This window comes from Gordonia sp. ALPHA1B1 (genome assembly GCF_005502615.1).
GTDB classification, from domain to species: domain Bacteria; phylum Actinomycetota; class Actinomycetes; order Mycobacteriales; family Mycobacteriaceae; genus Gordonia; species Gordonia hongkongensis.
Map to the genome: position 1 here is coordinate 1 of NZ_SCOC01000031.1, position 49,499 is coordinate 49,499.

General features: G+C 67.0%; 46 protein-coding genes, 1 pseudogene and 1 other annotated feature. Of the genes and pseudogenes, 22 read left to right on the forward strand and 25 right to left on the reverse strand.

Annotated features, from left to right (window positions below):
• Positions 1-224: 224 nt before the first annotated feature.
• Positions 225-1,136: a PaaI family thioesterase gene (locus tag FFS52_RS18025; RefSeq protein ID WP_137810503.1), complete on the reverse strand. Its 912-nt coding sequence runs from the start codon at positions 1,134-1,136 to the stop codon at positions 225-227.
• A gap of 103 nt (positions 1,137-1,239) precedes the next feature.
• Here FFS52_RS18025 and FFS52_RS18030 point away from each other — a divergent pair, with 103 nt between their 5' ends.
• The 3 genes from FFS52_RS18030 (at position 1,240) to FFS52_RS18040 (ending at position 4,766) form a co-directional block, all read left to right on the forward strand.
• A complete protein-coding gene (locus tag FFS52_RS18030) occupies positions 1,240-1,701 on the forward strand; it encodes a hypothetical protein (protein ID WP_065629678.1) in 462 nt (153 codons plus the stop codon).
• Between the two features lie 345 nt (positions 1,702-2,046).
• Positions 2,047-3,636 (forward strand): fatty-acid--CoA ligase FadD1, encoded by a 1,590-nt coding sequence (fadD1, locus tag FFS52_RS18035; RefSeq protein WP_065629679.1) that lies wholly within the window; start codon positions 2,047-2,049, stop codon positions 3,634-3,636.
• Positions 3,633-4,766 carry a TIGR03857 family LLM class F420-dependent oxidoreductase gene (locus tag FFS52_RS18040; protein ID WP_068971219.1) on the forward strand — a complete coding sequence of 378 codons (1,134 nt, stop codon included), beginning with the start codon at positions 3,633-3,635 and terminating at the stop codon, positions 4,764-4,766. Before fadD1 ends, FFS52_RS18040 begins: the two co-directional genes overlap by 4 nt.
• Before the next feature lie 3 nt (positions 4,767-4,769).
• Here FFS52_RS18040 and FFS52_RS18045 read toward each other — a convergent pair whose 3' ends face one another.
• Positions 4,770-5,633: a mycofactocin-coupled SDR family oxidoreductase gene (locus tag FFS52_RS18045; protein WP_068971220.1), complete on the reverse strand. Its 864-nt coding sequence runs from the start codon at positions 5,631-5,633 to the stop codon at positions 4,770-4,772.
• Positions 5,634-5,888: 255 nt separating this feature from the next.
• Here FFS52_RS18045 and FFS52_RS18050 point away from each other — a divergent pair, with 255 nt between their 5' ends.
• Positions 5,889-6,935 (forward strand): phosphotransferase, encoded by a 1,047-nt coding sequence (locus tag FFS52_RS18050; protein ID WP_065629682.1) that lies wholly within the window; start codon positions 5,889-5,891, stop codon positions 6,933-6,935.
• Positions 6,936-6,938: 3 nt separating this feature from the next.
• Positions 6,939-7,937, forward strand: coding sequence for an NAD-dependent epimerase/dehydratase family protein (locus tag FFS52_RS18055; protein WP_065629683.1), 999 nt, complete (start codon positions 6,939-6,941; stop codon positions 7,935-7,937).
• A gap of 302 nt (positions 7,938-8,239) precedes the next feature.
• On the opposite strand, the gene FFS52_RS18060 is transcribed toward FFS52_RS18055, so the two are convergent.
• Genes FFS52_RS18060 through FFS52_RS18095 form a run of 8 tightly spaced genes read right to left on the reverse strand, consistent with a single transcriptional unit; the run spans position 8,240 to position 15,212 of the window.
• A complete protein-coding gene (locus tag FFS52_RS18060) occupies positions 8,240-9,148 on the reverse strand; it encodes an SDR family oxidoreductase (RefSeq protein WP_068972532.1) in 909 nt (302 codons plus the stop codon).
• Entirely contained in the window at positions 9,145-10,413 is a 1,269-nt protein-coding gene (locus FFS52_RS18065; protein ID WP_068972531.1) for a hypothetical protein, read from the reverse strand. Before FFS52_RS18065 ends, FFS52_RS18060 begins: the two co-directional genes overlap by 4 nt.
• Positions 10,414-10,419: 6 nt before the next feature.
• Complete coding sequence (locus tag FFS52_RS18070) at positions 10,420-10,965, reverse strand: hypothetical protein (RefSeq protein WP_078114131.1); 546 nt, start codon at positions 10,963-10,965, stop codon at positions 10,420-10,422.
• A 54-nt stretch (positions 10,966-11,019) separates the two neighbouring features.
• A complete protein-coding gene (locus FFS52_RS18075) occupies positions 11,020-11,211 on the reverse strand; it encodes a ferredoxin (protein ID WP_058252397.1) in 192 nt (63 codons plus the stop codon).
• Positions 11,211-12,578 (reverse strand): cytochrome P450, encoded by a 1,368-nt coding sequence (locus FFS52_RS18080; protein WP_068972530.1) that lies wholly within the window; start codon positions 12,576-12,578, stop codon positions 11,211-11,213. Before FFS52_RS18080 ends, FFS52_RS18075 begins: the two co-directional genes overlap by 1 nt.
• Complete coding sequence (locus tag FFS52_RS18085; RefSeq protein ID WP_068972529.1) at positions 12,575-13,387, reverse strand: SDR family oxidoreductase; 813 nt, start codon at positions 13,385-13,387, stop codon at positions 12,575-12,577. Before FFS52_RS18085 ends, FFS52_RS18080 begins: the two co-directional genes overlap by 4 nt.
• Positions 13,387-14,631 carry a cytochrome P450 gene (locus FFS52_RS18090; RefSeq protein ID WP_068972534.1) on the reverse strand — a complete coding sequence of 415 codons (1,245 nt, stop codon included), beginning with the start codon at positions 14,629-14,631 and terminating at the stop codon, positions 13,387-13,389. Before FFS52_RS18090 ends, FFS52_RS18085 begins: the two co-directional genes overlap by 1 nt.
• Complete coding sequence (locus tag FFS52_RS18095; RefSeq protein WP_033206302.1) at positions 14,631-15,212, reverse strand: TetR/AcrR family transcriptional regulator; 582 nt, start codon at positions 15,210-15,212, stop codon at positions 14,631-14,633. The genes FFS52_RS18090 and FFS52_RS18095 overlap by 1 nt, the downstream gene beginning before the upstream one ends.
• A gap of 64 nt (positions 15,213-15,276) precedes the next feature.
• On the opposite strand from FFS52_RS18095, the gene FFS52_RS18100 reads away from it, so the two are divergent.
• From FFS52_RS18100 to FFS52_RS18150, 11 genes are all read left to right on the forward strand, one after another.
• Positions 15,277-16,743 carry an aldehyde dehydrogenase gene (locus tag FFS52_RS18100; protein WP_068972533.1) on the forward strand — a complete coding sequence of 489 codons (1,467 nt, stop codon included), beginning with the start codon at positions 15,277-15,279 and terminating at the stop codon, positions 16,741-16,743.
• A 271-nt stretch (positions 16,744-17,014) separates the two neighbouring features.
• Positions 17,015-17,755, forward strand: coding sequence for an SDR family oxidoreductase (locus tag FFS52_RS18105; protein ID WP_068972528.1), 741 nt, complete (start codon positions 17,015-17,017; stop codon positions 17,753-17,755).
• Complete coding sequence (locus FFS52_RS18110) at positions 17,752-18,633, forward strand: NAD(P)-dependent oxidoreductase (protein ID WP_137810504.1); 882 nt, start codon at positions 17,752-17,754, stop codon at positions 18,631-18,633. The genes FFS52_RS18105 and FFS52_RS18110 overlap by 4 nt, the downstream gene beginning before the upstream one ends.
• Positions 18,630-19,019, forward strand: coding sequence for a carboxymuconolactone decarboxylase family protein (locus FFS52_RS18115; RefSeq protein WP_068972526.1), 390 nt, complete (start codon positions 18,630-18,632; stop codon positions 19,017-19,019). Before FFS52_RS18110 ends, FFS52_RS18115 begins: the two co-directional genes overlap by 4 nt.
• 8 nt (positions 19,020-19,027) lie before the next feature.
• Positions 19,028-20,356, forward strand: a complete 1,329-nt coding sequence (locus FFS52_RS18120; protein ID WP_137810505.1) for an alpha/beta hydrolase domain-containing protein — start codon at positions 19,028-19,030, stop codon at positions 20,354-20,356.
• Between the two features lie 124 nt (positions 20,357-20,480).
• Entirely contained in the window at positions 20,481-21,356 is an 876-nt protein-coding gene (locus FFS52_RS18125; RefSeq protein WP_137810506.1) for an ABC transporter permease, read from the forward strand.
• A gap of 5 nt (positions 21,357-21,361) precedes the next feature.
• The gene (locus FFS52_RS18130; RefSeq protein ID WP_137810507.1) at positions 21,362-22,135 is read left to right on the forward strand and encodes an ABC transporter ATP-binding protein; all 774 of its coding nucleotides are present in this window, start codon (positions 21,362-21,364) and stop codon (positions 22,133-22,135) included.
• Positions 22,128-23,750, forward strand: coding sequence for an FAD-binding protein (locus FFS52_RS18135; protein WP_137810508.1), 1,623 nt, complete (start codon positions 22,128-22,130; stop codon positions 23,748-23,750). Before FFS52_RS18130 ends, FFS52_RS18135 begins: the two co-directional genes overlap by 8 nt.
• Positions 23,747-24,097: a ferredoxin family protein gene (locus tag FFS52_RS18140; RefSeq protein WP_058252408.1), complete on the forward strand. Its 351-nt coding sequence runs from the start codon at positions 23,747-23,749 to the stop codon at positions 24,095-24,097. Before FFS52_RS18135 ends, FFS52_RS18140 begins: the two co-directional genes overlap by 4 nt.
• A 46-nt stretch (positions 24,098-24,143) precedes the next feature.
• Positions 24,144-25,178: an ABC transporter substrate-binding protein gene (locus FFS52_RS18145; RefSeq protein WP_137810509.1), complete on the forward strand. Its 1,035-nt coding sequence runs from the start codon at positions 24,144-24,146 to the stop codon at positions 25,176-25,178.
• Positions 25,175-25,324: a hypothetical protein gene (locus FFS52_RS18150; RefSeq protein WP_336276200.1), complete on the forward strand. Its 150-nt coding sequence runs from the start codon at positions 25,175-25,177 to the stop codon at positions 25,322-25,324. The genes FFS52_RS18145 and FFS52_RS18150 overlap by 4 nt, the downstream gene beginning before the upstream one ends.
• 256 nt (positions 25,325-25,580) lie before the next feature.
• Here the strand turns inward: FFS52_RS18150 and FFS52_RS18155 are convergent, their stop codons facing one another.
• The 4 genes from FFS52_RS18155 to FFS52_RS18170 are packed head-to-tail and all read right to left on the reverse strand — an operon-like array spanning position 25,581 to position 30,677.
• Entirely contained in the window at positions 25,581-26,753 is a 1,173-nt protein-coding gene (locus FFS52_RS18155; protein WP_137810510.1) for an alpha/beta hydrolase family protein, read from the reverse strand.
• Complete coding sequence (locus FFS52_RS18160) at positions 26,750-28,207, reverse strand: wax ester/triacylglycerol synthase domain-containing protein (protein ID WP_137810511.1); 1,458 nt, start codon at positions 28,205-28,207, stop codon at positions 26,750-26,752. The genes FFS52_RS18155 and FFS52_RS18160 overlap by 4 nt, the downstream gene beginning before the upstream one ends.
• A gap of 3 nt (positions 28,208-28,210) precedes the next feature.
• Positions 28,211-29,863 (reverse strand): AMP-binding protein, encoded by a 1,653-nt coding sequence (locus FFS52_RS18165; RefSeq protein ID WP_137810512.1) that lies wholly within the window; start codon positions 29,861-29,863, stop codon positions 28,211-28,213.
• Positions 29,864-29,879: 16 nt separating this feature from the next.
• Entirely contained in the window at positions 29,880-30,677 is a 798-nt protein-coding gene (locus FFS52_RS18170; RefSeq protein WP_058252413.1) for a lysophospholipid acyltransferase family protein, read from the reverse strand.
• Positions 30,678-30,873: 196 nt separating this feature from the next.
• Between FFS52_RS18170 and FFS52_RS18175 the strand changes: the two genes are divergently transcribed.
• From FFS52_RS18175 to FFS52_RS18185, 3 genes are read left to right on the forward strand one after another with little or no spacing between them, the layout of a single operon-like run.
• Positions 30,874-31,515, forward strand: a complete 642-nt coding sequence (locus FFS52_RS18175; protein ID WP_137810513.1) for a PaaI family thioesterase — start codon at positions 30,874-30,876, stop codon at positions 31,513-31,515.
• The gene (locus FFS52_RS18180) at positions 31,515-32,555 is read left to right on the forward strand and encodes an alcohol dehydrogenase catalytic domain-containing protein (protein ID WP_137810514.1); all 1,041 of its coding nucleotides are present in this window, start codon (positions 31,515-31,517) and stop codon (positions 32,553-32,555) included. The genes FFS52_RS18175 and FFS52_RS18180 overlap by 1 nt, the downstream gene beginning before the upstream one ends.
• A gap of 44 nt (positions 32,556-32,599) precedes the next feature.
• On the forward strand, positions 32,600-33,514 hold the full coding sequence (locus tag FFS52_RS18185) for an amidohydrolase family protein (protein WP_137810515.1): 915 nt from the start codon (positions 32,600-32,602) through the stop codon (positions 33,512-33,514).
• 13 nt (positions 33,515-33,527) lie between these two features.
• Here FFS52_RS18185 and FFS52_RS18190 read toward each other — a convergent pair whose 3' ends face one another.
• From FFS52_RS18190 to FFS52_RS18220, 7 genes are all read right to left on the reverse strand, one after another.
• Entirely contained in the window at positions 33,528-34,337 is an 810-nt protein-coding gene (locus FFS52_RS18190) for an amino acid ABC transporter ATP-binding protein (RefSeq protein WP_065629701.1), read from the reverse strand.
• A 4-nt stretch (positions 34,338-34,341) separates the two neighbouring features.
• The gene (locus tag FFS52_RS18195) at positions 34,342-36,171 is read right to left on the reverse strand and encodes an ABC transporter substrate-binding protein/permease (RefSeq protein ID WP_171011673.1); all 1,830 of its coding nucleotides are present in this window, start codon (positions 36,169-36,171) and stop codon (positions 34,342-34,344) included.
• 576 nt (positions 36,172-36,747) lie between these two features.
• On the reverse strand, positions 36,748-37,305 hold the full coding sequence (locus tag FFS52_RS18200) for a hypothetical protein (RefSeq protein WP_249356471.1): 558 nt from the start codon (positions 37,303-37,305) through the stop codon (positions 36,748-36,750).
• A gap of 166 nt (positions 37,306-37,471) precedes the next feature.
• Positions 37,472-39,871 (reverse strand): hypothetical protein, encoded by a 2,400-nt coding sequence (locus FFS52_RS18205; RefSeq protein WP_137810517.1) that lies wholly within the window; start codon positions 39,869-39,871, stop codon positions 37,472-37,474.
• The gene (locus FFS52_RS18210) at positions 39,871-40,131 is read right to left on the reverse strand and encodes a hypothetical protein (RefSeq protein WP_249356473.1); all 261 of its coding nucleotides are present in this window, start codon (positions 40,129-40,131) and stop codon (positions 39,871-39,873) included. The genes FFS52_RS18205 and FFS52_RS18210 overlap by 1 nt, the downstream gene beginning before the upstream one ends.
• 235 nt (positions 40,132-40,366) lie before the next feature.
• On the reverse strand, positions 40,367-40,636 hold the full coding sequence (locus FFS52_RS18215) for a DUF2277 domain-containing protein (RefSeq protein ID WP_058252418.1): 270 nt from the start codon (positions 40,634-40,636) through the stop codon (positions 40,367-40,369).
• A 76-nt stretch (positions 40,637-40,712) separates the two neighbouring features.
• Positions 40,713-41,687, reverse strand: a complete 975-nt coding sequence (locus tag FFS52_RS18220; protein WP_137810519.1) for an NADPH:quinone oxidoreductase family protein — start codon at positions 41,685-41,687, stop codon at positions 40,713-40,715.
• A 50-nt stretch (positions 41,688-41,737) separates the two neighbouring features.
• Between FFS52_RS18220 and FFS52_RS18225 the strand changes: the two genes are divergently transcribed.
• Positions 41,738-42,436 carry a class I SAM-dependent methyltransferase gene (locus tag FFS52_RS18225; protein ID WP_137810520.1) on the forward strand — a complete coding sequence of 233 codons (699 nt, stop codon included), beginning with the start codon at positions 41,738-41,740 and terminating at the stop codon, positions 42,434-42,436.
• 147 nt (positions 42,437-42,583) lie between these two features.
• Here FFS52_RS18225 and FFS52_RS18230 read toward each other — a convergent pair whose 3' ends face one another.
• Genes FFS52_RS18230 through FFS52_RS18240 form a run of 3 tightly spaced genes read right to left on the reverse strand, consistent with a single transcriptional unit; the run spans position 42,584 to position 45,662 of the window.
• The gene (locus FFS52_RS18230; RefSeq protein ID WP_137810521.1) at positions 42,584-43,339 is read right to left on the reverse strand and encodes an SDR family oxidoreductase; all 756 of its coding nucleotides are present in this window, start codon (positions 43,337-43,339) and stop codon (positions 42,584-42,586) included.
• Positions 43,336-44,289, reverse strand: a complete 954-nt coding sequence (locus FFS52_RS18235; RefSeq protein WP_058252422.1) for an alpha/beta fold hydrolase — start codon at positions 44,287-44,289, stop codon at positions 43,336-43,338. Before FFS52_RS18235 ends, FFS52_RS18230 begins: the two co-directional genes overlap by 4 nt.
• Positions 44,286-45,662 carry an NAD(P)-binding domain-containing protein gene (locus FFS52_RS18240; protein ID WP_058252423.1) on the reverse strand — a complete coding sequence of 459 codons (1,377 nt, stop codon included), beginning with the start codon at positions 45,660-45,662 and terminating at the stop codon, positions 44,286-44,288. Before FFS52_RS18240 ends, FFS52_RS18235 begins: the two co-directional genes overlap by 4 nt.
• 168 nt (positions 45,663-45,830) lie before the next feature.
• Between FFS52_RS18240 and FFS52_RS18245 the strand changes: the two genes are divergently transcribed.
• Together FFS52_RS18245 and FFS52_RS18250 are read left to right on the forward strand one after the other, a co-directional pair.
• The gene (locus FFS52_RS18245; protein WP_171011674.1) at positions 45,831-46,433 is read left to right on the forward strand and encodes a TetR/AcrR family transcriptional regulator; all 603 of its coding nucleotides are present in this window, start codon (positions 45,831-45,833) and stop codon (positions 46,431-46,433) included.
• A 113-nt stretch (positions 46,434-46,546) separates the two neighbouring features.
• Positions 46,547-47,404 (forward strand): LLM class F420-dependent oxidoreductase, encoded by an 858-nt coding sequence (locus tag FFS52_RS18250; RefSeq protein ID WP_137810522.1) that lies wholly within the window; start codon positions 46,547-46,549, stop codon positions 47,402-47,404.
• 114 nt (positions 47,405-47,518) lie between these two features.
• Here the strand turns inward: FFS52_RS18250 and FFS52_RS18255 are convergent.
• Positions 47,519-48,801 (reverse strand): annotated as a pseudogene (locus FFS52_RS18255) (IS3 family transposase).
• Positions 48,395-48,523 (reverse strand) — a sequence feature (AL1L pseudoknot). It overlaps the preceding pseudogene by 129 nt.
• Positions 48,802-49,499: the final 698 nt, after the last annotated feature.

Here is a 49,499-nt window from a genome sequence, read left to right on the forward strand (position 1 = left end):
TCGTCTACAACCACCTCACCACCGACCACCACGCCCGCACCCGCAAAGCCGACAACCCAACACCCGCCGCCGCTTGACATAGGAGCTATGAGCCGGCACCGAGCGGAGCGAGGCGCCGAGTCGAAGCCACTCGGCGACCCGAGCACACAAGGTGACCTCGACGGACGCGGCAACCTCGCCACGCCCGATAGACGCTGCTCGGCCGGTCGACGACCCAACTGCGATCAGCGGTAGTGGATGTCGACCGTGGCTCGGCTCAGCAGGACGTCGTCGTAGGAGGTCATCGTCGCCTCGAAGGACGAGATGCGGCGGCCGAGTTTGATCGGCGTCACCTCGACCACCACTTCACTGCCGTCGACAGCAGGTGAACGGTAGAAACCGATCGCCATGTCCCCGATCGAGTACTCCTGCCCGGCACCGGCATGCAGATGCCCGGCGAACGATGCCGCCTGGCCGGCGATGGTGGCGATGACGCCGCCGTGCATGGTGCCGAACATGTTGCCCATCCACGGCTCGGTGGCACTGCGAAAGCGGATGCCGGACTCACGGTCGGTGGTGCCGTCGATCACCTCGACGCGGCCGTTGAGCATGTCGGTGAGCGGGCCGGGTTCCCGCATCTTCGACGCGATCTCCTCGACCACGGCCCGCCCGGACAGCGCGGCGGGTATGGGCTCGGGCAGGACGGACCCGTCATCGTCGCTGCATTGCGGTGTCGCGTGGCCGATCTCGGCGGACGGGGTGGCGCCGGTCGGGGCACGGCCGACACGGACGTTGCGCGCAGTCCCGACGCAGCACAGGTCCCCGGTACCGGTGCGGATCTCGACCGACGTCGAGCCCCAGTCGTCGTCGTGCATGACCACCTCGGCCCGTGCAGCAACCAGGTCGCCTACTTCTGCGCGGCCGTGTGTGGACATCGTCAGGCGTGCCTGGAGGGTCGCGGCGGCGGGGTCGTCGTGGATGCGATGGAACGGGATACCACCGCAGTGATCGAACAGCACGGCGAACGCCGGCAACTCGATCACGCCGCGATGGTCGGCGAACCGCGGGCACAGCCGCTGCGAGGCCCGCACCCCCGACTCCGACACCGAGATGTCGCCGAGGTGGAACGCGGACAGGGGATCGTGCGGCTGGCTCATGAAATCCCTTCTATCAGCGATGTACCGCCGATCTCGCATTGGAGAGTCCAATCTCACTCCCGTAGTCTGGCTGCGTACGTGTCCAAAGTGACGGGAGAGACAGATGCGACGCACAACTGTGGCGACGATCGGGGCGATTGCGGCAGTGGGAGCGTTCGGCGTAGGAGCAGGCACCGCCTTCGCCGCACCCGCGGAACGACCCCTCAGCGTGGAGCAGGTCCCCAACGCCGGAGTCACCGTCGGCGCGAACGGCATCACGGGCGGTTTCGTGGCGAGCATCCTCGCCTCGGCCACCGAACCCGGGGTCACGCTGATCACGCTCAACACGACGCCCACCGAGTCCTGCGCCACCAACCTGAAGGATGCGCGCGTCGGGATCACCTGGAAGAACACATCGACCGGGGCATCCGGCGACGAGGTCTTCGCCGCATGTGCGGACGGACGTCCGTCCGACGGGGTCGCCGTTGCGACCGGAGCGGGATCGGTCGAGTTCACCACGACGATCCTCGGCCAGGGGGACCAGACCTTCACGGTCGTCCCGGGCAGCGGATCGTTCACGCGCTGACGCCGAGCCGACCACACCCACTCCGCTGAGCGGGAGGGCGCGAGCCACCCACCCTGCTCCCTGATCTGAATGAAGCCCGTAACCCGTGCTCCCTGAGGTGTGAGGAGCGCAAGCCGCCGGGCCGAGCAAGCGACGAAGGAGCGCGTCGAGGTCGACGAGCCTCGGAGGGCTGGCGAGACACGTTGTTACACCCTTCGTGGCTCGCTTCGCTCGCACCTCAGGGAGCATGGAGATCAGACGCTCACGAGTGTTCTTTCAAAGGTCACGGCGACCCCCTCCGGTACCGCAGTAGACAATTCTGCAAATCTGTATACACGTGCGGTGAACACGTTCTAGATTTGCCGCATGGCCGAGACAGTCACCCAGCTCCTGCAGGCACGCGCCGACGACGACAACCTCGCGATCACCTACGAGGGTCGGCAATGGACGTGGCGCGAGTACATTCGCGACGCCGAACGCGCCGCGTCGGCGATTCTCGGCATCGCCGACACCGAGCGCCCGCTGCATGTGGGTGTGCTGCTCGGGAACACGCCGGACATGCTGATCGCCCTGGCCGCCGGCGCGCTGGGCGGTTACGTGACGGCGGGGATCAACAACACTCGCCGCGGTGAGGGTCTGGCGGCCGACATCGTGCGCGCGGACTGTCAGATCCTGCTCACCGACGCCGAGCACCGCCCTCTCCTCGATGGCTTGGAGCTACCCGGCGTGACGGTGCTGGACACCTCTACTCCGCAGTGGGCCGAGATGCTCTCCGGCGCCGCGGAGTTGACCCCGCATTCGGTACCCGGGGCGATGGACACGTTCATGCTGATCTTCACCTCGGGGACCAGCGGGAACCCCAAACCGGTCCAATTCGCGCACATGATGATGCCGTTCGCGGGCCCGGTGCTCGCCGACAAATACGACATCGGCCCCGGCGACGTCTGCTACTTGTCGATGCCCCTGTTCCACAGTGCCGCGCTCATGGGGGGTTACTGCGTCGCACTGTGCGGCGGTGCCGCGATCGCGCCCGCCAAGTTCTCCGCCTCTACCTTCCTGGCCGACATCCGCCGCTACAACGCGACGTACATGAACTACGTGGGCAAACCGCTCGCCTACATCCTGGCCACCGAGGAGAGGCCCGACGACGCCGACAATCCGCTTCGGGTGGCGTTCGGCAACGAGGCCACCGACCGCGACATCGACGATTTCTCGCGCCGGTTCGGCTGCACCGTCTGGGACGGCTTCGGTTCCACCGAGCTGGCGATCATCATCACCCGCGAGCCCGGTACCCCGCACGGCTCGATCGGCAAGGGTTTCCCGAACGTCGCCGTGTACAACTCCTCGACGCTGACCGAATGCCCGCGTGCCGAATTCGACTCCAGCGGGGCGCTTCTCAATGCCGACGACGCGATCGGCGAGCTGGTGAACATCGAGGGCGGCGGCATGTTCATGGGCTACTACAACGATTCCGACGCCACCAGCGAGCGTCTCCGCCACGGGATGTACTGGTCGGGCGACCTCGCGTACAAGGACGCCGACGACTGGATCTACCTCGCCGGCCGGACCGGCGACTGGATGCGCGTCGACGGCGAGAACCTCGCCGCCGGACCGATCGAACGGGTGCTGTTGCGCGTTCCCGAGATCAATCGCGTTGCCGTGTATGCCGTTCCGGACGACCACGTCGGCGATGCGGTGATGGCCGCCGTTGTCCTGCAGGACGGCGTCGAGCTGACCCCGGAGTCCTTCGCCGAACAGCTTGCCGCACAGGCCGACCTGTCGCCGAAAGCGTGGCCGACGTATGTCCGGATCGAGGACGACCTGCCCACGACCGCAACGAACAAGATCCTCAAGCGCACCCTGAAATCCGAGGGAGCCGTCCCCGGCACGGGCACACTCTGGGTGCGCGAGCCCCGGTCCCGCGTGTATCGACAAGCCGTCGCGGCACAGGCATGACCTCGACCGCGGCCACCATACCGACACCGGAATCCGTCCCGCAGCAGACGCTTCCGGAGATCGGCTACTACGCACTCTCGCGCCATCCGGTCGATCCCGCCGAACTCGCCGACGAAGCGGGGCTCGCCGACCGCGCAGGCTTCGGTGCCGCCTTCGTCTCCGAGCGGTTCAACGTGAAGGACGCGGCCGTACTCGCGGGCGGTCTCGCGGCGGCGAGTCGCCGGATGGGCGTCGCCACGGCCGCGACCAACCACAACACCCGTCACCCCATCATCACCGCGTCCATGGCCGCCACGTTGTCGACCATGACGGGTGGTCGCTTCGCGCTCGGCCTCGGTCGTGGATTCGCCGCACAGTGGCAGGTTCTCGGGGTTCCCGATGTCACGAGCGCCCAGCTCACCGACGCCGCCTCGGTGTTGCGCACCCTTTGGCGCGGCGAGATGATCCTGGGCCACGACGGCCCGCTCGGCACTTACGACTACCTCAACCTCGGTGTCGCGGTTCCACCGGTCCCCATCCTGCTCGTGACGATGTCGCCCAACACCTTACGTCTTGCCGGGCGCATCGCCGACGGTGTCGTCCTGCACACGTTCTTCTCCGACGAGGCCACCATCGCCGCGGTCGAGACCGTCCGAGCGGCGGCCGCCGAGGCCGGTCGGGACCCCGCTTCGGTGCGCATCTGGTCGGTACTGGCCACCGTGCCCGACCATCTCGATGATGACGACCGGTTGCGACGTCTGTACGGCCGGCTCGCGACCTATCTCCAGGGGTATCCGGACGTCCTGATGCGTGCCAACGGATGGCGCGGGGATGATCTCGAACGAATCAGGGACAGTCCGGCTTTCGCCGGCGCCCGCGGACCCATCGACGCCACCGCCACGGCCGACGAACTGGCCCGGCTCGCCGAGGTCATCCCGGCGTCGTGGGTCGCCGACAGCGCGGTCGGCAGTGCCGAACAGTGCGCGGCCGCCGTGGCGCGCCAGTTCGACCTGGGAGTCGACTCGGTCATCATGCACGGCGCCGCGCCGTCGGAACTGTTGTCGGTGCTGACGGCGTACCGGTCGATACGACCCGCCTTGCCGGCTCTGCCAGTGAACCCGGGTTCGGTTGCGGGACCACCGGTTCAGTGACCGTCAGTCGGGCACGCCGGGTGGCACCGAGTTCAGCAACGCGCCCGCCTCGACCCGGAGCTGTTGACCGGTCACGTACCGGGCGGCATCGGACACCAGGTAGAGAACCGCCTCGGTGACATCCTCCGGCGCGAGCAGGTCCACCGGCATCGCGTGCAACGACGCGAAGACGTCCTTGACGTCGTCGTAGACCGGCTTCTCGAGATCGGGTCGGAACAGCCGGTAGATCTCGTCGTGATGCACCATCGCGGTGTCGACGTTGCCGGGATGAATCGCGTTGACGCGAATACCTTTCGGCGCCAGGTGCCGGGCGAGGTCGTTGACGAGTCGCGCCACCGCTCGTTTCGAGTGGCCGTAACCGCCTGCACCCGGCCCGGCCTGCGCGGACTCGAACGACGGCATGAACGCGGCCATCGAACCGATGCAGACGATCGATGCACCCGCTTCGAGGTGCGGCAGAGACAACTCGAGCGTGTTGATCACCCCACCGAGATTCACCGACACCGTGTTCAGCCAGGTGACCGAGGGACTTTCGGGCCCGAGCGGGCTGATACCGGCGTTGGCCACGACGATGTCGAGTCTGCCGAACTGCGCCACCGCGTCGTCGATCGCGGCCTGCAGGGCGTCCCGGCTGCGGACGTCGGCGATCTTCGCGATCACCCGACTGTCCGTCGCGTCGACCATCTTCGCGGTCTGCTGCAGGTCGTCCGGCGTGCTCATGGCGTAATTGACCGTCGTGATCTGATCGCAGATGTCGATGGCGATGATGTCGGCGCCCTGCTCGGCCATCCGCACGGCGTGGCTGCGCCCCTGACCCCGTGCCGCGCCCGTCACGAGGGCGACCTTCCCGTCGAGTCTGGTACTCACTCGCACTCTCCTCGTCCCGGCGACCGCGAATCGGGTCGCCGTATGTCCGCGCAGCCTAACCGACGGCCATCCTTTCTGTGGCGGAATGGATTTGCCGATCGCGAGATCGCCCGGCGTGGCCGGCCTGCACAGCTGCACACCGCCGCGCCGGTTCCCTGGACACCAGTCCAATTCCTCGGTAGTGTCCGATCAGCGGCCTGGGTGAGCCCGGTCACATCGGCCCGGCCCACGCAGCTCGATCGAAAGGGCGTGCCCGTGCCGGACACCGTTGGAATCCCGACTTGCATAGACGAACTCACCCCGACGTGGTTGACCGCGTTCCTTGCTTCCCACGGTCACGACGTCAGTATCGAGTCGGTGGGTGCCGAACCGGTGGGAACCGGTCAGATGGCCGGTTCCTATCGTCTTCACCTCGGGCACGACAGCCCAGCGACATTGCCCGACACCATGATCGCGAAGCTCGCGACCGGGTCACCGGACCAGCGCGAGTTCGGATCGGGGGTGTTCCGCAACGAGGTGCGCTTCTATCGCGACCTCGCCGCGTCGTTCACGGTGCCGATGCCCGACTGCTTCGCCGCGACCATCTCCGATCGCGGCACCGAGTTCGTACTCTTGCTGGAGGACATGGGCGCAGCCGTGCAGGGCGATCAGATCGCCGGCTGCACACCCGCGCAGGCCGAGGCGGTAGCCGTGGCGACTGCTGGTCTCCACGCTCCCCGGTGGAACGATCCGACCCTGCTGGCCGAGATGCCGTTGCCCACCGACGCCGACCGGGAGGTGATGGAGTCGATCCTCGCTCCGATGGCGGAGGTCTACCGCGAACGCTTCTCCCCTATCGGTCCGTCATCGGCAGCGGTCGACTGGCTCGTCCGTGAAGCCGGCCAGTGGCTGGTCGCCCCGCTGGACAATGCCACCCTGATCCATGGCGACCTCCGGGTCGACAACGTCCTGTTCGGCCCGTCCGGTGAGGTCACGGTGATCGACTGGCAGACGATCACCACCGGTAACCCGCTGCGCGACATCGCCTTCCTGCTGAGTACCAGTCTGACCACCGACGACCGGCGCCGGCACGAGCGCGGCATCGTCGCCTCGTATCATCGGGCGTTGGTCACCGCCGGCGTCGGCGACTACACGCTCGACGACTGCTGGGACGACTACGTCGGCAACCTCATCCAGGCGCCGCTGATCATCGTGTTCGGCTCCGCTGCTGCACAACCCACCGAGCGTGGCAACGCGATGTTCGATGCGATGCTGTCCCGCAGTGCAGCCGCGATCGACGATCTCGCACCCGGAGGGCTGTGAACCGTGCCGTCACTGGTCATCGGGGGCAACGGGTTTCTCGGTTCTCATCTCGTTCGGCAGCTCGTGGACGCGGGCGAGGAGGTGCGGGTGTTCACCCGGCCCACGAGTGGCCTCCGGACCCTGGCCGGTCTCGGCGTCGATCACGTGACGGGCGATCTCTTCGACGCCGACGCCGTCGCGCGGGCGATGACCGGTTGCGACGTGGTGTTCCACTGCGCGGTCGACACGCGCGCCTGGTTGCGCGATCCGGCACCGCTGTACCGGACGAACGTCGAGGCCCTGCGTTCGGTGCTCGACGTCGCAGCCCGGATGCCACTGCGGAAGTTCGTGTTCACCAGCACCGCGGCGACCATCGGGCGGGTGAACGGCCGTCGGGCGACGGAGGACGATGTGTTCAACTGGGCCGCGCGGGCTCCCGCCTATGTGCGCAGTCGCGTGGCCGCCGAGGACCTGGTGCTGCGTCGAGCGCAGGACGACGCGGTACCCGCCCTCGCGATGTGCGTCGCCAACACCTACGGACCCGGCGACTGGCAACCAACTCCCCACGGCGCATTCGTTGCCGGTGCGGCGCTGGGCAAGTTACCGTTCACCGTCCGCGGCTGTCGCGCCGAGTCGGTCGGCATCGACGACGCCGCGCAGGCGCTGCTCCTCGCGGCGGACCGCGGCGAGGTCGGCGAACGCTACATCGTCTCCGAGCGGTCCATCGACACCGGTGAGATCGTGGCCATCGCCGCCGCGACCGCGGATCGTCAGCCCCCGCGCGTCGTTCTCAACCGCGCTGCGCTGTACACCTTCGGGGCGGTGGGTTCCGCCCGTGGGGCGCTGACGCGCAAGCCGGTGCAGTTGACGATCCCCTCGGTCCGGTTGATGCACTTCATGTCCGAGATGGACCACGGCAAGGCCGAACGCGACCTCGGATGGCATCCACGCCCGGTGACCGAGGCCATCGCCGACGGTGCCCGCTTCTGGCTCGAACGACGCGCCGCCCGCCGCGCTGGTTGAGCCGACACCACCACCTCGCTGGTTGAGCCGGCACCGAGCGAAGCGAGGCGCCGAGTCGAAGCCACTTGGTGACCTCGACGAGCTCGGTCAGCGGGCGAGTCAACCCGCCCTGCTCCCCAATCCCCAAGAACCGCAAAAGCACTGGTCCCTGAGGTGCGAGGAGCGATAGCGACGAGCCACGAAGGGCCTGGTGGGGCACCTTGCGAGCCCTTCGTGGCTCGCTTCGCTCGCACCTCAGGGAGCAGAGGGGTGGCCCTCCGCAAGCTCCGCACGCTTCTCAGGGAGGACGAACGCGATCGATCTCAGGGACCGGAAGGCCCGGCCAGGATGCCGGCGAGTTCGTCGAGGCTGTAGGGCGAGGTGCCCTTGTGATCGCGGTAAGCGACGAAACTCGCCTGCTGCGACTCGAACCGGCCGATGAATCCACCGGCAGCGCTGAAGATCTCGCCGGTGATGTGCTCGGCCGCGTCACTGGCCAGGAACACGTACAGCGGGGCGACGTACTCGGGCGGGGCGGGATCGAGCGCCGCGTCGCGCGTGGGGTCGTCGAGGATTCCGCGACGATGGAGTCCTTCGATGTGGGCGACGTAGTCGTCGCCGGAGGACAGCCTCGACTTCGCTCCCGGCATCACCACATTGACGCGTACGTGTTGATCCCGGAGGTCCGCGGCCGCGGCGAGGGCGAGTGCGTTGACGCCGCCCTTCGCCGCGGGATAGCCGCTGCCGCCGAACATTCCGAGCGAGGCGGCCGAACCGGTGAGCACGACCGAACCCGACCCTTGTTCGACGAACACCCTCCCCGCAGCCTGTAGGAGGTGGAAGGCGCTCATCAGATGGGCGTCGATCTGCTCGCGGAACTCGTCGGGAGCGATCGTCAGCACCGTCGAACCGGGAGGTTCGGCGATGCCGGCGCAGTTGATGGCGATGTCGAGGGCACCGAACTCCGCCAGCGCCGCCTCGACCATCGCCTGCGCCACTCCGTCGTCGCCCGCGGACCCGCGAACGCCCACGGCATATCCGCCGCCGCCGCGGATCTCGGCGACGGTGTCATCGACGGCCTGTCCGTCGCGACCGTTGACGACGACCGAGACCCCCTGTCCGGCCAGCGCATACGAGACGGCCAGTCCGATACCGCGGGTCGCGCCCGCGACCACGGCGACCCGGCCCCCCAGACCCGCGCCGCCGGGTGACCAGCCGCCGCCCGACGTCACGCCGAGCTACCCACCGGCGTGATCGGGATCGACCGCCCGCGGTCGACGAATTCGAAACTCGCACCCCCGCTGAAGCGTGCGACGGCCACCTCGCCGTACTCCTTCTGCGGCGTGTCCGCCTTGGTGATGCGGACGACGAGATCGCCGTCGGCCTCGGTCGCGTCCGCGACGACGAGATACGGATCGACGGCGGTCGCCGCCGCCTGCAACGGTTCGACGTGGTCGGCATCGAGGATCGACGTCCAACCGCCGTCGGTCATTGCATCGGACTCCCGGGGGATTCGGACGGTGACCGTGTCCCCGTCGGCCTCTGCGGTGAGTCCCGTGTACTGGGTCGGACCGAAACACGGATGCAGGGCCAGTACCTGGGCGAGACCTGCGGCGTCGGCGGACAGATCGAGCGCGACGCGAATCCGGTCGGCAGCGAGTCCGGCGATGCCGATCAGCTGCTTGCGGAAGATCTCGGTGGTCTGCGCCTCGCTCTCGGCATACCTGCGCAGGCTGACGAGGAAGCCCAGCGACAGCAACTGGTGTTGCAGCGCAACCTCTTCGGCGACCCGCACCAGAGCCGACGTCGACCACTCCGCGAACTGCAGATCCTCGACGAGCGGGCCGCGGTAGTCGACCCAGCCGTCGGTCTCCGTGGTGTCGATGGCCGACAGGACGAGTTGACCGGCCCTCGTCTCGAACATGTCGACCGAATCCGGTGGCAGCGGCAGCTCGTCTCGATCCGGTTCGATCGTGACCGTCCACTCACAGTGCGGCGTGCGATCGACCGGTCGACGCGGGGGGCGATGAACCGGACGGATTCGTGCGCGCCGGTTGGTCGCGATCGCCGTCGCATCGAAGGTGGGGTCCTCGATGTCGTGACACATGGTCGTCACGTAGTCGTCGCCGAGGGGTTCGACGTCGAGCAGCGCGCCGCAGTGATCGAGCACGAACGACCCGTGGTACTCGTCGTCGATGCGGTATCGGAAGTCCATGAACTGCGGTGGCGCACCGATGTCGAGTTGCAGACACTTGAACATGTCCTCGACACCGTCGCCGTCGATACCCAGGGCCGTGCGCATGCGATGCGTGTAGACCGGACTCGCGGCCATCCACTCCTCGATGGCGACCTTGCCCATCACGTCCCGGCCGAAGGCGCTGATGAGATGCGCCATGCCGCTGCGGTCGATCATCTGACCCGACAGCAGCAGTTCCGGTACGAGCACGGCGAGCTGATCCTGACTCAGACCTTGGTAGGTCGGGGCTGTGGAAGTCATGTCAGTTCACCAGAACGCGACCGGGGCCTTGCCGAAGTCGTACCAACCCGGCAGATTACCCGGCGCCGACTTCTCCACACGCTTGAGCATCGGCTCACTCATCGCGTTGTTCTTCATCATCTCGATGAAGAGAGCCGAGACGTTGCCGTAGTCGAAGAAGTCACGCTGCCAACGGAACTGGAAGTTTCCTCCGTACTTGAACCAGCTACCCTGGATGCCCTCGAGGGCGTAGTGGCTGCCGTCGTCGCGTGTGCCCTCGTAGATCTGCTTCCACAGCCCGATCATGTCGCCGGTCTGGTCATCGATGACCCAGGCCTGGTACGGGTACTCCCACCCCTGCAGACCCTCCATCTCCTGTCCGAGGGCGAGCTCGCGGATCTCCTCGCGGCCGACGGCCATGAAATCCTTGTTGGGGCCGTAGTTCCACCCGTAGGTGGCATCCTCGGTGTAGAAGTCGGCCAGGGGCTTCCAGTCCCCCGCCTTTTCGGCCTCGATGTTGGCGGCGAGCCACCGCTCCTTCATCTCGTCGAGTTCGGCACGGTCAAAAGACATGTGTTCCACCTTTATTCGATCGTTCGGGTCTTGCGTGGGCGACGTGGTCGGAGCTCAGTCCTCGATGATCCGAAGGGCCTGAGTCGGGCAGTAGTGCACGCCGGCCTCGACCTCGGCGCGCTGGGATTCGTCGGGGGTCGCGTCGAGGATCTCCACATGATCGGTGTGCGCGGCGAAGACCTCGGGCGCCTCGAGCTCACACATCCCATGTCCCTGGCAGAGGTCCAGGTCCACCTCGACGCGCATCACGCGTCCTGACGCTTGCGGTAGGCGACGCGGCAGGGTTGCTGCAGCTGGACGACCATCTTCGAGTGGTCGTTGCGGTAGCTCTCCGGCGGCTGCAACATCTCGAACTCGTAGTTCTGGAAGAGCACCGAGAAGATGGCCTTCAGTTGCATGATCGCGAATTGCGCGCCGACGCAACGGTGACGACCGGCACCGAAGGGGATCCAGGTCCAGCGATTGACCAGATCCTCCTGCCGCGGTTTGTCGTAACGGTCGGGGTCGAAGGTGTCCGCCTCGGGGAAGTCCTCGGGCAGCCGGTTGGAGATCGCCGGCGAGACGGCGATCGACTGCCCGGCCTTCACCTCGAATTCCTCGACGTGAAAGTCGTTCTGCACCACGCGCATGAGGATGATGAGCGGCGGGTGCAGCCGCAGCGCTTCTTTGAGCGCGTTCTCGAGCTGCGGCATCTGACGGGTGTGCGCAAAGGTGTATTCCGGGCGCTCGCCGGGCGGGGTCTCGCCGTAGATCTCGTCGAGCTCCTCGTACACGCGTCGCATGTAGTCGGGGTTGCGCAGCAGTTCGATGAGGGTCCACGCGGCGGTGCCCGACGTCGTGTGGTGGCCCGCGAACATCATCGAGATGAACATGCCGGTGATGGTGTTGGCGTCGAAGCCGACCTGGACGAGGACGTCCATCAGGTCGCGATCTTCTTTGTCCTCGGTCGGGTTCGCAATCCGCTCGTCCATCACGCCCTGGATGAACTCGACCAGTTCGGCCCGGGCCTCGTCACGCTTGCGGAAGCTCTCGATGTCGGCTTTGTAATCCACGTAGGCGATCGGGTCCGTGCCCTTTTCCAGGTCGTGGAAGAGATGGGCGATGTGTCCGCTGAGGCGTTCCCGGAACTTCCGCCCGATGAGACACGACGACGACGTGTAGAGGGTCAGCTCGGCGAAGAAGTCGAGGAGGTCGATATCCCCCTCGTCCCCCCAGTCGGCGATGATCCGCTCGACCTCGTTGGGGATGGTCACCGCGTGCTGCTTCATGTGCGCGCCCTTGAGCGCCGAGTTGTGGATCGCCTTCGACCGTTCCTCGGGACTCGTGTCGAACACGACGCCCTCACCGAACACCGGTGTCATGAACGGGTATGCGGCCGCCTGGTCCAGGTCCTCTTCGGGCGCGCGGAAGAACTCCTCGCTCGCCGCCGATCCCGAGACGAGCACCACCTCGCGGTCGGCGAGCTGGAACATGCCGACGTCACCGCATTCCTCACGGACGCGCCAGAACAGCGAGATCGGGTCGGTGGCGAGTTCGTCGAGATGTCCGTGTTCGCCCTCGCCACCCGAGACGCGATTCGGTTGTTTCAGGCCTGATTCGGTGATGGCGGTCATCCATCCGTCCCCTTCTCCTGTACTGCCTGTCGTTTCTTGTCGCTGACCGCGCCTTCGGCCTCCACCTCGACCGACCGCATGTGCGCTCCGCGCGGCATGGTCACCATGGCCGCGACGGCCTGTGCGATGTGTTCGGGCGAGAGGAAATTGCCGTGGCGGGCCAGACCGTGTGTGATCCAGTCGTTGAGCATGTTCTCGGTCGTCTTCGGGTCGAGGTTCATCCCCATGCCCGTGAGGGTCTGTCCGGGACGGACGACCCCGGCCCGCACACCGGTCCCCTCGAGTTCGAGCTGGATGGTCGCGACCAGTCCGTCGATACCGGACTTCGCGGCTACGTAGGCCGACGACCACGGCCGGGGGTGGATGGCGACATCGGACCCGATGAACACGAAATCGCCTCGCGCACGGTCGATCATGCCGCCGATCACGGCGCGGTAGATACGGTACGCGCCGGTGAGGTGGATGTTGATCTGATCGGCGAAATGATCGGTGCCGGTCTCGTAGGAGAGACCGACTGCGAGATCACCGGCGCCGGCGACGACGATCTCCATCGGCCCCAGCGCCGCCTCGGCCTTCGCCACGCAATCCAACACCGATTGCTCGTCGGTGACGTCCAACGGTACCGCGACGGCTTCGCCGCCGGCGGCCGTGATCTTGTCGGCGAGTTCCTGTAGCTTCTCCACGCGGCGGGCGGCCAGGGCGACGGGATGGCCCGCGGCGGAGAGGAATTCGGCCGTGGCGGCGCCGATTCCCGACGACGCGCCCGCGACGAGGACCGGTCGGCGCTCGGGATGAGGACGGAAAGCCATCAGCGCACCGTCACCTTCGCCGGGAGCTCGGCGAAGCCGCGCACGTTCACCGAGTGGACCCGTACCGCCTTGTCGGCATCGATCTCCACTGCCCGGATCGACTTGATCACCTCGGTCAGGCCGATGTTGGCCTCGAGGCGCGCGAGGTGCGCCCCGAGGCAGAAGTGGGCGCCCAGGCCGAAACTCATCAGGGACTGGGCGCAGTCGCGGCCGATCTCGTACCGGTCGGCGTCGGCGCCGAACACCTCGACGTCGCGGTTCGCCGAACCGACGAGCAGGAGTACCCGGTCGCCCGCCGGGATCACGAAGTCGCCATAAGGGGCATCCTCGATCACCCGCCGCACGACGATCTGCGTCGAGTTGTCGTAGCGCAGCGTCTCCTCGGTCCAGTCCGGGACGACGACTTCCGGGTCGGCGAAGACCTTGGCGAGCTCGTCCGGATTGCGCCAGCCCCAATACAGGGCGTTGGCAAGCAGTTTGGTGGTGGTCTCGTTGCCCGCCACCACCATCAGAACCATGAACCCGACGATCTCGTCCTCGGTGAGCTTCGTCTTCTCACCGGTCTCGTCGTCGTCGATCTCGGCCGCGATGAGGGCCGAGACCAGATCCTCGCCGGGGTTCTTGCGCCGGTCGGCGATGAGCTCCGAATAGTACTTGTGCAGTTCGATGTACGCGTACACCGCCGCCTCGGGAAGGTCGAGGTCGCCGTCCTCGCGATGCAACAGCAGGTCGGACTGGTGGCGCAGCCGGGTGCGATCGGCTTCGGGCACTCCCAGCAGTTCGGACACGACGTCCATCGGGAGCAGGGCGGCGAAGTCGTGCACGAAGTCGAACTCGCCCTTGTCGAGACATCTGCTCCAATGCTGATGGGTGAGGGCGGTGATCCGGCCGGTGAGTTCGTTGACGCGGCGAGGCGTGAAGCCCTTGGAGACGAGTTTGCGGATACGCATGTGCTTGGGGTCGTCCATGGCGAGGAACGACATCGACTTGTGCGCGTCGGGACCGTACGCCGAGGGGTCCATCGACACGCCCCAGCTGTTCGAGAGTCGTTGTGTGTCACGGAATGCGGCACGGACGTCGGCGTGCCCGGCGAGCGCCCAGAAGTTCATCCCGCCGTGGTAGTAGACCGGCGCCTCCGCGCGGAGACGGGAATAGGTCGGGTAGGGATCCTCGTGGAAACCATAGGCATACGGGTCGAAGGGGAGCTCGTGCTCCATCCCCGACACCGCCGTCGTTTCGGTCATCACTTCTCCATCAGTAGATGTGCGGCTGCGACAAGACGTTCGGAGGTCTGCTCGTAGGTCATGTGCCCCATACCGGCGTAGACCAGGCCGCCGGAGTAGATCATCTCCAGGGCGTCGAGCAGCGGGCCCGGGTTCTCCGGGTCCTCTTCGAGGGCGGCGGCGAGACGACGCCGGATGAATGCGCCGATCCGCACGCGCAGGTGTTCGACGTCGGGGTCACTGCCCAGCAGGGCCACCGTGACCGCACCACCCAGCTGCCCCTCGCCGGCCACGACCAGCGCGACCTCGCGGAGCACCTGCGCGACGCGCTCACTCCGCGGTGCACCGGGATCCGGTTCGAGCACCCCGGCCGATAGGCGACGCCAGAACACCTCGGCGACGAGGTGACTCTTCGACGAGAAGTAGGTGTAGGCGGTGGCCGGCGCGACCCCAGCGATCTTGGCCACCGATCGCACGGTCAGACCGTCGAAACCCTCGGCGTTCAGCACGTCGACCGCGGCATCGGTGAGGCGTGTGACCGTCTCCGCCTGCTGCTGGGTCAGCCTGCGGCGGGTGGATTCCTGAGACACGGGGCTGGACATGTGAGCCACGCTACACTAGGTTTGAACGCGAGTCCAGACACCTGTCCAGATGGAGTTCCAGCTCATGCCTCTTCGCCCCGAATCCGCGTCGGATCTGTTGATCGACGGCAAGCTCACCCCCGGGAGCGGTGGCGTCTTCGACGTCGTCAATCCCGCGACCGAGGAGGTCATCGGGCAGGCGGCCGACGCCACCGCGGCCGACATGGATGCCGCCATCGCGGCGGCGCGCACCGCCTTCGACACCACCGACTGGTCGCGCGATCACGCCTTCCGCGCTCGCTGCCTGCGTCAGCTGCGCGACGCACTGCTCGCCCACGGCGACGAGCTCCGCGAGCTCACCATCGCCGAGGTGGGATGCCCGTCGTTCCTCACCCACGGCCCGCAGTTCGAGGGACCCGTCACCGATCTCGGCTACTTCGCCGACCTCGCCGAGAGCTATGAGTGGACTCGCGACCTCGGCACCGCGAAACCCATGGGACTGAAGAACCACCGTGAGCTGCGCTCGGAGGCGGTCGGCGTCGTCGGCGCCATCACCCCGTGGAACTTCCCGCACCAGATCAACTTCGCCAAGATCGGACCCGCCCTCGCCGCCGGGTGCACGGTGGTGCTCAAGCCCGCGCCCGACACCCCGTGGTGTGCGGCGCTCGTCGGCAAGGTGGTCGCCGAGGAGACGGACTTCCCGCCGGGCGTCCTCAACATCGTCACCTCGACCGACCATCAGCTCGGCGCCCAGCTCAGCATCGACCCTCGCGTCGACCTGGTCTCGTTCACCGGCTCCACCGCGACGGGCAAGAAGGTGATGGCGGCCGCCTCCGAGTCGCTGAAGAAGGTGTTCCTGGAGCTGGGCGGCAAGTCGGCCTTCATCGTCCTCGACGACGCCGACATCGGATCCGCCTGCGCCATGGCCGCGTTCAACGTCGTCACCCATGCCGGCCAGGGGTGCGCGATCACGACGCGTCTCGTGGTTCCGCGCGGCAGCCTCGATGAGGCGATCACCGCCACCCGCGACGCGATGGCGGGCCTGCCCGCCGGGGATCCGACCGACGGCGGCACCATCTGCGGACCGGTCATCTCGGCCCGGCAGCGCCAGCGCATCGAGTCCTACATCGAACTCGCCACCAGTGAGGGCGGCACCATCGAGATCGGTGGCGGCCGTCCCGCCGACAGGCCCGCCGGATTCTTCGTCGAACCGACCTTGATCTCGGGTCTGGACAACTCGGCGCGAGTGGCGCAGGAGGAGATCTTCGGCCCGGTGCTCGTGATCATCCCCCACGACGGCGACGACGACGCGATCCGCATCGCCAACGACTCGCCGTACGGGTTGTCGGGCATGGTCTACGGGACCGATGAGGACCGGATCAACAAGGTCGTCAACGGAGTTCGCACCGGGACGATGGGTGTCAACGGCGGCATCTGGTATTCCGCCGACGTCCCGTTCGGCGGTTTCAAACAGTCGGGCATCGGCCGCGAGATGGGTGTCGCCGGTTTCGAGGAGTACCTGGAGACCAAGGCCGTCGCCCGCCCGGCGTGACCCTTCGAGGCTCGTCGCTATCGCTCCTCGCACCTCAGGGAGCAAAAGCCTCGCGCTATCGCTCCTCGCACCTCAGGGAGCAAAAGCCTCGCGCTATCGCTCCTCGCACCTCAGGGAGCAGAAGCCTCGCGCTATCGCTCCTCGCACCTCAGGGAGCAGATTTGACCGCTCCCTGAGGTGCGAGCAAACCGAGCCGTAACCCCCGCTCCCTGAGGTGCGAGCGAAGCGAGCCACGAAGGGCCAGCACATCATCCACACAGAAAGCAGGACAATGAGTTCCAAGCGTTTCGAGAACAAGACCATCATCGTCACCGGCGCCGCCGGCGGGATCGGCGAGGCCTATGCGCGTGCCCTCGCCGCGGAGGGCGCGAACGTCGTGGTCGCCGACCTCGCCGACGAGAAGGGCAAGCAGGTCGCGGCCGACATCGGCGGACTGTACGTCAGCACCGATGTCGCGGACGAGGATTCGGCGAAGGCGCTCGCCGCCGCCACCGTCGACGCCTACGGTTCGATCGACGGTCTGGTGAACAACGCCGCGATCTACGGCGGGATGAAACTCGACTTCCTCATCACCGTGCCCTGGGACTATTACAAGAAGTTCATGAGCGTGAACCTCGACGGTGCGCTCAACGTGACCCGGGCGGTCTACCCGTACATGACCAACGGCGGCGGCGCCATCGTCAACCAGTCCTCGACCGCCGCATGGCTGTACAGCGGCTTCTACGGGCTGGCCAAGGTCGGCGTCAACGGCCTGACCCAGCAGCTCGCCACCGAACTCGGCGGGCAGAACATCCGCGTCAATGCGATCGCCCCGGGACCCATCGACACCGAGGCGACTCGGAGCACGACGCCCAAGGAGATGGTCGCCGACATCGTGAACCGGCTGCCGCTGAAGCGTTTCGGCACTCCCGAGGATCTGGTCGGGATGTGCCTGTTCCTGCTGTCGGACGAGGCCGGGTGGATCACCGGGCAGATCTTCAACGTCGACGGCGGCCAGGTCATCCGCTCATGAGCGAGTCGTCCCCCATCCGTCTGGGGTATGTCGGACTCGGCAACATCGGTGGGCCGATGGCCGGGAGCCTGGCCGCCTGGGCGGGTGGGCTGACGGTGTTCGACCTGTCGTCCGACGCCGTCGCGAAGGTCGTCGAGAAAGGCGCCACCGCTGCGGAATCGCTCGCCGATCTCGCCGCGTCGGCCGACATCATCGGCATCTGCGTGCTCGACGACGCGCAGGTCCGAACCGTGGTCGCGGGTCCGGACGGCCTGCTGTCGGCAGCTCGCCCGGGCACCGTCATCACCGTCCACTCGACCATCGCGCCGGAGACCGCCGTCGAACTGGCGGATCTGTGCGCGGCGCGCGAGGTGACACTGCTCGACGCACCGATCTCCGGTGGTGCGATGGGCGCGGCGTCGGGCCGCCTCGCGATCATGGTCGGTGGACCGCGGGACGCGTACGAGAAGCTGAAGGAACCGTTCGCGCTCACCGCCGACATGCTGGTCCACGCGGGGCCCGAGGTCGGCGCGGGTACCCGGATGAAGCTGGCGCGCAACCTCCTCCACTTCATCTCGTTCACCGCGACCACCGAGGCCGCTCGACTGGCCGAGGCGGCCGGCATCGACATCACCAAGCTCGGCAAGGTGGTCCGGCACTCCGACGCGGTGACCGGCGGGGCCGGGGCGATCATGTTGCGCGACACCACCGCTCCCGTCGAGCGCGACGATCCCTGGTACGGAATCCTCACCGGCGTCCGTACGCTGGGCGAGAAGGACCTGACGCTCGCACTCGCACTCGGTGAGGAACTCGGCGTCGACCTGCCCCTCGGGCAGCTCGCGCTGCAGAACCTGGCCACCGGGCTCGGCGTCCCCCACCTCGAAGGAGAACCAGCATGACCCGTTCCCACATCTCCGACGACGCACCCGACGAGGCGCGCAGGCGCGGCCTCGCCAAGATGTCGGAGGTCTACGGCTGGGAGGTGAGCGACGGTCCGGGCGACTACTTCGCGCACACCGCCGACCAGGTGTTCGGCAACGTCTGGGCCCGGGAGGGTCTGTCCAACCGTGACCGCCGGCTGCTCCTGCTCGGCGCGCTCGCCGCGAGCAACAACATCGACGTCGCCGAGATCCAGGCCGGTGCCGCACTCGGGAACGGAGAGCTCACCCCAGAGCAGCTCGAGGAGATCAGCCTCTTCCTCTGCTACTACGTAGGCTGGCCGCAGGGCACCAAGATGCACTTCATGTTCGGTGAGGTGATCAAGCAGCACCGGAAGAAGAAGTGAGTCGACTTATGCGGTTTCGAGTCCTACAGGGCGGCGACGGGTGTTCGTTGCTCAGCGCCTCTCCCCTCCCCGACCTCGCCGCGGCCGGATACACCGACATCGAGTACGCGGCGTCGGGGGTGGCCGAGAAGATCGTCGGGGACCCGCCCGCACCCGCCGCCGAGTTCACGACCCGGGTCGTCGTCCGACGCCCAGCGGAGCCCGCGACGTTCAGCGGTTGCGTTGTCGTCGAGTGGCTGAACGTCAGCAGTGGCGCCGACGCCGCCCCCGAATACTCCTATGTGGCTGCTGAACTGGTCCGTTCCGGGCACGCCTGGATCGGGGTCTCGGCCCAGTTCGTCGGAGTGGAGGGCGGCACGGGCTCGGTCGGCGTCGCGACCGGTGCGCCGCAGAGTCTCGCCGCCAAGGACCCGGAACGGTATGCCGAACTCCACCATCCGGGCGACGCCTACTGCTACGACATCTTCAGCTCGATCGGACGCGCCGCCCGGGACACCGCTGGGGCCGACCATCCCCTCGCGGGCCTGACGGTCGCCACCGTGCTCGCGATCGGCGAATCACAGTCGGCGATGGCCCTGACGACCTACGTGAACACCATCGGCCCGGATGCGGCGCCGTTCGACGGATACCTCATCCACAGCCGCGCGGCCGCCGGGTTGCCCGCAGGCGAGGTCGGTTCGGGCATCGACGTGGCGACCGTCTTCGGGCGCGAGCCCACCACGATCCGCACCGACCTCGACGCACCGGTGTTCGTGGTGCAGACCGAGACCGACGTCCTGACCAACTTCCGTTATCACACTGCGCGGCAACCGGATTCCGACCGGTTACGCGTGTGGGAAATGGCGGGCACGTCCCACGCCGACCTGCACCAGGTCGGCGACTTCGAGGAGTTCCTCGGCTGCCCCGACCCCGTCAACCGGGGTCAGCAGCGTTTCGTCCTGCGGGCTGCGTTGCGGCACCTGCGATCCTGGGCCGACGGTGGCGATCCGCCGCCGGCAGCCGACCCGCTGGCCCTCCGGGACATCGACGGCGCCGACCCCGTGTTCGAGCTGGACGACATCGGCAACGTCCGGGGCGGGGTCCGGACGCCGTGCGTCGACGCACCGACCCAGGTCCTCAGCGGGATCGTCGCCGACCCCGTCTCCCGCATCTGCCTGCTGTTCGGCACGACATTCCCTGTCCCCGCCGACGCGTTGGCGGCCCGGTACGGAACGCGCGACGAATACGAGAAGCACTACCGGAACGCCGCCGACGCCGCCATCGCCGGCGGATTCGTCCTCGCCGAGGACCGTGACGAGCTGCTCGCCGACGCCAATCCGGACCTGACCCCGAACTGACCGTCCGCCGATTCGTCTCGGCGCGCGGCGGTTTGAAAATCACCATGACTCCAACCGTGCCGGTGGAGTCGAGTTCTCAGTAGCGTCCCAGAAGTCCTGCCAGCCCTCTCCCAGGCGGATTTCGATGACTCTAGAACTCACGACACCCGTCGGTGTCGCCCCCGCCCCGTCCGCGGCCGGGCCCGTCGACGTGCCGTCCGGCGGCCCGGCGGCCCGAGTACGTCGGCGACGGCTCTCCCGTCACGCCGCCACACGCACGCTCCGTCAGTCCATCGGCCTGATCCTGGTCGTCGTCATCTGGCAACTCGGCGCGCGGGGATGGCTCGGCGCGACCACCCCCGCGCCCACCGAGGTGGTCGAGGCGGGCTGGGAACTGATCAGCACCGGTGAACTCTGGACGCATCTGGCCGCGTCGGGGCGGCGCGTCGCGATCGGACTGGCGATCGGGATCGCCATCGGCGCGGTGCTCGGCGCGGCCGCCGGCCTCTTCAAGGTCGCCGAAGACCTGGTCAACGCACCGGTCCAGGTGCTGCGGATGATGCCCGCCGTGGCCCTCGTCCCGGTCTTCATCATCTGGTTCGGGATCGGCGACTCGTTCAAGATCGCCTTGATCATCGTCGCCCCGATCTTCCCCATCTATCTCAACGTCCTCGCCGGCATCCGGGGCGTGGACCAGAAGCTCATCGAAGCCGCCGAATCGCTGGAGCTGACGCGTTTCGAACTCGTGCGATACGTGGTCCTGCCGGGCGCACTACCGCAGATCTTCGTCGGGCTACGACAGGCGCTGGGCATCGGTTGGCTCGTCCTGGTCGTCGCGGAGATGCAGACCACCCCGGTCGGTCTGGGCTTCCTGATGAACGACGCCAAGGAGTACCTACGCACCGATCAGATCTTCCTGGTCCTGGTGATCTACGCGGTACTCGGACTGCTCACCGACATCGGCGTGCGAATACTCGAGCGTCGGTTCCTGTCGTGGCGCAACGGATTCGAAGGTAGGTGAGTGGAATGTCCGCAGATCGAATCGACGGTGTCCGCGTCCTCGGGGCCGGGCGCGAATTCGACGGCCGGCGGGTTCTCGACCGCGTGGATCTGACCATCGCCCGGGGCGAGTTCGTCGCGCTGCTCGGGGCGAGCGGTTCCGGGAAGAGCACCCTCCTCCGGGGGATCGGCGGGCTCGACCGCGGTTTCACCGGCACGATCGAGACACCCTCGGCCAAGGCGATCGTGTTCCAGGAGCACCGGCTCATGCCCTGGATGTCGGTGTGGCGCAACGTCGCGCTCGGGCTGCGCGGCGGTGACACCGAGGCCCGCGCGCTCCGCGCACTCGACGAGGTGGGGCTGGCGGCCAAGTCCGGCGCCTGGCCGTCCACGCTCTCGGGTGGCGAGGCCCAGCGCACCGCGCTGGCACGCGCACTCGTCCGGGAGCCCGACCTGCTGTTGCTCGACGAACCGTTCGGCGCGCTCGACGCCCTGACCCGGATCAATGCCCAACGCCTGGTGGCCCGGTTGTGGGAAGCGCACCGTCCGGCAACACTGCTGGTGACGCACGACGTCGAGGAAGCCCTTCTCCTCGCGGATCGCGCGCTGATCCTGCGGGCCGGCCGGATCGCACAGGAGATCGTCGTCGATCTACCTCGCCCACGCCAGGTCACCGATCCCGAATTCGTCGCCCTCCGTTCACAACTGCTCGCCGGGCTCGGCGTCGGCGGAACCGACGCCGAATCCACCGGCCCCACAACGACACCGACAACGACACCCCGGGAGTTCACCCATGTCTGACGTACTGACCCTGTCCACGGACGTGCTGGTGATCGGCGGTGGTCCCGCCGCGACCTGGGCCGCCATCCACGCTCGCGACGCCGGAGCCGAGGTGATCATCGTGGACAAGGGTTACTGCGGCTCGTCGGGTACGACGGCCCCGGCCGGGACCGGGGTCTGGTACGTCGTCCCGGACCCGGACAAGCGCTCGGCGGCGAAGGCGAGTCGCGAAGCGCTCGGTGGGTATCTCGCGGACCACGCCTGGATGGACCGGGTTCTCGACAGGACCTACGCGAACATGCACCGGCTGGGCACCGAGGGTCGCTACCCGTTCCCGATCGACGAGCACACCGGGGAGCCCATCCGCACCGGTGTCCAGGGCCCGGAGTACATGCGTCGCATGCGCGCGTGGGTCCGGCGCCGCGGTGTACAGATCCTCGATCACTCCCCTGTCCTGCAACTCCTCACCGACAGCCAGGGCGCTGTGCGGGGCGCCGCCGGATACCAGCGGCAGACCGGCCGGGACTTCCGGATCTCGGCCGGCGCCGTCGTCGTGGCGACGGGCGGATGTGCGTTCCTGTCCAAGGCACTGGGCAGCAACGTCGACACCGGCGACGGCGCACTGATGGCGGCGGAGGTGGGTGCCTCGTTCTCGGGGATGGAGTTCGCCAACGCGTACGCGATCGTGCCGAAGGGCTCCACGGTGACCAAGACCGCGTACTACGGCTACGCCACCTTCTTCCACGCCGACGGACGCATCGTCGAGGGTGCGGGATCGACGAAGGGGCGGTCGGTGATCGCACGGACTCTGCTGCAGGAGAAGGTCTATGCACAGCTGGACCGGGCCGATGAGCGGGTGGCGGCACAGATGCGCCAGGGTCAACCCAACTTCTTCCTCCAGTTCGACCGCCGGGGCATCAACCCGTTCACCGACCGGTTCGAGGTCGATCTCCTCGCCGAGGGCACCGTTCGCGGAACCGGTGGCATCGACATCGTCGACACGGACTGCTGGACCGGCGTCCCGGGTCTCTACGCGGCCGGCGACGCCGCCACCCGCGAGCGGATCTGCGGTGGCTTCACCGGCGGCGGCAGCCACAACTCCGCCTGGGCGATGTCGTCGGGCAGTTTCGCAGGCGCTGCCGCGGCACGAGCGGCCCGCGACGCGGGCGGGGCATCCCCACTCGATCGGCTCTCGGGCGCCGGCACCGTCGGATTGGACTCCGCCCGGAGCGGGATCACACCCGACGAGGTGGTGACCGCCGCACAGGGCGAACTGATCCCCTTCGAGAAGAACTACCTGCGTCACGGCGACCGTATGGGTCCGGCGCTGAACGCCCTGGACTCGCTGTGGGATGAGGTCTCCGGCCCGGCCTACGGCGCCCGCACACCGGCGGGGCGCGTCCGCGCGCGGGAGGCGGCTGCGATCACCGCGGTCGGACGGTGGATCTACCGATCCGCACTCGCCCGCACCGAATCCCGCGGGATGAGCAAGCGCGCCGACCACCCCGAGCTCGACCCGGCACTGGGCGATCACGTCCGCACCGGCGGACTCGGCGATGTCTGGGTCGCCGCACCCGGATCGGCTGTCCGCCGGCCAGACCCGGCCCCTCGGCTCGCCGTCAGGATTCCCGCGTGATCGAGCTCGTCGTCGCGTCGGCGTGTATCGCCTGCGACAAATGCGTGAATGCCTGTCCCACCAACGTCTTCGACACCGGACCCGACGGCGTACCGGTCATCGCACGGCAGTCCGACTGCCAGACCTGCTTCATGTGCGAGGCGTACTGCCCCACCGACGCTCTCTACGTCAGCCCGGAGTCGTCCCCACTCGGCACCCGAGAATCGTTGCCGCTCGAGCTGATCGGCAGCTACCGGGAGCGGCTCGGCTGGGGCAAGGGGCGCGCACCAGGAAGCCTCACCGCGGTCGGGCCCCCGATCCCGCATGGAGACCCGCCACCCCGGCTCGTCGAGCAACACGCCGACTGACCGGCTCACCCCGTTCATCCCTTCAGATCGCCAGAACAGAGAAACCATGCCCACCACATCATCTTTCGGATCACCGCTGCGCCGGATCAGACGCGCCCTCGCCCTCTTGACGGCGGGCGTGGCAATCGCAGCGGTGGCCGCGTGCGGTTCCGACGACGCGTCGTCGGCGCAGCGCGAGGTCATCGACACACTCCGGATCGGCGTCATCGGCTCGAGCAACGTGATCGCCGGTCCGGTCGGCTTCGCCCACAGTCGCGGGGAACTCCTCGAGGCCTTCGCCCCGCTCGGTGTCAACAACGTCGAGGTCTTCAACTTCCCGAACGGACCCGATCTCAACCAGGCTCTCATCGGCGGACGCCTCGACGTCGCGAGCTACGGTGACACCCCCGCCCTCGTCGCCCGCGGCTCGGGACTACAAACCCGCCTGCTGTCGATCAACCAGTTCGACAACGATGCCGGCGTGGTGGCCAAAGACCCGTCGATCCGCTCGCTGGCCGACCTGGCGGGCAAGAACATCGGTGTGCCGAAGGGGTCCTACATCGACCGCTATCTGCAAGGCGCACTGGCCGAACAGGGCATCACCGCCAACCTGATCCACCTGTATCCGGCCGATCAGGAGGCACCGTTGAACTCCGGTGAGATCGACGGAGCGGCGCTGCCCGGCGTCATCCCGTCGGTGGCGCTGCAGACCTTCGAAGGCAAGGGATTTCACCTGGTCGACTCGGTCTACCGGGACCATCCCGATCTGGCCGGCACCAGCGTGACGGTCAGCAGTGACCAGTTCCTGGAGAAGAACCCGGACTTCGCCGCGACGTGGCAGCAATTGCACGCGTCGTCGGTCCGCTACGCGAAGGCGAACTGGGAGGAGTACCTCCAGTTCGAGCTCGGCAACTCAAAGGCACCCGAAGCCGCCGTCCGTGCCGCCGCCAACCCCGAGGGCTACTCTGAGGAGCCGTTCCCGGCCCGCGCCGTCGAATTGCTCACCGGCACCAAGGCATTCCTGGTCGAGCAGGGCAGCATCGAAGAAGACTTCGAACTCGACTCCTGGTTGCAGCGTCCAGCGACGGGAGCGAACTCGTGACCGGGCCCCGGTTCGGGGTGTGGGCCAATGTCTACGGCACGTGGGCCTCGGCACACCATCCCGACGACCCGGTCGACGCATCCTGGGAACGCAATCTCGCACTGGTTCGACGCGCGGAGGAACTGGGGTATCACAGCACCCAGTGAGGTGCGAGCGAAACGAACCCACCCCGGCCCTGAGGTGCGAGCCCTAACTACTGCTCCCTGAGGAGGCCGGAGCTTGCGGAGGCCGTCACGAAGGGTCCTGGTGAGATGCGGGTCGCACTCACGCAACCTGATTCGTGACCGACAGACTTCAACTCGACTCCCAGACTTCGATCGAAGTCTGGGAGTCGAGATGAGGTCTGTCGGTCGGGCGGGCCAATGGGTCTGTCCTCTTTCTGCTCCGGGAACAGCGCTGCCCTCACATCAGCGAACGGAGGCCCGGTTCGCTGTCTGACCGCGGGGGCGGGGCGGCGCGGAGGAATTCGTCGGTGGCCTGTCGGATGCTGCCCGAGATGGCATGTCCGACATGGCTACCGGAGTACCAGTGGACTTTCCCACCCCAGTGATTGTGTAGCTGCTGGGCGGCGGTCACGGAGGTCACCCGGTCGTTGAGCGCCGCGACCACCATGCGGCGTTCTGGTGTCGGAACCGGCTCCACGGACAGTGGGTTGATGACCGACGAGACCGCGCGAACCGGTTCGCTGCGCATCAACGACGCTAGATGGCGTCCCTTGGACCCGCCGCGCTCCATGTGATGAGCCAGGGTGGCATGCATCTCCAGCATCGGCACGACGGCTAGCACCGAGCTGATACGGGGGTCCATCGAGGCGACCATCGCGGCGATCGGTCCGCCGAGCGACGTCCCCGCGATAGCGATGTCGGCGGGTTCCTGACTCTCGATCCACGTGATGAGCGAGCGGATCTCGGCAATCGCCCGGATGGTGATGACAGTGTTGACCAATGGGTCGAACCCCGGATAGGCCACCTTCTCGACTCGCCGGGAACCGTGGGCGGGCAGGACGGGGAAGACCACGTCGTAACCGAGCTTGTTGTACAGGTTGGCCGCGCGGAACGCGTAGAGATCGTCGGCCCGACCCTGAGCCGCCCCATGGACCCAGATCAACCAGCGGCGACCGGCGCGTCGTCGTGACAGCACCCGCACCGAGGCGATCCCGTCGGCGTAGGGGTCGGCCGCGGCGATCGATTCCAGGAGCGGCACCGCCACCGAGTAGTCGATGTGATCGAACGAGGTGGTCCCGAAGGTCTTCCGGTTGCGGGAGACGATGCCGGGTGGGCCGGGGTCGAGGTGGACTCGCGACGGACCGAGGGCAGCCAGTTCATCTGCGACACCGACACATCGGTCGACGCAGTCTTCCACGAAGTCGATCGGCGGGATGTCCCGGATCACCGAGTTGACCGCGATGAACAGCTCGTCGACGGCGGTCTCCCCGACCATCCGCGGACCGCAGTCCGCCGGCGGGACGCCCGTCGCGGGATCCCCGCGGCCGGCCGCACGCGAACTGCCGATCGCACGGGGCAGCACTTTCGCGAACAACCCCAGTCGTGCTGCTCCCGACTCCCAGTCGATCAACTCGCCTCCTGCGCCATCGCGGTACTGTTCTCGTCCTCGTCGGCGGTCGTCCGTCCGAGCGCATCGGCGGCCTCTGCGACCGCGTCGGCCACCCGCCGCAAGAAGCCGGCCGGGTCGGGCATCGACTCCGGTGTCGCGATGAGGCCCATGCTGAGCCTGCCGGCGTAGCTGTAGGTGGTGAGGTTGACGTCGGCGGGTGCGATGGCCAGCGCGAACGAGATCCAGTCGACGACCTCGATGTCCCCGACCCACCGCGTGGTGCGCGGACCCGGCATGTTGGCGGTGGTGATGTTGTTCATCACCAGCGGTGCGCGATTCGCGGCCAGACCGCGGAAGGTCGGGCCGAGCCGTCCGGTGTAGGTGGCCAGCGCGTCGGTGAGATCGAAGCCGACCTCGCGCCGGCATCGAACAGTCGCCGCGCAGCTCTCACCGGTGGCCGCGATCCGCTCGATCGGGTCGGCCAGATCCGACCTGAGATAGGCCATCGCGGTGGCGATCTCGTTGCCGTGCACACGGGTGGAGGCCAGGTCCTTGCATACCCCGAAGATCGAGACCGACACTCCCGGCTCCTCGCCGCGGGCGATGAGTTCCGCCCGGATCGCACCGGCGATGACACCGTGCAGAGCCCCGTTCACGGTGGTTCCGGTGGCCAGCGCGAGTCGCTGGACGGCGGCGAGCGGGATGTCGCCGGACGCACACACGCGTTCGGCGCCGCTGCGGGCGTTGAAACTCGTCCGACGGACCGTCAGGGGTTTCGGGATGAGTTCGGCATCGCCGGCCCGGCGTTTCGCGACAACCGCACGCGCCAGTGCCGACGCTGCCGACGGCAGGCGACGAACCATACGCCAGGATTCCGAACGCGCTGCGCGCGTGAGCTCGTCGTCGTCGTGCTCGATGCGGGTCGCGCCGATCGGCGCCTGCTCGACCCGCTCATCCGGACCGGCGGTCGCGGCCATGAACGTGTTGAGTGCGGCGAGACCGTCGGCGACGGCGTGATGGACGCGGACGACGACCGCCTGCCGCCCACCGGCGAGACCGTGCACGAGGGTCAGTCCCCAGAGCGGCCGACTCCGATCGAGTTGCCGGACGGCGAGCTCGGACAGGATCGCGTCCAGCTCGGCACGTCCCCCCGGTGCGGCGGCGGAACGCTCGTCCAGGTGCCGGCGCACGTCGAAGTCGTTGTCGTGCACCCAGAAGGGGCGGGCGCCGTGTCCGCGAGCCCACGCAAGCCGCTGGGTCGCGCGCGGGAACATGCCGAGGTAGTCGGGCAGGACGTCGGCGATCTCGGTGAGATCGAGGGGCCGGCCACGACGGGAGGTGTCGAGCACCGCGACCTTCAGTGTGTGCATCGGGGTCGACGCCGATTCCATGTTCAGCATCAGCGCGTCGGGACCGGACATCCGTTCGGCGTCCAGAACTTCGGCGGAGCGGTCGATCTGCTTGACAGCGTGCATGATTCAGCTCACCTTTCGTTCGGTCGACGGGGCGGACGGGAGTTCGCGTTTGAGGATCTTGCCGGTGGCATTGCGCGGCAGTTCGTCGAGGAAGTGGACGTCGCGGGGGACCTTGAACCCGGCGAGCTGTTCTCGCACGTGCCGCTGGATGTCCTCTTCGCCGATCTGGGCCTCCGGTGCTCGCACCACATGGGCGACGAGACGCTGGCCGAACCTGTCGTCGTCGACCCCGGTCACCGCGACCTCGACCACCTCGTCGAGAGCCCCGATGACCAACTCGACCTCGAGGGGATACACGTTCTCCCCGCCGGAGACGATCATCTCGTCGTCGCGGCCGACGACGAACAGCAGCCCGTTCTCGTCGAAGCGGCCGACATCGCCCGACACCATGTGTCCGTCGCTGAATGCCTTGGTGTCCGAGCTGGTGTAACCGTCGAACCCGGAGTTGTTCGCGACCACGATGCGCCCGACCTCGCCGACGGGGACCTCGCGGTCGTCGTCGTCGAGGATGCGAACACTCGTACCGGCGAGCGGCCGCCCGGCGGTCTCCGGCGCGGTGCGCAGATCGGTTGGGGTGGCGGTGGTGATGAGACCCGCCTCGGTGGCGTTGTAGCTGTTGTAGACCACGTCGCCGTACCGGTCCAGGAATGCGACGAGAGCGTCGGAGCGCATCCGCGATCCGCTCGCGGTGGCGAAGCGCAGTGTCGGCATCGGGTGGTCGTCGAGGACGTCGTCGGGGAGGTCCGTGATGCGTTCGAGCATCACCGGAACCACGGCGAGGCCGGTGGCCCCGTGGTCGCGGACCATGTCGAGCGTCGCCACGGGATCGAAGCGACGGCGCATGATCATCGTGCACGTCATCGTCGCCGCGATGGCCACCTGCCCGAAACCCCATGCGTGGAAGACCGGGGCCGCGATGACGATGGACTCGCCTGCGCGCCAGGGAATCCGGTCCAGCATCGCGGCGAGGGACGCCACGTCGGTGCTTCCGCCTCGGCGCGCACCCTTCGGCGTTCCGGTGGTTCCCGAGGTCAGCAACACGATCCGGCCGGCACGTTCGGGCCGCGCGGGTCGCGCGCCGCGATTCGCGTCGATCAGTCCGTTGACGGTGACACCCCGCGTTGACTGGTACTCCGTCCATGCCCGGACGCGCCGGAGATCCGGAAGTCGTTGCGTCGCAGCCTCGACGACGGTGTCGAACTCGTCGTCGGCGATGAGCACGTCTGCCTGTTCACGTTCGAGAACGTCGGCGAGCTGGGGTCCGGCGAACCCGGTGTTGAGGAGTACCGCGTCGGCACCGAGCCGGGACGTCGCGGCGAGCGCCTCGATGAGATCGCGGTGGTTGCGGCAGAGGATGGCGACGGTGCCGACCGCCGTGCCGGGAAGATCGCGCAGACCGACGGCGAGCGCGTCACAGCGGGCATCGAGCTCGCGCCAGGTGAGTTGTCCTGCCTCGTCGATGAGGGCGAGTCCGTCGGGATCGCGCGCCGCGGCGAGGCCGATCCCGCTCACCGGCGAGGCGCCGCCGTGCCGACGGAGGTTGAGCCCCATGCGGACATAGCGATCGACCCGAAGCGAACCGAGAAAGCCGCTGCGGACGAGGGTGCGAACGAGCCACATCTGTGTGGTGACGCGATCGCGGAGTTGCGAGATCATCGTCGTCTCCTGGTGATCAGCCGATGACCGGGAATCGGCGCTTGCGGGCGAGGTCGTCCAGTGCGTGCTGCATGCGTTTGCGGACCATCTGATCCACCTCGTCGTGTTCGGGGTTGTTGCCGAACTCGGCGGTGATGTCGATCGGGTCGAGGACCTCGGTGACCAGCTTCGACGGCAACGGGATGTTCGGCGGGAGGTGCGCGGTCAGACCGAACGGGAAGCCGAGCGCGAACGGAGCGGTGTCGGTGCGAATCAGCTTGTCGAGCCGCAGTATCCGGGCCAGCGTGTCACCGCGGTTGAGGAACAACTGCGTCTCCTGGCCCCCGATGGTGACGATCGGGACGATCGGGACGCCCGCCTCGAGTGCGGTGCGGATGTACCCGGTCCGACCGTGGAAGTCGATCGTCGCGCTCTGACTGCTCGGCCGCAACGCCTCCCACTCCCCGCCGGGGAACACGATGGTGGCCGCGCCGGACCGCAGGGCCGCGACCGCGTTCTTCGGGTGAGCCGGCAGGAACCCGACCTTCCCGAAGATCTGCTTGCCCGATCCGGTGAAGATGAGGTCGTGGGCCAGCGTGTACAACGGCCGGTCCGCCCCGAACTCGTCGGCGAAGGCCACGCTGATCACCGGGACGTCGAAGGCCATCAGACCGCCCGAGTGGTTGGACACGAGGAGGGCACCGCCGTCGGGCACCTTGTCCATGCCCCGGACCTCGGAGCGGAAGTAGGTCTTGGCCACGAGCTTGAGCACGGGCAGCACCCGCTTCACCCAGGTCTCGTCGCGTGCGGTGAGGTCGAAGGTCTCGGCGCTCATCGGTCCATCTCCTGTGGGATCGATTTCGCGGTTCACGCGGATCACCGCTGGATCGGTCGGAGCCAGATGTCCGACCGGGGTCGATGTCCTCCGAACCGCAAAATGAGAACACGTTCTAGTGGTTAAATTAGAACACGTTCTACTTTGCGTCGCCACACTTCGTTACCTATGCCACAACTGACTGATCGGTAGCCTTATGGACTTCATCCTGGAGGACATCTCCGAAGCGGAGGTCGCGCGTCGCCGCGCGGTCTACACCCCTCTCACCGACACCGTCCGGGACCTCGTCGACGCGGTGATCCGCACCGAGGTCGCCGAGGAGGACCTCGACGAAGCGCGCCGACGGATCGCCGACGTGGTGGCCGATTTGCGGAGAAGCCAGATGGACGGGGCCTTCGGGGTGCGACACACCCGCGAGAACACCGGGATGGCCTGGGGAAATGCGGTCATCGGCGTGCGCAATGCGCTCGCGCCACCGCTCGACGTGGTGCATGTCGCCGACGGGGTCCGCAGTGAGTTCACGCTGGGAGCGGCCTACGAGGGGCCGCCCGGTCAGGTGCACGGCGGGGTGTGCGCGATGGTCCTCGATCACGTCCTCGGCAACGCGGCCAGTGTCGAGGGGCCGTGCTACACCGGCACCCTCACCGTCCGGTACGGGCGACCGACGCCCCTGGGCGCACTGGTCGCGCAGGCGTCGGTGACCGAGCACAGCGGACGCAAACGCATCGTCCGCGGCACGATCTCCGACGCCGACGGGGTGACCTGCGAGGCCGAAGGGGTGTTCATCGTGCCCCGCTCCGCGGTCGACGTCCCGTCGGTGCGCTGGTCGGCGGGCTGATGCGAGCCGCGGTGACCGCCCCCGGAGAGTCCGGCCCAGGAGAGTCCGGCGCCGGCGGATTCGTCGTCGAGTACCGTCCGGACCCGACGCCTGGACCCGGCGAACTCGTTCTGCGGGTCGCGGCGAACGGGATCTGCGGTTCCGACCTGTCGACCGCGCCGCTGCTCCCGGCCGGCACGATCATGGGCCACGAGTTCGCCGGCGAGGTCGTCGGCATCGGGCCCGCGGACCCGGACGTCCCCCACGCCTTCCGGGTCGGCGACGCCGTGGCCGCCATGCCGGTCATCGGGTGCCATCGGTGCCGCGCCTGTCTCACCGGTGACGTCGCCCGCTGCCCGTCTGCGCGCACCCTCGGACTCGGCGTCCTGCCCGGCGGACTCGCCGAGTTCGCGGTGGTCGGCGCCGCCGAGAGTGTCCTGCTCCACGACATCGACCCGGTCGACGGCGCGCTGGTCGAGCCGCTGGCGGTGGGTCTGCACGCCGTCACCCGCGCGTCCGTCCGGCCCGGCGACCGGGTGCTGGTCCTCGGCGCCGGTCCCGTCGGCCTCGCGGCGTTGCACTGGCTCTCCCGCGGCGTGGCCACCGAACTCGTGTGTTCGGACCCGTCGCCGGGCAGGCGCGCGGCCGCACTCGATGTCGGCGCGTCCGCGGTGTGCGCTCCGGACGAACTCCCCGCCCAGGTCGAATCGGGCTTCGACGTGGTCGTCGAGTGCGTGGGCAAGCCGGGGATGATCGCGTCCGTCCTCGACGCGGTCGCGACCCACGGCACAGTGGTCATCGCGGGCGTCTGCTTGAGCCCGGACACGTTCATGCCGGTGGCCGGAGTCGTCAAGGAGATCACCATGCACTTCGTCTCCTACTACACCAAGCGCGAGTTCGACACCGCCGCAGCGGAGTTGAGCAAGGGCGCGATCGGGTCGTCGACGCTGGTCAGCGGGATCGTGGGGCTCGACGAGACCGATCGCGTCGTCCGCGAGCTCTCGGCGCCCAACGACCACCGCAAGGTGCTGATCGCGCCCGGGGTGTCCACGGTCGGCTGATCGGCACTCGCGGCCGCCCGCGCAACCGGCGTACGGTCACTCGGGTGAACAGTGCCGTCCCCGAAGCCCCCGAGCCGTTCAGCACCGACGAGGCGCGGCAGGTGCGCGCGATCTCCGCCGAGCTGGGCCTGCCGGGCATCGTCGACGTCCACACCCACTTCATGCCGCGACCGGTGATGGACAAGGTGTGGGCCTATTTCGATTCCGTCGGGCCGTTGGTCGGACGGGAGTGGCCGATCACCTACCGCGCCGACGAGGACGTCCGCGTCGCCACCCTGCGCGACTTCGGGGTGCGGGCCTACTCGTCCCTGGTGTATCCACACAAACCGAACATGGCCGAGTGGCTGAACGGCTGGGCGCACGACTTCGCCGCCAGCCATGACGACTGCCTGCACACGGCGACGTTCTATCCCGAGGAGTCCGCCCACACCTACGTCTCCCGCGCCATCCAGGCCGGCACGCAGGTCTTCAAATGCCACATCCAGGTCGGCGACTTCGCCCCGACGGATTCGCTGCTCGACGGGGTGTGGTCGCAGATCGCCGACTCCCAGGTCCCGGTCATCATCCACTGCGGTTCCGGGCCCGCCCCGGGGACGTACACCGGACCCGACCCCATCCGCGAACTGCTGCACCGGTTTCCGTCGTTGCCACTGATCGTCGCGCACATGGGGATGCCCGAGTACACCGCGTTCCTCGACCTCGCGTTGGAGTACCCCAACGTGCGCCTGGACACCACGATGGCGTTCACCGACTTCGCCGAAGAGGACGCCCCGTTCCCGTCGGACTACCTGCCGCGACTGGCCGACGCCGGCGACAAGATCCTGTTCGGCAGCGACTTCCCGAACATCCCCTACGGCTACACCCACGCCCTCGAGGCGATCATCCGCCTCGACCTCGGGGACGAGTGGCTCCGAGACGTGTTCTACCGCAACGGCTCCAGACTCTTCGGGATCGGCTGACCGGGGCGGGCGCCTACAGCACCTGGGACAGGAAGGCCCGCAGCCGATCCGACGTCGCGTCGTCGAAGACCTGTTCCGGACGCCCGGTCTCCACGACTGCGCCGTGATCCATGAACAGCACGTTGTCGGAGACGTTGCGCGCGAAGCCCATCTCGTGGGTGACGACCACCATGGTCATCCCCTCGCTGGCGAGGTCGGCCATGAGCGCGAGGATGCCCTTCACCAGTTCCGGGTCGAGCGCGGAGGTCGCCTCGTCGAAGAACATGACCTCAGGGGTCATGGCGAGCGCACGGGCGATGGCCACCCGCTGCTGCTGGCCGCCGGAGAGGCGTGCCGGGCGCACATCGGCCTTGTTGGTCAGCCCGACGATCTCGAGCTGACGGAGCGCGACCTCGCGGGCCTCGTCCTTGCTCAGCCCCTTCAGCTTGCGCGGTCCGAGCGCGACGTTGTCGACGACGCTCTTGTGCGGGAACAGGTTGAAGTGCTGGAACACCATGCCGATCCGGCGTCGGAGTTCGTCCGGGTTGTCCGTCAGGACCGACCGGCCGTCGAGCAGGATGTCGCCCTGGTCGGGTTCGTGCAGCCGGTTCAGCACGCGCAGGAGAGTCGACTTGCCCGAGCCCGACGGTCCGATGACCGTCGTCGTGGTGCCGGCGTCGACCTGGATGTCGACGCCCCGCAACACGTGGTGCTTGCCGAAGGACAGGTGCAGGTCGGTGCCGGTGAGCGAGACGGCCGTCCGGGTGGCGGTCGCACTCGGCGTCCGGGAGCCCGGCGTCTGGGAGCCCTCGGTGTCGGTCTCGGACTTGTTGAGATCAGGCATGGACCTATCCCTTCTCGACGACGGTCGGGGGCAGCGGGTCGTCCTGGACGTCGGTGGGACGTCCGGTGCGCAGGCGCCGGTCGATGTAGTTGACCAGGTGTGTCAGCGGGATCGTGAGGATCAGATACATGATTCCCGCGGCGACGAGGGGCGAGAGGTTGCCCGTCTGCGCGTTCAGGTCGCGGCCGACCGCGAACAATTCCCGCTGGCTGGCCAGCAACCCGAGGAAGTACACCAGCGAGCTGTCCTTGATCAGGCTGATGAACTGGTTCATCAGCGCCGGGAGCACCCGCCGCACGCCCTGCGGCACCACCACCAGACGCATCGACTGCCGATAGCTGAACCCGATGGCCCGCGAGGCCTCGAGTTGCCCGTCGTCGACGCTCTGGATTCCGGACCGGAAGATCTCGCCGATGTAGGCCGCGGCGAGCAGGGCCAGGGCGACCGCCCCGAGCCAGTACGGGTTGTTGCCGGTGATGCCCTTGACCACCGGGCCCACACCGAGTCCGACGATCAGGATGACTACGACGGCGGGCAGTCCGCGGAAGATATCGGTGTAGACGCGCGCCGGCCAGCGCAGCCACCGTGAGCGGGAGATGCCGCAGAGCGCCAGGATCATGCCCAGGATGGTGCCGAGCACCCCGGACACCACGGACAGGATCAAGGTGTTCACGAGCCCGGTCTTGATCAGCTCCGGGAACGACTTCTTGTAGAGATCCCAGTTGAAGAAGGTGTCGCCGAGCTGTTCCAGGGTGCTCTTGGGCGCGGTCTCCTCGGCCGGGCCCGCCTTCTCCGCGTTCTCGGCGGCGATGGCGGCGATGTCGGGGAGTTCGGGCGCGGGCGCGGCCTTGCTGCCCGGCTTCCACCCCTCGGGTAGCTCGCGCGGCACCCAGTCGACGTAGAGGTCGGCATACGTGCCGTCGGCGATGATGGCGTCGAGTCCGGAGTTCAGGGCCTCGGTGAGCCGCGGCTTGTTCTTGCCGACGGCCCACGCGACGAAGTTGTTGACGCTGAAGGTGTTCTCGACGATCGCGGTGCCGTCGCCCTCTCGGACCGCACCCTCCGCCTGCTGCGACGGTGCGACCCAGGCGTCGACCTGACCGCTCCGGAGGTTGGCGTAGGCGGTGGCGTAGTCCGGGAACTTCACCGGGTCGAGGCCCAGGGTGTTGACGACGTAGTCGTCCTGGACGGTGCCCTGGACCACGGCGATGCGCGTCGAGTCGGAGAGGTCGCCGAAGCCCTTGATCGCCCCGTCGGTCGGCGCCACGAGTGAGAAGTAGCCGAAGTCGTAGCCGTTGGTGAAGTCGACGGTCTTGCGCCGGTCGTCGGTGGTGGTGATCGACGACGACCCGACGTCGAAGCGGTTGTTGGCCACCTGGGACAGCAGGCCGGCGAACTCGGTGCCGTTGAACTCGATCTGCAGGCCCAGCTTCGCGGCGACGGCCTTGAGGAGTTCGTTGTCGAAGCCGGTGAAGTCGCCCGCGCCGTTGACGCAGATGCTCGGTCCGGCGTCCGACAGCGTGCCGACGGAGATCTTGCCAGGCGACAGCAACTCGAGACGACTCACGTCGATCTGGTCGAGCGGCGTGGTGGACTCGGTGGTGTAGCGGTCCTCACCGCCCTGATCGGCTGCGGCGAGGTTGACCGGCGCGGCCGAGGCCGACGCGAGTCCAGCGGGCGCACAGCTGTCGGCGGGAGCCGCCTGGGCTCGTGGCGCAGGTCCGCCGAGGATGGTCAGCAGGCCGACGATGGCGACCGTCAGTGCCAGCGCGACGACGCGCACGGCGCGCGGCGCGGCCCCTCGGGCGCGATGGGATCGGTGGTTGGACACCATGTCGACACTATCCCCACGCGCAGGAGGTGTCCCAAATTTTTGCTCGCCGGTGGGTTTAACCCGGTTGAGCTGGGGATCGTCGTCGTCACGGGGCGCCTGCGAGGCGCGCTGCGGAGGCCACCGTCGGCCTGGCCATCTCACGCCGATCATCGGGGACTCTTGCGTGGGGTCGACGCCGATACTTCTCTATCGGAATTTGCGAATTGCTTGTCGGAAAATGATTCGCGTGTTACCAATGATACAGGGATTCGGGATTTGTAACATCATTTCTTCACCGCGCCAGAAATCAACCCCCTCTTGATCATCTGGCACCCATCCCGCTATCCCACAGGCCGTCGACGTGCGTCCTTGTTGCGGCCTGCGTCCACTGTCGAATTCGAAATGAAAGCGGGAAAATCATGCTGTCTGCAATCTTCTACGCAATCGAGGCTTTCGACAATCTGTTGTGGGACTTCGCGGAAACGATCGTCACCGGCAGCGACGAAGCCGCCGGTTCGTAGGCTCACCACCTCAGGACGAGTTCAGCAGTAGGTATCGCCTGGCGATACCTACTGCTGAATCTGCGTTCGGGACCATTCACACGCCGGCGCCAGACCAACCGGGGTACGACGGGCCGGGCGCCGTCAGGTCACCCATGTCGCCACAGATACCGACGTCGGGCTTCGGTTCGCCCGGCACGTTCGGTGCCCAGGTGTCCTTGTATTCGGATACCCACCAGTCCCCAAACACGTCGTATCCCGGAAACAACCGATCGCCTCGGCGTTCCTCTGGAGGCGATTCACCTCTGGTGTGGACAGTTAACCTGACAACCGAGATGCCGCGATCGATCCGGTCGGGACGATTGCTGGCATCAAAAAACGGCGGGAATTCACTCTCGTCATTCTTGGCCTGACCGGTCGAACATACGATCGCGATGACGGTGTCGTCGGCAACCCGGCGTACGTCCGCAATCTTGTTCATGTGGTCCGACGTGTTGTAGAACTCGGCTCCCCACGCCGGCTCCCATGAGTCCCTAGTCGGGACAGCTCGCTTGACGCCTGGGAACTCGTCCTCCACGTCCCAGTCAAAAATCGCCAACGCGTGCGCCTCTATCACGGCGCGGATGAATGTGCCGGCAGGTGCTGACAGTTCCACGCGACTGTCGTCACGCCACCGGGATCGCCACTGTAACCCCTGTAGAGCACGGGCCTCCGATGGTGATGCCGACTGGACCGCATCGGTGGAGCCTGCAGTCGAACTCGGAGCGGATGAACCACTTACAGCACATCCGGTCGATAGGCATATGACGGAAAGGAGAACGCTAACCGGGCGGACGAGACGCAATATCTCCCGCACCTTCGTCGTCGCCGATCGTTGGGTCCTCCCGAACGTCCCGATAGTCTTCGGTGTACTCGGCTCGAATCTGTCTTGCACCGACGCTCTCTGCATATCTGTCGAAGTCCTCCTGGTATCTACCAGCGACTTTGGTGTCCAACGAGCCGTCCGCCTTCACGAACGTCAACTCCGAACCGTCCTTTGCAATCCAGACCTTTCCCCACAGGTCTGGGCGGTTTTCTACGAATCCGGACGTCACCTGGACACCCCGATCGTGTCCCGCAGTCAACTTGTCCAACCGTGTTTCCATGTCACGAATCTCGGTCCGCCAGGTGTTTTCGTCCTGCTGTGGGTCTGCGGTCGGGAGACTGATCTCTTCGGCTTTCACGAGTGGCACCGTGAGTCCAGCGACCTCGGATAGACCCGGGATCCACAATCCGCCCGCCCCCACCAGCGCACCCGTGGAGTCGATCAGGAACGTGTCCTCATTCCATTTGCGGAACCGTTCCCACTCGTCGTTGTCCGCTAGCGTCTCCAAGGCGTTGCTCAACCCACCGCTCATCGAAGAATGAATCTTGCCCGCGGCAGTGGCGAGTTCGGTATTGTCCGGGTCGCTTCCGAACTCGTGCGCAAGGTAGTTCTCCCACTGGACGGCCGCGGTGAGGGCGATTCGGCCGGCTCCGGGATCGGTGGAGAGAACTCCGATCAATTTGGAGAACTCGACTGTGTCTGCGAGCGGCCCGGCCGTGTGATTGGTCAGAACCTCGCTGGGTGCGTCCGCAAAGTTTCCGAAGTACGGAGCGAGGTTCGCAGCCAACACTTGTGAGACGTAGGGGTTTCGCTCGCCAAAGGTTTCATATTGGTTGGTTCCAGTGTGATCTCTGTTGACATAGAGCGCATCGAGTGCCTTTTCGTTATCGACGAGCACACGCGCCAGCGTGTCCGCCGACTTACCTCCGAGTTCACCCTCGTAGCCAGGCGCCGCGGCCGCTTCACCGATCCAATCGAACAGGTCCCTCGGTCCGCGTTGGTCATCGGGGCTGCACAGCTTCGGATCGCCTTCCGACCAGTTCTCGGTGAGGATGTTCAGCACGTGCGCATCTGCGTCGTACCGGTGCCCTTCGGCGACCGTGACGCCCATCCGCTCGCCTGTGAGGAAGTCTGTCACCGCTTGGTGGTCGTGACTCGCGGTGCTGAGCATCGAACTGGCGACCTGGCGGACCTCGTCGAAACTCTGATTCTCGTCATAGAAACCGAACGGCGTGTCCTCGTCGTGCGGGAGCGCTCCGACGATTTCCGATGCCTGTTTCAGCATTCCCCGATCGACATCGGTTCCAAGTTGCAGGGTGCGGTCGGTTCGGTCACTGAGAATCGTGTTGAGCGCCTTGAAATCGTCGAGACGATTCACGCCCGTCAGGGAGAGCAGCCGGCCGCCAGGCTGACTGATTACCTCGTGCTTGATCTGGTTCTCTCGAAGCAGTGACACAACACTGTCGGGCAGGCGGTCGAGTCCACCCGCCGACCCCGCCTTTGTTCGCACGTTTGGCGACGACATCACCCTGAGCGCGTTGCCGAGGACACCTGGCGCTTGTTCGTGGACCCGCAGCAACTCGTTCATGTTGGCCGAGTCGACCTCGCTCATGAACGTTCGTAGGTAGTCGTACTGCCCCTGCGAAATCTCCGTCGGCTGACCTTGTCGAAGCGATTCAAGTTGTTCCGGGGAGAAGTGCGTCGCATGGTTCAGACGCGCGAGACCAGCAGGTGAGATGTTCCCTTCTCGTAAGGCTCTCACGTCGAGCTCAGCTTGGCGTGAACTCAAACCAGCGGTGACCGGCGCCATCGCACAAATGAGTTCTTCCGCCTGCACTATCGCGCGTTTCGTGTCGACGTCGGCATCGTGCAATTCGCGTGCGAGTCGTTGGAGTCGGACCGTCTCGTTCGTCGCCTCGTTCCCCCGTAGCGCACGATCATTCGCAATTCGTGTCAAAGCGACACTGTCACCCTCGTTGCGCCGCTCCTCTGCCTCATAGTCACGGAGATCGCGGACCGTCCAGTCGTTGTCGACCGAGAACCGGTCCCCTTCCAAATTGGTGGCCGTGGTGTTGAGCGTCTCGACCATAGGCGTCATCCTGCTCGCACCCGACTTGAAGGCCTCGGCAAGTTCGTCGACGGCGGCGGCGACACGAGTCATCTGAGTCTTCTCATGGTCGGCTCGGGTCACGGCAGCGTCGAACGAAGCGCCCTTCCAATCGAGGCCGGCTACCTTCGCATAGAGCTCTCCGGCCCTCCGCTCGATTGCGGTCGAGACCGGGCTCAATGAGGAGGCCGCGTGGCCGAGCACTTCCGGATGTGCGTTGGCCACAATGCTACGAGTCTTTGCACTCATCACTCAGGTCGCTGGTTGAGATTGCCCAGGGATTGAAGCAATCTCCCAGCAACGTCGTCCACGTTCACCAAGACCGACGCCGCCGAGTCCAAGGCGTCTCCGAACTGTTCGTGACGGCCCGCGATCGTCGTCAGCGCCTGTTTGACGGATGCGCCGACGCTGTCTGCCACTGCAGCAACCTCGAAACCGGGCACCGCCATCGCGATCGCGCCGAACGTCGGCGATTCGATCGCACGAATCGATATTCCATTGCTCGCCATGTGACTAGCCGCATCCGTCAAGCTGCTCGGAGTGACCTCAACGGGTTTTGGTGTCATCGAATCCCCCAACCACTCACCGTGCCCCTCCCGCAGAGGCACAGGCATTCACGTGGGGTGATACTAACCGCACGCGAGCCCGTGGTCGGGTGTCAGTCCACAGCGCACCAACTCAGGACGAGTTCAGCAGTAGGTATCGCCTGGCGATACCTACTGCTGAACCTGTGTGTGGGACTCCTCAGCCCCGAGCGGCGATCCGCGCCTGCACCTCGGGGCGCCGGAGCGGGGGCACCGTCTTCGGCGGCTGACGACGCTCGGGCAGGACGTCGAGCAGCGTGCGGGTAGCCGCGGTGACGGCGACCACCGCGGCCTCGAAGGCCTCCGCATTCGCCGGCGACGGATGCCGCACGCCGCTCACCTTGCGCACGTACTGCCTTGCGGCCGCCTCGATCTCGTCCTCGGTGGCCGGCGGTTCGAGCCCGCGGAGTTCGGTGATGTTGCGGCACATGGCAGATCCCTTCGATGACGGATGCGCTGGGCGGAAGGCGATGCGACGTCGCAAACCGGGCCGACCCGCCGAGGGCCTACTCGCCGATCTTGACGACCGCTTTCCCCAGAATCCGCCCTTCGGCGAGATCGGTCAACGCTTCCGGCAGCTGATCGAGCGTGTAGGTGACGTTGACCTGAGGTTCCATCCCGTCGGCGATCATCTCTGTCAGCTCTTCATGCAGCTTCGCGGGCAGATTCAGTTCCGGATGGGTGCGCACGTACTCGCCCCACGCGGCCCCGACGACGGCGATGTTGCGGAACAGGACTCGATTGAGTTTGACGGTCGGGATGCCACCGGCCGCGAAGCCCACCACGACGTAGCGGCCATCGGGGGCGACCTGACGGAGCGCCTCGTCGAACACCTCGCCGCCCGACGGGTCGATCATCACGTCGACGCCCTTGGGGACGATCTCCTTGAGCTTGGTACCCCAGCCCTCCTCGAGCTGGACGATCTCGTCGGCCCCGGCGCTGCGCAGCAGGTCCTCGGCACCCTTCCGGTGGACGATGGCGATGACCTTCGCGCCCATCGCCTTGGCGACCATGATCGACGCGGTCCCGACGCCGCCGGCGGCGCCGAGCACGCCGACCACCTCACCGGGCTGGGTGTGCGCGCGGGTCTTCAGCGCGAACAAGGCGGTCTGGTAGTTGATGCCCATGGCCGAGCCCTGCTCGAAGGTCAGGCCTTCGGGAAGCGGCAGGAGCTGTTCGGGCGCGGCCGCGACCTGTTCGGCGAATCCGCCGACGATCGACGCCACGAGCACCTTGTCCCCGACCTTCACCGACGCCCCGTCGGGAGCCGAGCGCACCACGCCGGCGACCTCGGTGCCCGGCGTGAACGGCGTCGGCACGCGCAGCTGGTACTTGCCCTGACTCATCAGCACGTCGGGGAAGCACACGCCGCACGACTTCACGTCGACGACGACCTGGCCGTCGGCCGGGGTGGGATCGGGAACGTCCTGCAACTCGAGTCCGGACGGGCCTGTCTCTGCGGTGAGTACCTGAGCTTTCATACGGCTCACCCTACGCGGCGACCGTCACACACCCGATAGGATCTGATGCCATGTCACAACCTGCGGCACAGTCGCCGAACGCACCCTCCCCCGACCGCCTCCGCGTCGCGGACGAGGCACCCGGATTCATGCCGCTCGACGAGGCCCAGACGCTCTTCGAGATCGCCGGAGAATATCTGTCCCAACCTGATTCGACGAAGGTCGGCGTGGAGATCGGTACCTACTGCGGGAAATCTACCGTCTTCCTGGGATCGGCCGGCGAAGCGAACGACGCCGTCATCGTGACCGTCGACCATCACCGCGGTTCCGAGGAACACCAGCCCGGTTGGGAGTACCACGACGAATCCCTCGTCGACGCACACACCGGGACGCTCGACACCTCGGCACGCTTCCGCCGCACCATGTTCGACGCCAGGCTCGACAACACCGTCGTCGGGTTGCTCGCCCCGTCGGCCGTCGCCGCTAAGGTCTGGGGCCGACCGGCGGATTTCGTCTTCATCGACGGCGGCCACAGCATGGAGGCGGCGCAGACCGACCTCGACGGCTGGGCGCCGTGGGTGCGCATCGGCGGGGCCCTGCTCATCCACGACGTCTTCCCCGACCCCGCCGACGGCGGCCGCCCGCCGTACGAGATCTACTGCCAGGCACTGGAAACCGGACAGTTCACCGAGGTGCGGGCGGAGGGATCGCTGCGTGTCCTCCGCCGCGACTCGGGCGAGGTGGGCGCGCCGCTACCGCGGAAGTCCTGATCTCTCAGGGTTCGCGGCCTCGGTCGCCGGATCCTTCGTGACGCGCCCTCCGCAAGCTCCGGGCACTCCTCAGGGAGCGGTGGTGGGCCGCGCCCTCCGCAAGCTCCGGGCACTCCTCAGGGAGCAGAGCTGGCGGGGTCGCGGGCACTAAGCCTCACCGGCCAGCGCCCGCACCTTGCCGAGCACGTCGGGATAGCGCTTCAGGTGCGCACCGCCGTTGACGTCGAAGGCGGCACCGGTGATCCAGCGCGCCTTGTCGGAGGCGAGAAAGGCTACGGTGTCGGCGATCTCGGCGGGTTCTCCGCTCCGGCCCAGTGGGGTGTTGTCGAGGTAGTCCTCGGTGAGGCCCGGTACGAAGCCGATGCCCTCGGTCAGCGGGGTCATCACAAGCCCCGGCGACACCGCGTTGACCCGCACCCGACGGTCGGCGAGTTCGAGTGCGGCCACCTCGACGAGCATCAGCACACCGGCTTTCGACGCGCAGTACGCCCCCATCCCGGCGCCCGGCTGGCGGCCGTTGAGTGAGGCGATGCAGGTGATCGATCCGCCGTCGGCGATCCGGCGACCGGCGTGTTTGATCACGAGGAACGTTCCGGTCAGACAGATGTCGACGGTGTTGCGCCAGGCGTCGAGTTCGAGTTCGGTGAGCGCACCCGGATTCGACAACCCGGCACAGTTCACCACCGTGTCGAAGTCGCCGATGCCGGCGAAAGTCGCTGCGACCGAGTCCTCGTCGGTCACGTCCATGTGCACCGCCCGCGCCCCGTCGCGCGTCGCCGCCACCTGCTCGGCACGTTCCACGTCGCGGTCGGCCACCACCACCTGCATCCCCTCGCCGACGAACGCGTCGACGGTGGCCAGTCCGATCCCCGAGGCACCCCCGATCACGACCGCCCGGTTCATCGCGTAGCCGCTTCCACAACGTCGGCGTTCGATGCCAGATGACGGCGCAGGAAACCGATCTCGTGCGTGACGCAGGGCTCGAAGAAGTCGTTGCCCGCGAAGATGTCGAAATGGTCGCACGGGTAGTGGCGCACTTCGGCGTGAGCTTTGAACGCGGTCTTCGACGCCGCGTACGGCGGTGCGGCGGAATCGAAGTCGGCGATCTGGAACAGCACCGGGGCATCGACGCGCGCGGCGTGCTTGTCGACTCGGAACGAGCCGATCTCGAGACCGACCGAGGCGTCGACCTCGTTGCGCCACGACGGCCCCGCGATCGCGCGGTAGCTCTCCAGAAACCCTGGTGCGGTCAGCGCGGCGCCCACGTCGCCGGGTTCGCCGACGACCCGCAACATCTTCGGACCCCGGCCCAGCCGTCGACCCACCGAACTGGCCACTGCCGTGGCGGTCGAGCGGGCGATCGCCGCCCCGCCGACCTGGGCGTAGGCGACGCGACCGGCGGCGAGCCCATTGACCAGTGGCACCACCGCGATCACCGCGGCCACGTCGGTCCGGTCGGCCGCCACGGTCAGCGCATGCCCGCCGGATTGCGACACTCCCCAGAGGATGATCCGTTCCGGGTCCACTCCCGGCTGTTTCTTGGCGGCGCCGATCGCGGCGCGGTAGTCGTCGGCCTGCCGTTCCAGCGAAATCGACTGTCGCGGTTCGCCACCGGACAGCCCGAAGCCGCGGTAGTCGAACGCGAACACGGCCAACCCCGCGTCGGCGAACCGTTGCGCATAGGGCGCCAGACCCGAGTCCTTGGTCCCCGCGAAACCGTGCGCCATCACGACGACGGGGCGCTTGCCGTCGATCTCGAACGGCGAAGACTCCGCGCCCGGAAAGAACCAGGCGTCGCAGTCGGCGTCGGACGATCGGAAGCGTACGGTGGTCGCACCATTTGAAATGGTCATGCGGATGCTCCCTTCGAGACCAGATCGTCGGCCACCCCGGCCCACGTCGGCGGCCCCTGCTGGTGGGCCCGCCGGATCCCCGCCGGAATCTCCTTGGTCCGCATGTTGTGTTCGTAGAGATAGTGATCGAGTTGCTGCGTGTGCCGCGGGCGGTCGAGCATGTGTCCGGTGTAGTACTGCATGTCCGCCTCGATCGTCTGCCGCATCTCCGGTACCGACGGGAGCCGGTAGTGACCCGTGGCGTAGGCCCCGATCAGCCGCGCCTGGCATTCCACGAAGGGAAACAGCGTCGGAACCGCCTGCGCGAAACCGGCGAAGACGAGGTCGTCGATTCCCGGGTAGAACATGCGCTTGTAGAGGTCGATCCGATTGTCGGGCGCACTGATGAAGTTCGGGTCGAAGAACGGGAACGTGATGTTGTAACCCGTTGCGTAGATGATGATGTCGAAGTCGTCGGCGGTCCCGTCGTCGAAGTGGACCGTGGACCCGTCGAACCGGCTGATGTTGGGCTTGGGGGTCACGTCGCCCGAGCCCAGTCGCAGTGGCAGTTCCACCGACTGCGTCGGATGTGCCTCAAAGAACTTGTGATTCGGTGTCGGCAGACCGTAATCCTCCGGCCGGCCGGCGGTCACGGGTTGCATGACCTGGACGAACTTGCGCTGCCACGACGTCGGCAGATACGGCGTCGACCGGTAGTACTTGTCGGCGGGCTTGCCCCCGAAGTATTTCGGCACGATCCACGCTCCCGACCGCGTGGAGAGGGTCAGCTTGTTGTCCAGCGCCTTCGACGACAGTTCGACGGCGATGTCGGCGGCACTGTTACCCAGGCCGACGACGAGGATGCGCTTACCCGTGAAATCGTGCGGGGTACGCGGATCGATGTAGTGGTGGGCGTGCATCTCGATTCCGTCGAACTCGCCCGGGAAATCGGGCCAGCGCGGATCCCAGTGATGGCCGTTCGCCACCACCAGCAGGTCGAACCGCCTGCGCTCACCGCCCTGGGTCTCCAGTTCCCAGCCGCCCCCGTCCAGTCGGGTCGCATGCTCGATTCCGTTGGTGAACTCGATCGAGGAGTAGAGGTCGAAGGCCTCGGCGTAGGAGTCCAGGTAGGCCTTGACCTGGGTGTGGTGCGGGAAGTCGGGATACTCGTCGGGCATCGGGAAGTCGCGGAACGACAACTGGTGTTTCGAGGTGTCGATGTGCAGCGACCGGTAGGCACTGCTGTGACCGTTCGGGTTGCCGAAGGCCCAGTTGCCCCCGACCCGGTCCGAACTCTCGAAGCAGGTGTACGGCACGCCGTAGTCGGTGAGCATCTTGCCGGCGGTCAGCCCGCTGATACCGGCGCCGATGATCGCGGTGGTTGGTAAAGGCACACTGCCCCCTCGGTGGACCCGTTGGATGTAGACACAATCTGATTTGTGTCTACACGATGAGACGTATCGTGTACACAGAATCCGCGAACTGTCTACGCAGCGCCCTCCTGAGCAGACATGTGGATGTGGGGACGCGGCGCGCACCGACCACGACCACAGGAGGAGTCAGTGACCGAGGCCTCGACCACGACGGTCCACGAACGACTGCTCGACGCCACGCAGAAGCTGCTCGCCGACAAGGGAATCCGGGCGACCACCATGCAGCAGGTCGCGGAGTCGGCAGGCGTGTCCCGCGCGTGGCTGTATCGGCACTATCCGGACAAACCGTCCATGATCGGCGCGACCATCGTCCGTCTCACCGAGTCGTTCTGGCGCGACGCCCGGGCCGAACTCGACGCCATCCCCGACCTGGTCGGGCAACTCACCGCCGGCGTCCGGATCGGCCGGGGTGCCTACGACGACCCGGGCACGCTGCTGCTCCGACTCCGCACGGAGGAACCCACGGAGTTCGCCGAATGCGCCGGTGTCGGTGTCGTCAAGCTGGTTCCCGATCTGGCGGCGTTCTGGTTCCCGTTCGTCGAACAGGCCGCTGCCCGCGGGGAGATACACCCCGCACACGATCCGTACGAGGTGTCCGAATGGGTTGCGCGCGTCCTGATCAGCCTCGGCACCTCCCCGGGTGAGGCCCTCGACATCGACGACGCGCGGCAGGTCCGACGCCATCTCGAGCGGTTCGTCATGCCGGGTCTGGCCACCGACCCGCAGGGATGAGTCGGTGAGGGCCCCCGATGCCCTCTGGCCTGGGTGACGCCGATCACCTAGACTAGTGTCCAGTCAACCGTCCGGAAACCGCGGACGACCGAACGACGCCGTCGGAGGGCCCCATGGATTTCGGGATCGTGCAGTTCACCAGCGACCGCGGGCTCAAGCCCCACGTCCTGGCCCCGCTCATCGAGGACGCAGGTTTCGCGTCGTACTACGTTCCCGAGCACGGCCACATCCCGACTCGACGCGACGCCGCGCATCCCCGCACCGGTGACGAGACGCTGCCCGACGAGCGCTACATGCGCACACTCGACCCCTGGACATCCCTCGCGGCCGCCGCAGCAGTCACCGAACGCATCCGCCTCGCCACCGCGGTGGCATTGCCGGTGCAGTCCGACCCCATCACCCTCGCCAAGACGATCGCGACGCTCGACCACATCTCGAACGGCAGGGTCACCCTCGGCGTCGGATTCGGTTGGAACCTGGACGAACTCGCCGACCACAACGTCCCGCCGAAGCGCAGGCGGACGATGCTGCGCGAGTACCTCGAGGCGATGACCGCGCTCTGGACGCAGGAAGAGGCCGAGTTCGCGGGCGAGTTCGTGAATTTCGGTCCCAGCTGGGCGTGGCCCAAGTCGACGCAGTCGCACATCCCGGTCCAGGTGGGCGCGGCAGGCAACGAGAAGAACTTCAAGTGGATCGCGCGCAGCGCCGACGGCTGGATCACCACCCCCGGCGAGGAGGACATCGAGGGATCGGTGTCGTTGCTCAAGCAGATCTGGTCCGACGCCGGTCGTGCGGGCGACCCCGAGATCGTCGTCCTCGACTTCCGGCCGGTACCCGAGAAGCTCGAGAAGTGGCGCGAGATCGGGGTCACGACAGTGCTGTACGGCCTCCCCGACGACTCGGTCGAGCGCGCGAGCGGCTACCTCGCCAAGCTGGCCGGCAAGCTCGGCATCACCCCGGCGGTCGTGTAGCGAGTAGCGTGATCGAACGCGTTCACACCTTTGATGACTATGGGGTAATGAGCCTAATGAGCAGGCTCATTACCCCACCGGAAGTGAATCGCCCCGGGTTTGCTGGGGGCTCGTTTACTTGGTTCCAGCGACTGCCGGGACCGGGTTCTCACGGTAGCTGGTGACTGTGTGGGTCGACCAGTAGGTGGTCTCGTACTCGACGGGTGGGACGTGCCCGATCTCGCCGTGCAGGCGGCGGTGGTTGAACCAGTCGATGTACTCGGCGACGGCGATCTCGACCTCGCCGACACCGCCCCAGCCACCGCGAGGGCGCATGACTGGGTTACGGATACACTCGGCCTTGAACAACGAGTTGAACGCCTCGGCCATCGCATTGTCGTACGAATCACCCTTGGAGCCAACAGAAGTCACTGCGTCTGCTTCGGCGAGACGTTCGGTGTAGCGGATGGCTCGATACTGCACTCCGCGGTCGGAGTGGTGAATCAGCCCGGCCACGCCCTGGCCGGCACGCGACCGCGCCCACAACCCCATATCCAAGGCGTCGAGCGCGAGGTCGGTGTGCATGGTGGTCGAGACCTGCCAGCCCACGACCATCCTTGAGAAGACGTCGAGGATGAACGCGGCATACACCCACCCCGAGTGTGTGCGGATGTAGGTCAGGTCCGCCACCCACAGCGCGTTGGGCGCCGCCGCGGTGAACTGCCGTTCGACACGATCGGCCGGCTGCGGAGTTTCGGCCCCCTCGCTGTGCGTGGTCTTCCGCGTCTTGGATCTCGTTATCCCCTGCAGCCCATCAGCTTTCATCAACCGCTCGACGGTGCACCGGGCCACGCCGATACCCTTTCTGCGTAGTTCGGCGTGGACTTTGCGGGCACCGTAGACGCCGAGATTGTCGGCATGCACGGTGCGGATCTCACCGAGGATCTCGCGGTCACGGACCACCCGTGGCGCCTCGACTCGTCGAGAGCTCAGATGGGCTCGGACTGTGGACGGAGCGATCTGGGCGGCCGTGTCGCGCAGGGCCGCGCAGATCGGATCGACTCCGTGTTCGTCGCGGAAAGCGGCGACGAACTCCACGATCAACGCTGTGGGCGGTCGATCTCCGCCGCAAAGAAAGCTGATGCCTGCTTCAAGATGGTGTTCGCCCGCCGCAACTCCCGGTTCTCCCGTTCCAGCTGCGCGATCCGCTCAGCCTCGCTGGTCGTGGTCCCCGGGCGGTCCCCGCCATCGATCTCGGCCTGCTTGACCCAGGTGCGAAGCGCCTCCGGGTGCACACCGAGTTGATCGGCGATCCGTTTGAGCGCCCCTGGTCGCGTGGCTGGGTCCTTGCGGGCCTCCACCGCCATCCGCGTCGCCCGCTCCTTCAGCTCAACGCTGTACTTCCGTGGTGCTGCCATGCTCTCCATCCTTCACAGATTCGAGAGCCTCCGACAAACCCGGGGCGTTTCAAAGACTGAATCGAACGTGGCCTGGCCAGGCGCCGCAACTTCGCAGCACCAGAAAGGACAGAGCACGAGGCTTCCCACATCGTGCGCCGGCGTTGCATGGTCGCAGCGCTGGTCTCAATGCGAGACGGCCGACTTCAGTAGTGCGGCCCCTGGTCCTCGCCGACGCTTAACCCACACGTCGAGGCGAACAACCGAACCGCGTTCGCGCGTTCGGCCATTGCGGTAGAAACAGTATCCGCTTGCATTGTCCAAAAGCTGAGTTCGCGCTCCGCGAACTGTTTGACGGTTGCATTCTCGACGTTCGTACGCGCGCTGGGATCGTTTGAACGTTCACCCGTCCGAAACCCGCCCACTGAGTTAACTACAAGCTGGATTCGACGACTTTGCCCCTCCAGTCGGGGAGGCACAATCACCCGCCAGCCTGGTTCAGCGTCTATAGGCCTGACGCTCGAAGCTGCCCCGATAAACCACACAATCCAAGCGATATGTATGGCCAAATGCCAGCCCAACAACTGACGGTATCGCACTGACCGCCTGTCCATGGCCATGAGAAAGTCCCCACTGGTGGCCAGGTCGAGGTCCCCGCTGGTGGCCAGATAAAAGTCCCCACCCTGTGTTCGTCGTGTCGACCCGGAACTGAAGGCCCA

Excerpts from the sequence above, each read along its gene's own strand:
- FFS52_RS18025 (WP_137810503.1), bottom strand. The coding sequence starts at position 1,136 with ATGAGCCAGCCGCACGATCCCCTGTCCGCGTTCCACCTCGGCGACATC.
- FFS52_RS18030 (WP_065629678.1), top strand. The coding sequence starts at position 1,240 with ATGCGACGCACAACTGTGGCGACGATCGGGGCGATTGCGGCAGTGGGA.
- fadD1 (WP_065629679.1), top strand. The coding sequence starts at position 2,047 with ATGGCCGAGACAGTCACCCAGCTCCTGCAGGCACGCGCCGACGACGAC.
- FFS52_RS18040 (WP_068971219.1), top strand. The coding sequence starts at position 3,633 with ATGACCTCGACCGCGGCCACCATACCGACACCGGAATCCGTCCCGCAG.
- FFS52_RS18065 (WP_068972531.1), bottom strand. The coding sequence starts at position 10,413 with ATGACTTCCACAGCCCCGACCTACCAAGGTCTGAGTCAGGATCAGCTC.
- FFS52_RS18070 (WP_078114131.1), bottom strand. The coding sequence starts at position 10,965 with ATGTCTTTTGACCGTGCCGAACTCGACGAGATGAAGGAGCGGTGGCTC.
- FFS52_RS18075 (WP_058252397.1), bottom strand. The coding sequence starts at position 11,211 with ATGCGCGTCGAGGTGGACCTGGACCTCTGCCAGGGACATGGGATGTGT.
- FFS52_RS18080 (WP_068972530.1), bottom strand. The coding sequence starts at position 12,578 with ATGACCGCCATCACCGAATCAGGCCTGAAACAACCGAATCGCGTCTCG.
- FFS52_RS18085 (WP_068972529.1), bottom strand. The coding sequence starts at position 13,387 with ATGGCTTTCCGTCCTCATCCCGAGCGCCGACCGGTCCTCGTCGCGGGC.
- FFS52_RS18090 (WP_068972534.1), bottom strand. The coding sequence starts at position 14,631 with ATGACCGAAACGACGGCGGTGTCGGGGATGGAGCACGAGCTCCCCTTC.
- FFS52_RS18095 (WP_033206302.1), bottom strand. The coding sequence starts at position 15,212 with ATGTCCAGCCCCGTGTCTCAGGAATCCACCCGCCGCAGGCTGACCCAG.
- FFS52_RS18100 (WP_068972533.1), top strand. The coding sequence starts at position 15,277 with ATGCCTCTTCGCCCCGAATCCGCGTCGGATCTGTTGATCGACGGCAAG.
- FFS52_RS18105 (WP_068972528.1), top strand. The coding sequence starts at position 17,015 with ATGAGTTCCAAGCGTTTCGAGAACAAGACCATCATCGTCACCGGCGCC.
- FFS52_RS18110 (WP_137810504.1), top strand. The coding sequence starts at position 17,752 with ATGAGCGAGTCGTCCCCCATCCGTCTGGGGTATGTCGGACTCGGCAAC.
- FFS52_RS18115 (WP_068972526.1), top strand. The coding sequence starts at position 18,630 with ATGACCCGTTCCCACATCTCCGACGACGCACCCGACGAGGCGCGCAGG.
- FFS52_RS18120 (WP_137810505.1), top strand. The coding sequence starts at position 19,028 with ATGCGGTTTCGAGTCCTACAGGGCGGCGACGGGTGTTCGTTGCTCAGC.
- FFS52_RS18125 (WP_137810506.1), top strand. The coding sequence starts at position 20,481 with ATGACTCTAGAACTCACGACACCCGTCGGTGTCGCCCCCGCCCCGTCC.
- FFS52_RS18130 (WP_137810507.1), top strand. The coding sequence starts at position 21,362 with ATGTCCGCAGATCGAATCGACGGTGTCCGCGTCCTCGGGGCCGGGCGC.
- FFS52_RS18135 (WP_137810508.1), top strand. The coding sequence starts at position 22,128 with ATGTCTGACGTACTGACCCTGTCCACGGACGTGCTGGTGATCGGCGGT.
- FFS52_RS18145 (WP_137810509.1), top strand. The coding sequence starts at position 24,144 with ATGCCCACCACATCATCTTTCGGATCACCGCTGCGCCGGATCAGACGC.
- FFS52_RS18160 (WP_137810511.1), bottom strand. The coding sequence starts at position 28,207 with ATGCACGCTGTCAAGCAGATCGACCGCTCCGCCGAAGTTCTGGACGCC.
- FFS52_RS18165 (WP_137810512.1), bottom strand. The coding sequence starts at position 29,863 with ATGATCTCGCAACTCCGCGATCGCGTCACCACACAGATGTGGCTCGTT.
- FFS52_RS18170 (WP_058252413.1), bottom strand. The coding sequence starts at position 30,677 with ATGAGCGCCGAGACCTTCGACCTCACCGCACGCGACGAGACCTGGGTG.
- FFS52_RS18175 (WP_137810513.1), top strand. The coding sequence starts at position 30,874 with ATGGACTTCATCCTGGAGGACATCTCCGAAGCGGAGGTCGCGCGTCGC.
- FFS52_RS18180 (WP_137810514.1), top strand. The coding sequence starts at position 31,515 with ATGCGAGCCGCGGTGACCGCCCCCGGAGAGTCCGGCCCAGGAGAGTCC.
- FFS52_RS18190 (WP_065629701.1), bottom strand. The coding sequence starts at position 34,337 with ATGCCTGATCTCAACAAGTCCGAGACCGACACCGAGGGCTCCCAGACG.
- FFS52_RS18195 (WP_171011673.1), bottom strand. The coding sequence starts at position 36,171 with ATGGTGTCCAACCACCGATCCCATCGCGCCCGAGGGGCCGCGCCGCGC.
- FFS52_RS18205 (WP_137810517.1), bottom strand. The coding sequence starts at position 39,871 with ATGAGTGCAAAGACTCGTAGCATTGTGGCCAACGCACATCCGGAAGTG.
- FFS52_RS18210 (WP_249356473.1), bottom strand. The coding sequence starts at position 40,131 with ATGGCGAGCAATGGAATATCGATTCGTGCGATCGAATCGCCGACGTTC.
- FFS52_RS18215 (WP_058252418.1), bottom strand. The coding sequence starts at position 40,636 with ATGTGCCGCAACATCACCGAACTCCGCGGGCTCGAACCGCCGGCCACC.
- FFS52_RS18220 (WP_137810519.1), bottom strand. The coding sequence starts at position 41,687 with ATGAAAGCTCAGGTACTCACCGCAGAGACAGGCCCGTCCGGACTCGAG.
- FFS52_RS18225 (WP_137810520.1), top strand. The coding sequence starts at position 41,738 with ATGTCACAACCTGCGGCACAGTCGCCGAACGCACCCTCCCCCGACCGC.
- FFS52_RS18230 (WP_137810521.1), bottom strand. The coding sequence starts at position 43,339 with ATGAACCGGGCGGTCGTGATCGGGGGTGCCTCGGGGATCGGACTGGCC.
- FFS52_RS18235 (WP_058252422.1), bottom strand. The coding sequence starts at position 44,289 with ATGACCATTTCAAATGGTGCGACCACCGTACGCTTCCGATCGTCCGAC.
- FFS52_RS18250 (WP_137810522.1), top strand. The coding sequence starts at position 46,547 with ATGGATTTCGGGATCGTGCAGTTCACCAGCGACCGCGGGCTCAAGCCC.